This window comes from Flindersiella endophytica, assembly GCF_054779015.1.
Map to the genome: position 1 here is coordinate 615305 of NZ_BAAGYY010000023.1, position 55450 is coordinate 670754.

A 55450-nucleotide genomic window follows, 5' to 3' on the forward strand; every position below is an offset into this window, starting at 1 on the left:
ATCGTCGAACCCGGACGCGACCTGCTGGCCGACCAGCGTCAGCAGGCCGCCGATCACGATCAGGACGCCGACCAGTGTGATCGCGGCCGCGAGCCCGCGCGGCAGACCGGCGCGCGCCAGCAGGTTGACCACCGGCACGATCAGCGCGGTCAGCAGCAGCGCGACGGCGACGGGCACCACGATCACCCGAAGCTGGACGATCAGAAAGCAGATCACGGCGATGGCGGCCGCGATGATCAGGAACCGCCACGACCACTCGGTCGCGATCCGCACGCCACGCGGTATCTCCACGCCCTCGGACGATCTGGCGTCCGACAGCTTCGAATCGACGACGGCGGCAGCGGCAGCAGTGGCGGCGGCCTGTGCCGCCTGCGCGACTTCGGCGTGCCGGCGTTCTCGGAGCCGGCGAAGCCTCGACTTGAGCATCTTCAGGTCCTACCCCCGTCGCTCGTACGTCAGTCGGCCGACCAGTACCGGTGGCCGGCCAGGATGAACGCTGCGGCGCCGACGATACCGGCGTTCTGGTCCAGGCTGGCCGGACCGACCGTCGCGCCCTTGGTGAAGTCCATCCGGGCGTACTCGCGGAAAGCGTGCTCCAGCGGATCGAACAGCAGCGGCCCGACCTGCGAGATCCCGCCGCCGACGACGATCCGCGTGACGTCGCAGGCCGCGACGGCCGACGCGATGCCCATGCCGACCGCGCGTCCGGCCCGTTCGAACGCGGCGATCGCCAGCTTGTCACCGGCGCGCGCGTCGTCGGCCAGCTCACGTGCGGTCGCGGCCGGGTCGTTCGTACGCCAGCCCTGCGCGTGCGCCCACTCCGCCAGCGCCGGCCCGCGCGCGATCGCCTCGACGCAGCCGTGACCACCACAGCCACACGGCGGCCCGTCCGGGTCGACGACGATGTGCCCGACATGTCCGGCGTTGCCGGTCGCGCCGTCGATCAGCCGCCCGCCGAGCACGAGCCCGCCGCCCACGCCGGTCGACACGACCATGCCCAGCATGTTGGGTACGCCCCGGCCGGCGCCCTTCCAGTGTTCGGCCACGACGACCGCGATCGCGTCGTTGTGTACGCGGACGGGGAGACCGGGGTAGGCCGCGCGCAGGCGCGAACGCAGCGGGAAGCCGCGCCAGGCAGGCATGTTCAGCGGTGAGACGGCTCCATGGGGCCAGGTCATCGGCCCACCACATCCGACGCCGACGCCCTGCAGCCGGGGCCTGCCGGCTCGTTCCAGTACGCGCTCGCACAGCTCGTGCAGTCGGTTCCAGATGGCCTCGGCGTCGTCCTCCGGGCCTGCCATCGTCGGGCCGCGGTCGGAGGTGATAACGATGCCGTCGGAGTCGATCACGCCTACAGCGATCTTGGTCCCGCCGATGTCGATCGCGAGCACCGGATCGGTGGATCCCAAAGATGTTGCAGTGCTGTGCTCTGTCATGGCAGCAAATCTTGCCCTCCACCCACCACACTTGGAGCCATGGGGTGGGGAGCACCAGAATCCGAGCCGGACATCGCCGAGGTCACCGAACCCCGACGGATGCCAACCTGGGCCAAGCGCGCACTGTGGATCGGACTCCCCGTGCTCGCGATCGCACTCTTCGTCATATCTCGCCAGATCGGCGAGGATTTCAAGGTGGCCGTCGACCCGGTGCGGTTCGACCAGCGATACGAAGCCGACATCGACCTGCGCGTCACCAACCTGACGGGCGAGCTACAAGGTGTGATCATCCGCCCACCGGCGCATGCGGGCATCCAACTGCACGACGTCACCGGTGTAGTACGCCGCGACTTCCCGAACGAGGCGCCGATCTACATCGTCGAGGTGAGGCAAGAGACCACGCTGACGATCCGGCTCCGCCCAACCGACTGCGCCGCCGCCCGCGCCGGCGGGAACGGGACTGCCCAGCTCAAGTTCGAGATCGGCCCGGTCGTCGGCCGCAAGGAGAACGTCCAGCTACCCATCGGCACCTGGCGCGACCTCATCCCTCCCGCCTGCGACGACGCACCGAACCGCGGCCAGCCCAAGCTCGCCGACCAGAGGGTCGTCTCGGCCGGCGCATTGCTGGTGATCCAACTCGAGATCGACAACGAAGGTGGGCTACCCCTCACCTTCACCCGTGCCACGCTCGACCAGGGCGTGCCGGCCGGCGTTCTCCGCTCCGCCAACGCTCCGGAAGGGCGTCGCCTGGACATCGGGCAGAGCTCCCGCATCACGCTCACGTTCCGCAAGGGTGACTGCGATGTGCCGGAGGACGGTCCGGCCCGGGTGGCGTTGCACTACGCCACGCCGTCGACTGGGAAGGAGGAGACGCTCACCGTTCCGCTGGCCGACACTTGGACCAATCTGCTGGGGGCTTGTTCCACTCGCAGGTGAGGCTTTTACTTTGCCCGCGCTCTCTTTGCTTCTCTCGAACCGCCGCCTGTGGGGTCTAGGGGGTGTCCTGTAAGTGTCGGCGGATAGCGAGGACGGTCATGGCGCCGGGCTGGCAAGGCGGGCGGAGTCGATCGCAAAAGGTCATACGGGCGATCTTCGTCCAACGCAGCCAGCGTGGGGCCAGGGCCGCCGCAGCCCGGCGACACTTGCAGGACACCCCCTAGGAAAGGCGGCCCAACCCAGCCAGCGGATCGTGCTCTGGCTGGAGGCGTGGCGGCACCGTCACGTGGTTTCCGTTGCGGCCGTTCGCCGGGCCGTGCCGTTCTTCCTCTGGTTGTAGCGGGGGGAGGTCGGCGATCTCGACCGAGGTGGGCCCGTTTCCGCCCGTACGCCGTCGGGCGGATTCGACGGCGAGGTCGGCGAGGTAGGTCGCCAGCCGGGCGTTTCGCAACTGTCCTTCCCCTGGCGTCGAGGTCAGGAGGTCGCCGGCCGCGCGGGCTGCTTCGTCGGTCACGGACATTCCGCGGCGCTCGACCACTCGGCTGAACAACATCGAGAAGTCTGCGCCGTCGAAGTCGCGCGTTCGCACCACGCGCCACCACGCGGCCAGCGCCGCGTCGGCGTCGACCAGGCGGCGGTAGCCGTCGATCGCTGCGAAGCCGACGACCTGCAGGCCTCCACCGAAGCCGCTGATCAGACGGTTCAGTTCCTCGGCGAGCGCCTTGCCGTTGAGCCCGTGGTTGACCAGCCGGTCCAGTCCATCGATCACCACCAGCTGCGCCCCACGGCAAGCAGCCAACCGATCCCGGAGTTCGGCGACGGCAGTAGCGGTGCCGAGCCGTGCGAAGTCCTCGTAGCCGACCCACATCGGCGCGCCGTGGAAACCTCTGATCGTCAGCAGCCGCGACAGAATGTCGACGGTGAGTCCTCGTCCGGTGCCAGGTGGGCCGGCCACGAGCAGCCGCACCGGCTGGTCGGGGCTGCTCGCGATCTCCCGCAACGCGGCGGCGAGTGCCGGCTGTCCGATGATCCGATCGATCATGCGGTACGACTGAGCGAGTACCCCACCAGGTTCGTTCCCCTCGACCGGCTCGGCCGGCGGAGCGGCGGCCCGTTGAACGGCGCGCTGGGCCGGCCGCGGCAGGTCGCTCACGCTGAGCCGCGTGGGCTCGCCGGACGAGGTGCCGTTGCTCGCGGGTTCGTGCACGCCGTTACGCACGCTGAACGCCGACTCCGGCATCGCCACCAGCTCCGGCGCCGCCATCGGCTCGGGCTCGGGGTCGCCCAACGGCTCGGGGGTCGGCCCGCCCGGTGCCTCGCCGACGACCGGCAACGTGGGAGCTTCCTCCGGCTCCGGCTCCGGCTCGACCTCGGCAGCCGGCTCGGGCCGGCGCTCTGGTTGCGCCGGCTGCTCCTCGCCCAGGTTGAGCTCGGCAAGCCCAGGCCCCGAAAGCTCCGGCTCGGCCGGCGTCTCGGGTACGGTCGCCTCGGCCTGGGCGGCGCTCGGCTCGGGAAGCTCCGGTTGTACGAGTTCCGCCTCTGCCGCCTCAGGTTCCGCGAGCCCAGGCTCCGGAACGGACGACTCCGTGGCCACGGGTTCCGTAGCCTCCGGCTCCGCAACCTCGGGCTCAGCAACCTCCGGACCCGAAACCTCGGACCCGGCAGCCACCGACTCGGCGCTCACCGGCTCGCCCGACGCGGGCTGGACAGGTCCCGGCTCGTTCGCCACGTACTCGTTCGGCCGAGCTTCGTTCTTCGCGGGCTCAGCGAACTCCGGCGCGTTCCCGGCGCGCTCGGTCAGCCGGGCATCGTTCATCGCGGGCCGTAGGAACTCTGGTGCGTTCGCGGCGCGCTCGTTCGACCAGGCCTCGTCCATCGCAGGTCCGGCGAAACCCGGCGCGTTGCCCGCGCGCTCGCTCGACCACGCTTCGTTCGTCGCAGACTCAGCGAACTCCGGCGCGTCCGCCGCGCGGTCATCCAGCCCAGCCTCGTCCATCGCAGGGCGGGCGAAACCCGGCGCGTTGCCCGCGCGCTCGCTCGACCAGGCCTCGTCCATCGCAGACTCAGCGAAACCGGGCGCGTTGCCCGCACGCTCAGCCAGCCCAGCCTCGTTCACCGCAGGCCCAGCGAACTCCGGCGCGTTCCCCGCGCGCTCGCTCGACCACGCCTCGTCCATCGCAGACTCAGCCAACTCCGGCGCGTCCGCCGCACGCTCATCCAGCCCAGCCTCGTCCATCAAAGGGCCGGCGAAACCCGGCGCGTTCGCCACGCGCTCGGCAAGCCCCGGATCGCCAGACTCGGGCTCGAGGCGCATCTGCTCCGCGTACGCCCGCGGCGCGCCCGCGTCCGCCGGACCAGCCGCCGACCCAATCACCGGGGCGGCCATCGATCCGGCCATTCGTCCGGACGCCAGCCCGGTCACCGGCATCGGCGACGGCTCGACGTCGACCTGTGCGCGTACGGTCGCGCGGTTCGTGCGTCCCACCGGCGCGGCCGCGGCACCGCTCAACGGATGCCGCACCTGCCGTACGCGGAACAGCCGCCGCAGGTCGGCCTGGAACTCCGTCACCGGCACCAGGCACGGGTCCGGCGTCACCGGCTTCCCCGGCGCGCCCTGCACCGCAGCCGTGAACCGTACCGAGAGGTCCAGGAACGCCCGGCCCAGCTCGACCTGCCCGAGCACCAGCGCCCGCGACAGGTACGCACGGATCCGCTGCCGCCACTCCGCCACGTGGAACGTCGAGGCCAACGCCGGCAGGCGTTCCTCGATCTCGCTGTAGAGCTCGCCGCGCGCACCCACGGCCAGCTCCGCCGGCACCTCGGTAGTGCCTGCCTGTAACAACAACTCGGCCAGCAACGTCTTCGGGTCGCCCGCACCCACGACGGCGTCGGCCAGCTTCTCCTGCGCGCCCAGCCAGCCGTCGATGATCCAGCCGAGGTAGCCGACGGGCCCGGTGAGCTCCGGCAGCACCTGCACGATCTCGTCGCTGGCGGCGTCGGTCCACAACTCCTCGACCCGCAGCCACTCCGGCGCACCACGCGGCGTGGTCAGCACGGTCTCCATCATCGAGCCGTCCTCGCCGACCAGCTCGAACAAGCCCAGCAAACCCTCGCGCCGCTCGTCGACCGGGACGATGCCCTCCAGCGCCCGCAGGATCTCCTCGGTCAGCTCCCACGCCAGCTCACGCAGCGCCCGGTCTTCACCGGCGCAGCGGAACAGCTCACCGTCGGCCGGCCGCCACGGCGACGCCGGGGCTGCCCAGGTCGGCCGCCGGAAGTGTACGGACGCAGGGGTACGGAACCGCTCGACCAGGTCGAGGTCGAGCCGGCAGCGCCGGCCCGCGCGGATCGCACCGTCGCCGAGCAGGAACGCCGTGATGCCGAGCACGTCGGCCACCACGGCCGGCGTCGGGGTGCGGAGCACCGAATGTCGCTCGACCGTGAGCCGCGCGGAACGCGGATCGGCGATCAGCCCGTCGATACGAGCGGCGAGCTCGTCGATCAGACCGTCGGGTACGCGCCAAGGAGTCTGGGAGTACAGGTCGAGCACGGGCTCGTCTGTGAACAGCAGCTCGAGGGAACCGGGGAGTCGGGCGGTGCGCATGACCACAAGTTGATCCTTCAGGCGGGCAGTTGTCGCGCGAGCCTACTAGAGAGCTGTACGCCTCATCACGATTTGGGTCCGAGTGTCCGGCAGCTGGAACTCTCTTTGCAGGTATCGCTGTTCTTATGCAGCCCCCGCGGCCTCCGGCCGCACGGGCCACCCCGCTCCTTCTGGAGCGGGTCAGGAGTCGAACGATTCCAACAGCAGCGCGGCGACGAGGGCGATGCGATCAACAAGTGAAGCCACGATGATCGACTCGTCGGCGGCATGGGCGCCCCGGCCGAGTGGGCCGAAGCCGTCGAGGGTCGGAACGCCGAGCGATCCGGTCAGGTTGGTGTCGCCGGCACCCGGCGCGGGCCGGCCGGCGATGTGCTGTCCGAGCCGCTCACCGGTCGCGATCACACGTTCCAGCAACGGATTGGGATCAGGCGCTGCCCAGGCGGGACGGTTGGACAGCAGTGTGACCTCGACCTTCGCGCCCTCGCGGTTGGGTTGCAACGCGAGCAGCTTGTCGAGTACGGCCCGCTCGACCACGGGATCGGTGAACCGCAGGCCAACCTCGGCGTGCGCTTCACCGGCGACGACGTTACTGCGAGTGCCGCCGTGCAGCTTGCCGATGTTCGAAAGCGTCGTCCCGTCGTTCGGGATCACCGCGCGCATCTCGACCAGCTGGTCGAGCAACTCGTCGATCGCGGAAATCCCTTTGCCTGGGTCGATCGCGGCATGTGCCTCACGCCCTGTGACCTGGATACGGATCCGGCTGGAGCCACGGCGACCGGTCTTGAGTACGCCACGCGGGTGCGGCGACTCGAACCCGAATGCGGCGACGGCACCCCGCGCGTGCTGCTCGATCAGGTGCCGGCTGTCAGGGCTGCCGACCTCCTCATCGGCGACGACTACGAGGCGTACTTGCCGCGCGGGCGAAAGACCCAACTGGGCAAGGGTTCGCAGCGCCGCCTCGATGACGACCAGGCCGCCCTTCATGTCGAAGACGCCCGGGCCGGCGATGCGCTCGCCGTCGTCGACGTACGGCATCGTCGCGAGCCGACCGACCGGCCAGACCGTGTCGTAGTGGCCGATCAGCAGGACGTGCGGCCCTTCGGACGGGCCCCAGGTCGTGACCAGATGATCACCGGCGGGGCCGGGCACGCGCTCGACCCGGCCGCCGATCTCTTCGTGCCCGGCAGCGATCAAGCCGGCGCACGCCGCCAGCGCTTCGGCGTCGCCACTGGGCGATTCCTTGGCGGCGTATGCGCGCAGCCGCGTGCGGGCGAACTCCAGGAACTCCGCGGCGGTGCGAGTGAGGTCGGCCGGCGGCACGCTCGAGTGTGACGTCGGATGTGAAGCAGTCATCGATTCGGATCGTACCGGCCGGATCCGGTAGCGCTTCCTGGCGATCGGTGCATTCCCTCGTGTGTTCAGAGAGTGAGGACCTCGTGCGCGAGACTGCGTACTCGATCTTCGTCGACGTTGTGACCGAGGCCAGGCCGGTCCAGCGGAACGGGCACTTCACCGTCGTACGCGCGGATCGGCGGTTCGACGATGTCTTCGGAGTAGTACTTGTCGGAGCCGGAAACGTCACCAGGCAAGGTGAATCCGGCCAGGCTCGACAGGGCGACGTTCGCCGCCCGGCCGACGCCGAACTCGTGCATGCCACCGCACCACACCTGCCAGCCGGCGCTGGTCGCGAGATCGTGCGCCTGGCGCGCGACGGTGAGGCCACCCATCCGCGAGACCTTGATGTTGAGGATGCGGCCGGCGTCCCAGGTGATCGCGCTCTGCAACTGGTCGAGGTCGTCGATCGACTCGTCCAGGCAGACCGAAGTGTCAAGTTTTGCTTGCAAACGGGCGTGCGCGGCGAGCGCCCCCGGCGCGAACGGCTGCTCGATGAGCAGCAGGCCGAACGTGTCGAGCGTCTCCAGCGACTGCAGGTGCGCAGGCTCCTCGGCGTACGCGCCGTTCGCGTCGACCTGCAGGGCGAGATCGGGGTAGGCCTGACGGACCGCGCGTACGGGCTCGACGTCCCAGGCCGGGCTGATCTTCAGCTTCACCCTGGGATAGCCCTCGCGGACGTACTTGTCGACCTGCGCCAGCAGATCGTCCACCGTTGGTTCGATTCCCAGACTGACACCGCCCAGGATCGTCGTGCGCTCACCGCCCAGCGCCCGGGCGACCGAGATGTCCTCCTTGCGGCAGGCGAGGTCCCAGGCCGCCATGTCCAGGCCGGCCTTGGCGAAGTGGTGCCCGCGGATCCGTGCCCAGGCCAGCCGGGCCTCCGACGGGTCGGTCCACTGGTGTGCCAGCAGGGCCGGGCCGAGATGCTTGCCGAGCACCCACCAGCAGGTGTCGACGGTCTCCGAGCAGTAGAACGGCTCGCTCGGCGATGCGATCTCGCCCCACCCGGCCCAGCCGTCCTCCGACTCCAGCCGGACCAGGATGTGCTCGAGGTAGGACTTTCGGTGTGAGCTGGTCTCGAACTCACGCACCAGGGGCAACCTCACTCGGAACGCTTCCAGCTTCGCCAACCTGGTGCTCATTCAGTCTCCTCGTCCTTGCGCAGCACGTACACCGCTGTCTGGCTATCGGCTACCCGGCACGAACACGCGACGAACCGCCCGTCGATGGCCGATTCCAGCACATCGCTCACCCGGCGTCGTACGTCGGCCGCTTTGTCATGATCGGCGGCGACTGTCGTCCAGTTCCGGGGTACACCGATCAACCGTACGTTGCCGATGTCTGTCGCCTCGCCCCAACGCGGCGGCGCGGTCACTTGGATCGCGCCGGCTGCGTCCGGCGCCGGTCTCGGGCCGCCGGAGAGATCCCACTCGACGACGAGGCGGTCGCTGGTGTGGCCGCGGTCACGTCCCATCTCGTCGATGCCGTAGAAGTTGCGGACGAACCATCGTCCTCGCGCGCCGAGCACGTCGAGGTTGAAGTGGGCGTTGGCGCTTCGCACCGGGTCGTACGTCCAGCGCATCCGCTCCACGCCGGTGGCGAGGACGTGCTCGCGCTGGCCGAGCTTCAGCGCCCGGCCGATGCCCTTCCCCTGCCACTCGTCGGCGACGACGGCGGTCTGGGAATAGTGGTAGACCTCGCCGGTGGCCGCGTCCCTGCCAAGGAACCCGTACGCGAAGCCGATCAGCTCACCGGGACCGGTCCGCGCCGCATCGGGGAAGGCGCCCATCACCGAGCCACCGTTGTGCCGTAGCGCGGCGAGCAGGCGCGGGCTGACAGCGGGATCGGTCTGGTCGAGCCGCAGCACGGCCCGGTAGAGGTCGATGGCGGCGCGATACTCCTCCGGCGACTCCAACGGCCGGACGACAGCGCTGTTGTTGCTCGTCACGTGGTTGTTTGTAACACGCCGTGGCCGGCCGCTCGTCGGCCCGTCGGCGCGCCGGCCGCGTCAGTCGAACGGGGCCGCCTGCTGTCGCCACTCGGTGACGGCTCCGTCCCGGGTCCGGCTCGTGGCCCACAGCAGCCCCGCCAGCGCGTCGTCGCCGGCCGGCTCCACGTCCGGGAACGTTCGCGCCATGACGCGCTCGCACACCGCGCGGGGTGGCTCGAAGGCCACACCCAGGCCGCTCGCGATGTCGTGGCAGTGTACGAGCGCCTCCATGCACGCCAACGCGGCGAACCCCTCAGCATCGGCACGGCCGCGTGGGTGGTAGGCCCGCACGTCGGGGCCGGTGCTCTCGACGGTGTAGGCCAGCAGCCGGTACGCGGCCTCGATGCTCTCGCACACCTCAGCAGGCGCGGGCTCGGGAAACAGCCGTGGATACAGGCGGGCATAGCGCTCCTCCTGCTTACGGATCGCCAGCTGGGCGGCATAAACCAGCCCCACGCTCGCGATGTGCTCCGCGGTGTCCCAGCAACTCCACTCGAGCGTCCCGGCCGGCACCATCCAGTCGCGATCCGTGTTGGGCTGCAGCGCACCGACCACCAAGTCGGCGACAGTGTGGACGTCGGAATGAGTGACAGGCTCCCGTGAGTTCATGGTGGCAAATGTGACGCGCGAGTCGCCGATATTCAAGTCCTTCCGCCTGCTCAGCTCGTCGCACCGGTGTAGCGGCGCAGGCCGAACGACCACGCCCCGACCGCCAGCGCCACCGTCAGCGCACCCGCCGCCAACGCCAGCCCCAGTGTTGTCGCCGTCGGGCCGTGGATCAGCGCGCGGGTCGGCAAGGTGGTGATCACCGCCATCGGGAAGACGTACGTCAGCGCGAAACGCAGCGGCCGACGGTAGATGTCAACGGGATAACGGGCCAGCTCCCACGCCGCGCCGTACATGATGTCGAGCTGCAGGTTCGGCGCCCAGAACGCCAGGCACGCGATCAGCACCCCAAGCGCCCAGATCACCGCCGCGCCCACGCACATCAGCAGCGCCCACGCCACGACCCCCACCAACGAAGGCACCGCACCGAACGACAGCAGCCCGAGCGCGACGACGCCGACGCCGAGCACCACCTGGGTCAGCGCGAGCGGAGCGTACGTGCCGAGGCTCGCCAAGAACAGGCTCGGCGCCGGCTGCAGGAGGTACAGGTCCAGCTTGCCGTCCCGGATCCGCTCCACGAACCAGCTCAGGTTGGGCTCGACGAACGCCGCCCGTACGCCGCCCATCAGCTGGAAAGTCCCCACCAGGATGAGCGTTTCGGCCTTCGTCCACCCCGCCAGCGCATCGGTCTGGGTGAAGACCAGCTGCACCGCACCCACCGCGCCCGCGAGCGACAGCACCGCGAGCAGCACGTCGAAGAACAGGTTCGTCCGGTACGCGAACGTCGCCCGCAGCGACATCGAGAACGACAACCCGAACAGCCGGAGGATTCTCATCTACGACCCCACCGCCGTATAACGCCGTACGCCCGCCCGCCACACGACCACCGCGAGTACGCCGAGCACCGCAATCCACCCGAGCTGAAAACCGAAGCCCAGCAGCACATCCACGCCGGAGACGTTCCGCGTCGCCAGCTCGGCGGGAAAGCCGAGCATCGCCCGGAACGGCAGCGCCGCCGCCACCGAACGAAGCGGCTCCGGCAGGAACATCACCGGCGCCGCCGACCCGCCGAGCAGGAAGATGAGCACGCCGCCGAACCCCGTCACCGCGTGCACGCGCTCGGTCCAGAACGCCGTCAGCGCGAGCACCCACGTGAACAGGAAGCGCAGCAGCATCGCCAGCACCACCGCCGGAAAGGCCAGCAGCACAGCACCGAACGAGTACGACACGTGCAGCAGCAAGCCCGCCACGAGCACGATCGGCGCCCCGAGCAGGCAGAGCGACAGCCGCACCGCGAGGTTGGCTCCCAGCGGTCCCACCACGACCGGCTTCGGCTGCAGCAGCTCGTGACTGACGCCGCCGTCGTAGATGGCGCCGGAGAACGTGTGGTTCTCATACGACGCCGACATCAGCTGGACGACCATCAGCGCCACGTAGTAGGACGTCACGCGATCGTTGTCGTTCGGGAACACCGACGACCAGACGAACAGCCCGATCAGTGGCGCCACCACCTGCCCCGACACCAACGTCAGCGCGAACCACGACGTTCCCGCCCAGTCGAGATAGGTCCGCTTGGCCGACCACAACGTCAACCGCGCAAGGCGTCTCGGCTCCTCCATGCTGTCAGCGAAGCTCATGCCACGCCCTCGCGGTAGACCTGGTCGATCACGTTCTCCAGCGGCGGTTCCTCGACGGCCAGGTCGACGACGGTCAGGTCGTTCAGCAGACGGGCCGTGGTCTTCGCCACCTCGCTGCGATGTACGCGCAGCACCCACGTGCCGTTCGACGACTCGACGACCTCGCCGGCACCGGCGAAGTGTTCGTAGCTCGCATCCGGAACGCTCAACCGCAGCAGCTTGTACGGCGAGAGCCGAGCCGACAGCTGATCCAGCGCCCCGTCGTACTGCACCGATCCCTTGTCGATCAGGATCAGCCGCGGACACAGTGTCTGGACGTCGGCCATGTAGTGGCTGGTCAGCAACACCGTCGCGCCGGTCTGCCGGGCGTACTCCGCGACGAACCGCCGCATGATGCTGGTCGCCGTCACGTCGAGTCCGAGCGTCGGCTCGTCCAGGAACAGCACCTCCGGCCGGTAGAGCAACGCCAGCGCGAGCCCGGCACGCATCCGTTCGCCGAGGCTCAGCGCGCGTACTTGCCTTTCCAGCAAGGCTTTCAGCTCCAGCAGCTCGATGAGCTCGTCGAGGTTGGCGTTGTAGTCGGCCTCGGGCACCTCGTACAACAGCTGCTGGTAACGAAAAGCGTCCAGCACGGTGAGCTCGACCGGACCGCCGATCGGCTGGCTGCCGCGGATCAGTGCGATCCGCCGGAGGTATTCGGCCCGCCGCAGCCACGGAGTCGCGCCGAGCACGTGCACGTCGCCGCCGGTGGGATGCAGGATGCCGGCGAGGATCTTCATCGTCGTGGTCTTGCCGGCGCCGTTGGGCCCGATGAATCCGACGACCTCGCCCCTCCCGATTTCGAACGAAACCTCTTTGACCGCGTGCACCTCGCGATACTTGCGATGGAGCACGCTTTTCAGCGCCGCCTTCAGACCGGTGTCGCGAACGGGAACGCGATAGGTCATGGTGAGGCGCTCGACAACGATCGAGGACATGTCTAAACCATATCGTTGAAGCTACGCTTGACTGTTTTCGCGAATGTTAGGCTGGCGGGATGCCGAGGAAGGCGGAGAAACCCTCAACCGGCCGTGCATACGTCCGGATCACCGCGCTGGCCCGCGAGGCCGGCTTGTCGGTTCAGCAGGTACGCAACTACGTCGAGCTCGGCATCCTGCCTCCGGCGGAACGAGCCCTCAACGGCTACCGCCTCTTCACCACCCGCCACGCCGACGCGCTCACTGTCGCGCGGCGGCTGATCGAGGGGCACGGCTGGCAGCGCGCCCACGACATCATGCGAGCCGTCCACGAAGGCGACACAGCGGCGGCGATCGCGGCCATCGACGAGAGCCATGCCGACCTGCACCGGCAGCGCACGCAGGTACGCAACATGCTGCGCGCGTTCGGCGGCGAGGTGCCCGAACGCCTGGCGGTCCGCAGCCCGATCCGGATCACCGACGCCGCGGCCGCGGTGGGGGTTCGCCCGTCGGCGCTGCGGTTCTGGGAACGGCTCGGCCTGCTCACCGCCGCGCGCGAACGCGGCACCGGATACCGCGTGTACGACACCGCCCAGCTCACCCGGGCGCGCGTGATCGTGATGCTGCGCGAGGCGGGCTACTCCGTACCGGATGTCCACGAGGTCGTCGACGGCCTCAACGGCACCGACCCCACGCAAGCAAGAGCCGCGCTGGCCCGGCGTGAGCAGGAGCTCGACCGGATCAGCGCGGCCAGGTTGGGCGCCACCGCCGCGTTCGACCGCTACATCGAACGCTGGGTCCGCGAATGACCACGTTAACCACGGCGTTGGCTGATTAACGTGGTCATTAGCCCCACGCGACGGAGCCGCGCGCCGGCACTACGCCACGCCAGTAGGTGCTTCGCCACGTCCCGGGGCGTGGTTAACCAGCCAAATGCGTGGTTAACGTGGTCATTCGCGGCGGGAGCGGAGTTGGCGGCGGGTCAGGCGGTGGCGAGTTCGCGCAGACGCGGCAGCTGGTTGGCCAGCAGCTCAGCCCGCCGCACCGCGTGCTCCCCGGTCACGACGTAGATCGCGTCGGTCGCGCCGGCCTCGACGTACGACTGCGTCTCTGCGAACGCCGCGTCCATGTCGTCGCCGGGTCGCAGCTGGATCGTGCGCCGGATCGCACCAGGGTCGCGGCCGACGTCGGCGCAGTGCGCGTCGAGCACGCCGCACAGCTCGGCGAACTCCTCCGGCGACACCCCGGTCGCGTTCCAGGCGTCGGCGTACTTCGCCGTGATCCGCAAGCTGCGCTTGCGTCCCTTGCCACCGACCCAGATCGGCGGGTAGGGCTGCTGCACCGGCTTGGGGTTCGCGATCGCGTCGGTCAGCTGGTAGTGCTTGCCGTCGAAGCTGTAGGAGTCTTCGGTCCACAGTCCGCGAATCACCTGGCAGGCTTCCTCGAACCGGTCCATCCGCTCACGCAACGTGCCGAACTCCAGCCCCAGCATCGTGTGCTCACGATCGGCCCACGCCGCACCGAGCCCGAACTCCAGCCGTCCGCCCGACAAGTGGTCGACGGTGGCCGCCATCTTCGCGAGCACAGCCGGATGCCGGTAGGTGTTGCCGGTGACCATGCACCCGATCCGCACCTGCTTGGTCGCCTGCGCCATCGCGGCGAGCAGCATCCAGCCTTCCCAGACCACGCCGTAGAAGTCCTCACCGATCGCGGCGAAGTGGTCGAACGTCCAGCAGTGGTCGAAGCCCCCTTCGTCGGCGATCTGCCAGACCATGCGCATGTCGTCGATCGAGATGTACTGCGGTGTGGGCTTCACGCCGAAACGCAGGGCAGTCATTTGTATTCTCCTTGTTTTCCACGGGATCCAAGGGCGAGCACGACGTCGCGCAGCACGTCCGCGGCCTGCCGGACGGTCTTGTCAGGCACCTTGGCCAGCGTGTCGGCCTGGGCCCGGCCGGCCCGGCGGACGGCCAGGTCGGACATCTTCAGGCCTTCGGGAGTGAGCCGCACCCAGCGGCTGCGCGCGTCGGCCGGATCGACCTCGCGTACGACCAGGCCGGCGAGCTCCAGGCGCTGCACCACGTTGCTGATGCCGCCGGTGGTGAGCGACAACGACTTGGCCAGCTCGTTCGGCTTGTCGCGGTAGGGCTTGCCGCCGCGACCGAGCGACGCGAGCACGTCGAACTCGGCGTAGGTCAGCCCGAGGTCGTCGATCTCGGCCTGGGTGGCGCGCCGCAGCAGGATGGAGAGCAAACCGATCCGCTTCGACAACTCGACCGCGTCGGCGATCTCCGGCGCCTCCGCGCGCAAGGACGCGAGCTTCACGTCCACTTCGTCTTGCTGCACGTCGGCAGTCTACGTCTCTCATCAGATAGCTTTTCCAAAAGCTTTCAGTTAAGCTTTTGGCATGACTGAATCTCACGTACTGATCAGGCGAGGACTCGTCGTCGACACCTCGCCCTCGGTCTCCGTGTCGCCGGACACCGACGTGCTGGTCTCAGACGGCGTGATCGCCGCGGTTGGCCCTTCCCTGGACGCACCGGAGGGCGCGACCGTCGTCGACGCGGCCGATCGCATAGTGCTGCCGGGCTTTGTCGACACCCACCGGCACACCTGGCAGACGCCGATCCGGATGGTCGCGCCCGACACGACGCTGGCCGAATACATGCGCGGCGTCGTGGGCAGCCTCGGGCGGAAGTATCGGCCGGACGACACCCGGCTCGCCAACTTCGCCGGCGGTCTGGAGTGCCTGAACAGCGGCATCACGACGCTGGTCGACTGGGCACCGTTCGGCCAGGAGCATCTGGCCGCGGCCGTCGAAGGGCTTGTACGCGCAGGGATCCGCGGCTTCGTCGGCTGTGAGGGTAAGTATGTCGGCGAGTTCCCCACGTCCGCGTCTGATCTGCTGCAGCCGGCGGTCGGCGGGCTCGGCCCCGAGTATGCCGAGCGTGCCGACGTACGCGCCGACTGGGAAGCCGCCCGAGCTGCCGACGCCTTGTTGATGATGCACGTCGGCGGACGGGACGCGGAGTCGGCCCAGCGCGGGCTCGACCTGCTGCGGGAGCTCGACCTGTTCGGGCCGAAGGCGTTGTACGTCCACGCGAACGCCTACGACGACAAGGCGTTCCGGCAGATCGCCGAGAGCGGCGGCTCGGTCTCGGTGACTCCGATGATCGAGGCCGCGATGGGCCACGGCTACCCCGTGACGGGCCGCGCCCTGGCCGCCGGCGCGCCGGTGGGTCTCGGCATCGACGTGGTGACGAGCGGGCCGGGCGACATGTTCAGCCAGCTGCGAGCGGCGTACGCGCTCGAACGCGTGCGGGGCAACGCGTTCACCACGGCCGACGCCCTCCAGGTGGCGACGATCGGCGGAGCCCGTGCGGTCGGACTGGAGGATCGGATCGGATCGCTGAGCGTGGGCAAGCAAGCCGACATCGTGCTGCTGCGTACGAACAGCTTGCTGACGTCCGCCACCCATGACCCGGTCAGCACCATCGTCCTGTCAGCCGACACCAGCACGGTCGACACCGTCCTGGTGGCGGGCCGCATCGTCAAGCAGGACGGGGCGTTCCCGTCGCACGACGTGCCCGCGCTGGCCGCCGACCTGGCCGATCTCGGCCGCCGGTTGACGTAATCGCACCCGTGCAGGATTTCGTTGCCCGGGCATAGCATTCGTGGATGGCTGATCAAGCAGGCAGGGCTGCCCGGTTGATGCTCGTGACCGTCGACGGCGTGCATCTGGTGACGACGACCTTCATCGGGATGGATCTGGTGCAGGAGGTCGCCCGCCTACTCGATTCGGAGAACATCCGATCCACCAGGCTCGGTGGCGACCTGACCCTGTGGCACGCGGAAGACGGCCCTGGCCGGCCCCGAGCCGGCCATCCCAATCCCGTGGCGAGCCGGCTCGCCGCCGAGTACGGCTCGCCACCGGTCAGCGGTCCCGCGGTCATCTCCGGCCCGATCATGGACAACACCGTCCATCCCCTGCACGCCGACCACGCCGATCGGCTCGCAGCCCACCTGCGCGGAAACAATGCTCCGCCGGCGCCAACCGACGACTGCACGAGCCACAGCCCGTGCCGCGAACTGCTGGGCGTACCCGCGGGGCAGCGGGAGTCCCTGTTCCGCCTGATTCCCGCGAAGACCTCGGACCTCGGCCCGGACGCGATCTACATCTACCTCAACGACGACTTGGTAGCCCTCCTGGTCGGGATGGGGCCGGGCGAGTCCGGCAGCTTCCAGCAGGCCTATCCCGTCCTCGGCCATCTCGCGTCCCGCTGGAACACCACGCCTCGCGACCTGATCATGCGGGCGATCGAGAACATGCGGGCCGACAACGTGTCGGTCGAGACCCATGACCAGGGCGAGTACTCCCCGCTGTACGTCGTTGTCGATCAGGGAGTGTCGGGTGTCGCGCAGCTGGTCCGGCTCGAAGAACTGCTGGGCACCAGCCTTCCGTACGGCGCGATCGTCGGAGTCCCGCGCGAGCACCAGATCATCGCGGTCCCGATCCGCAACGCCCGCGATCTCGCCACCATCGAGCCCATGCTGGGACTGGTGCAGAACGTCGGCTCGAACGCCCTCGACCAGGTCAGCCTCGACGTGTTCTGGCTCCACCAGGGCCGCCTGCACCCTCTGCACGCCGAGGCGAGAAACGGGCAGCTGGAGCAGATCTTTCCGCCTGACGAATTCCAGCAGCTCATCGAACAGCTACCCCGCGACTAGACGATCTATTCCAAGGGGTCGCCTGACGCGCGACGCCTGGCATCCACGCCGGCTGCGTTGTCGTCGATCGCCGGAGGCCCCTCCTGGCTCCTCCTCCGGCTGTGCCCACCCCCACGAACGGCGCCATGCGCCGCGCGCTTGACCGGCAACCCCTTGGAACAGATCGTCTAGAGAACCCGCCACATACCTGACAGAAGATGGCAGGTATGGGCGGCAGCATGGCCGTCATGACAGGAATCGCATCGCTTGCCATGGTCAACCTCGACACCGCCAACCCGGCCGGGCTCGCCGAGTTCTACCACCAGCTGCTGGGCTGGGAGATCACGCACAGCCAGGACGAATACGCGATGATCACGGGCGAGAACGGCACCAGCCTCGGCTGGGGCCAGATCGAGAACTACACGCCGCCGGCCTGGCCGGACAGCGAGGGCCGCAAGCAGTACCACCTCGACCTCTACGTCGACGACGTAGCCAAGGCCGAGGCCCGCTGCCTCGAGCTGGGCGCGTCCAAGCCGGACTTCCAGCCCGGCGCCGAACGCTGGACCGTCATCCTCGACCCGGACGGCCACCCGTTCTGCCTCTGCCCCAGGCAGCAGTGAGACCGCCGGCACGCGGGGGATCAGCCGAACGCCCGGCCGATCCCCCGCGTGCGGGTCACGCCGCAGGCGTGTTGGTCCACAGGCTGAGCTTCAGCCCGGACGGGTCGGCGAAGGTCGCGAACCAGCCGCCGTCGCCCGGCACCGCGGTCCGCGACGCCACGACCTCCCCGCCCGCCTTGTCGACCCGGGCCAGCGTGTCCTCCAGGTCGTCGACATCGAGGTAGACCCGTACGTGCCGGCCCGCAGGGCTCGCGTCGCTCTCCGCTAGGTCGAGGCCGCAGACCATCTGGTCGCCGGCCTTGGCCACCACGAAGCTCTCGCCCCACGACTCGAACGTCCAGCCGAACACCTCGCCGTAGAACGTCTTCGCCGCGTCCAGGTCCGTGACCTGGATCTCGTACCAAGTGACCGCGTGGCTCATCGCCATCTCCTTCTTCTCGTTCGTCAACCGTCGAGCGGTTTCGCGGTGATGACGAACGAGCCGAAGCCGAATCGACGGCCCTGGCGAGATGAGTTTCCGAGCGAAGCGAGTCTCCCGCGCGAGCAAGGTCCCCGGCGCGCGAACGAGGTTCCTAGACGCGGCCGAGCGCCGCCTGCAGGTCCGCCAGCAGGTCGTCCACCTGCTCGATACCCACCGACAGCCGCACCAGGTCGGCCGGCACCTCCAGCGGCGATCCCGCCGCCGACGCGTGCGTCATCCGTCCCGGATGCTCGATCAGCGACTCGATCCCACCGAGTGACTCGGCCAGCGCGAACAGCTTCGTCCCCTCGCAGACCCGCACCGCCGCGGCCTCGCCGGCCGCGACCCGGAACGACACGATGCCGCCGAAGCGCCGCATCTGCTTGGCCGCGACCTCGTGTCCCACGTGCTCCGGCAGCCCCGGATACAGCACCTGCGACACCGCCGGCTGGCTCTGCAGGAACGCGGCGATCCGCTCCGCGTTGTCGCAGTGCCGCTCCATCCGTACGGCCAGCGTCTTCAGCCCACGCTGCACCAGCCACGAGTCGAACGGCCCGCTCACCGCGCCCATGGCGTTCTGGTGGTAGGCCAGTAGCTCGCCGAGCTCGCGGTCGTTCACCACCAGCGCGCCACCGACGACGTCGGAGTGCCCGCCGCAGTACTTCGTCGTGGAGTGCACGACGACATCGGCGCCCAGCGAGAGCGGCTGCTGGAGGTACGGCGACGCGAACGTGTTGTCGACGACCAGCAGCGCACCCGCTTCGTGCGCGATCGAGGCCAGCGCGGTGATGTCGGCGATGTTCAGCAGGGGGTTCGTCGGCGTCTCGACCCAGACCACCTTGGTCGGACGGGAGGCGACGGCGGCGCGGACGGCTTCGAGGTCGGAGACCGGCGCGGCGGTGTGAGCGAGCCCCCAGTTCTCGAAGACCTTGGCGAACAGCCGGTACGTGCCGCCGTACGCGTCGTTCGGGATCACCACGTGATCACCGGGCCGGCAGATCGCACGCAGCAACGCGTCCTCGGCCGCCATCCCGCTCGCGAACGCGATCCCGCGTACACCGTGCTCCAGCGCGGCCAGGCACTCCTCGAGCGCGAGGCGGGTGGGGTTGCTGGTGCGGGAGTACTCGTAGCCCTGCCGCGGCGCGCCCACCCCGTCCTGCAAGTAGGTGCTGGTCTGGTAGATCGGCGTGATGACCGCGCCGTTGTTCGGATCCGCGTCCTGGCCGGCGTGGATCGCGAGGGTTTCGAAGCCGTACGTCATACCGCCGAGGCTATCCACGTACGTGTCCCCGATCGGACGCCCGGGCTCGCTTCACAGGGAGTTAGGATAGCCTTCCCTGCATGGATCCCATGTTCTCCCGGCGCCGGCTCCTGGGCGCCGCGGCGGCGCTCGGCCTGGCCGGCGTCGCGGCCGCGTGCGGCGACGACTCCGAGCCAACGTCGGCCACGACGGACGCTCCCGCGCCAGGTGACACCGCGAAGGCCGACGCCGGCGCGTTCCCCGTCACCGTCGAGCACGCGTTCGGCTCGACGACGATCGAGCAGGCGCCGAAGCGGGTCTTCACACTCGGCTACACCGACCACGACTACGTGCTCGCACTCGGCGTGGTGCCGGTGGGCCTGCAGCAGTGGATCTCGAGCTACCGCCTGGGCGTCGGGCCGTTCGCGGAGCCGCACCTGAACGACCACAAGCCGTTCGTGATCCCTGGCGCGACCGCGGAGATCCCGTTCGAGCAGGTCGCCAGCCAGCGGCCGGATCTGATCATCGCGATCTACCGCGACCTGAAGGACACCGACTACAAGAAGCTGTCGGCGATCGCGCCGACCGTGGCCGCGCCGAAGGGTGTCGACCCGTACAGCGTGCCGCTGCGCGACACCGCGTTGCTCGTCGGCCAGGCGCTCGGACAGGAGGCCGCGGCCGAGAAGCTGGTCTCCACCGTCGATCAGGCGTACGCGAAGCAGGCCGCCGCGCATCCGGAGTTCAAGGGCAAGACCGCGCAGGTCGTGATGGACTTCGACAAGCAGATCGCCGCGTACACCGCCGGCGACCCGCGTTCGCAGGCGATGACGTCGCTCGGCTTCACCTTCAACCCCAGGGTTGATGCTCTCGGCGTCAAGGAGTTCTACTCTTTGATCAGCCAGGAACGCCTCGACCTGATCGAGAGCGATCTGCTGGTCGTGATCGAGCAGACGGGCAACTACGCGCGGGTGAAGGGCGACCCGTTGTTCCAGCAGTTGTCGGTCGTCAAGGACGGGCACGTGGTCTACCTCGACCTGGAGTTGGTCAACGCCTTCTCGCACAACGACGTGCTGAGCGTGCCGTGGACCCTCGACAAGATCACGCCTCTGCTGTCGAAGGCTCTGCGGGCTTGACGGTGAGCTGATCCGGCGTACGCGGCGGCACCGTCAGGCGCGGCAGCAGGACATGGATCAGCGGGCCGATGCCGACCGCGTACAGCACGGTGCCGACGCCGACCGTGCCGCCGAGCAGCCAGCCGATCGCGAGCACGGTGACCTCGATCGTCGTGCGCACCAGGCGCACCGACCTGCCCGTACGCCGGACCAGGCCGGTCATCAGCCCGTCCCGCGGGCCGGGGCCGAGGCGCGCGCCGATGTAGGCCGCGCTGGCCACGCCGTTCAGCACGATGCCGCCGACCAGGAAGACGATCTGCAGGGCCAGCGCCTTCGGCTGGTCCAGCAGAGCCAGGCCGGCGTCGGTGACCAGGCCGATCACGATCGCGTTCGAGATCGTGCCGATGCCCGGCCACTGCCTGAGCGGAATCCAGGCCAGCAGCACCACGAAGCTCGCGAGGATCACCACCGTCCCGAACGAGAACGGCGTGTGCTCGGTGACACCCTGGTGGAAGACGTCCCACGGGTCGAGGCCGAGGCCGGATCGGACCATCAGCGCCATCGAGGCGCCGTACAGCACGAGACCGACGTACAGCTGGATGAACCGCCTGGTCAGGCGGCCTTCTCGGAGGGTGGCCAGCGGCGAGGAAGCGAACGAGACGTTCGGCGGGTTGGCGGACACAATTATCGATAGTGCTCGAAACTGGCCTGGTATTCCATAGCCAGTTTTGAGAAGCTGGACCGCATGATGGAACGTACCGTCACTGCTGACCAGCTGGCCCGGCTGCTCGGGTCCTGGCAGCACAGCCGTCCGGGCTACGTGGCGCTGGCCAACACCGTACGCACGCTCGTGCTGGACGGGCGGCTGCCTCCGGGCACTCGCCTCCCCAGCGAGCGCGAACTGGCCCGGGCATTGCAGGCCAGTCGCACCACGGTTGCGGCGGCGTACGGGCGGCTGCGCGAGCTCGGCTTCCTGATCAGCCGGCGCGGCTCGGCCAGCCGGGTCGCGGTGCCGCAGGACGTCAACCCGAACCGGCCGCGCGGCTTGTCTCCGACCGAGCCGGAGGACGGGCGCTTCGACCTCGGGTGCGCGTCGCTGGCGGCGCCGCCGGGAATCGGGGCGGCGGTGTCGGCGGCCACGGCCCAACTGCCTGCCTACCTCGGCGGGCACGGCTACACGCAACTGGGGCTGCCTGCGCTGCGGGAGCTGCTGGCGTCGCGCTACACCGAGCGCGGGCTGCCGACGACTGCCGACCAGATCCTGGTGGTGGGCGGGGCGCTGCAGGCGTTCGCCCTTGTTCTGCAGGCTTTCGTGGGGCCCGGGGATCGGGTGCTGGTCGAACATCCGACGTACGCGAACGCACTGGAGACGATCGGGCTGGTGTCGGGGCGGCCGGTGCCGACCGCGCTGGGGCCGGCGGGCTGGGACCTCGACATGCTGGAGGCGACCCTGCGACAGGTCGCGCCGCGGGTGGCCTACCTGATCGCGGACTTCCAGAACCCCACCGGCCAGCTGATGTCCGCCGCCGACCGGATCCGGGTGGCGGACCTGATGGCGCGCACGCGGACCCTGGCCGTGGTCGACGAGACACTGGTCGACCTCGGGCTCGACGTTCCCGACTCCGAGATGCCCGCGCCGTTGCCGGCGTACGGGCGGGCGGAGAGCGATCTGGTGCTGATCGGGTCGGCCAGCAAGGCGTACTGGGGCGGGCTCGGGATCGGGTGGATCCGGGCGCCGATCTCGCTGATGCCGACGCTGCTCGCGGCCCGGGTGGCGGGCGACTTGGGGACCGCGGTGCTGTCGCAGCTCACCGTTGCCGAGCTGCTGGCGTCGCACTCCTCGGTGATCGCGGCTCAGCGTTCGGTCTTGCGCGAGCGGCGTTCGGTGCTGATGACGGCGTTGCGAACACACTTGCCGGACTGGCGGTTCGACGTACCCGCGGGTGGAATGGCCTTGTGGTGCGAGCTTCCCAGGCCGGTGGCGAGTGCGCTGGCCGCTTCCTGCGACCTGCACGGGGTACGGATCGGGCCGGGGCCGAAGTTCGGCGTGGGCGGGGCGTTCGAGCGCTTCGTGCGAATGCCTTACACACTGCCCGAAGCCGAGCTCGTGGAGGCCGTCCGCCGGGTGGCGTCGGCGTACTCCGAGCTCGGCTCGGTGCGCACGCCTGCGGCGCGGGCCGAGCGATTCGCAGTGGTGTAAGGGCTTTGGCCTGCTATCGGCCTTCGGCGATCGCGTGGAGGGCGGCGAGGTGTTTCTCGTACGCCTTCTGGCCGTTCTTGCTCAGTGTGATCCAGGTGCGCGGGCGCTTGCCGACGAAACCCTTGGTGACCTTGACGTAGCCGGCGTTCTCGAGCGCCGAGATCTGCTTGGACAGCGCGGAGTCGGTGATCTCGACGGCGTCTCGTACGAACGAGAACTCCGCCTTCTCCGCCTGCGCGAGCAGAGCGACGATCGACAGGCGTACGGGCGAATGGATCAGGTCGTCGAGCTGGTGCCGGGGATGCGTCACTTCTGCCTGCCCTCGACGTAGGCGCCCACGAACAGCGGGACCGCGACAACCCACCCGGCGGGGATCACTGCCGCCGGGTTGTGCACCCCCAGCCCGAACACGACGTACATGTAGGCGATGTGGAGCATGCTGGTCGCGGTGACGACCGCGGTGTAGCGTCCCCCGAACCCGCGAGCGGTGACCTTCTGACGGTTGGCATAGATCGCCAACCAGGCAACGAAGACCGCCAGCACGCCGATCGGCACGAACAACCAGGGGAACGGCGCCAGCGCCATCGCCGGCTCGGTGACGAGCGTGAGCAGCCCCCACGCGAGCAGGATCCTGAACCCCCACCGACTGCTGGCGCGAACGGCATCGCGGCTGCGCTGATCCTGCTGGAGTGCTTGGACGGCTTCTTCGGGTTCCATGGCGTACTCCCCTGGGCTGGTGTGGCAACTTGTGTAGAAGTTAGCAACTACTTTCCATCTTGGCAAGTAGTTGTCAGCCGGAGAGTTGTTGCTGCGTCAGCGCAGGGATCGGGCCAACAGTGGATGGTCCAGCCGCTCCTGTACGTCCCGCCAAGCTGCTGCGACCTCGGGCTTGGCCTCCAGCTCGGCCGGGTCGGGATAGAAGCCGAAGTCGAGGTAGACCTTGAGCGCCCACGTGCGTCCGGCGGAGGTGCCCAGCATGGCGCTGGAGTGGCTCCGGGCGAGCCGCTGCATCGCCCGGGTCATCATCGGCTTGGTGAGGCCGCGCCGCTGGTGGTCCGGATGCACCACGACCCAGTGGATGCGCCCGCGTTCGGTCGGGCTGTGCCGATCGCGTTCCCACCACGCCGTGATGCTCGCCGCCGGCTCTCCGTCCACCGTCTCGACAAAGAACATCCGATCCGTAAGTGCGTCGCGGTCCGCACCGAACTCCCGCACGAACAGCGCAGGCGTCACCTCGACGTACGGCTCGGCGGCCAGCTGCAACTCCGTCCAGGTGACGTCATCGCCCTCCCGATACAAGCGGAAGCGATAACCGGCCGGCAACTCATGCAGCGGAAACCCGGCAACATCGTCCCGAACCATCAGCACACTCGCGTTCGTCGACATCCCGCCACTCTTCCACAGCGCCCGCCCGATCCGCGGCCCCGGAAACCTGGCCACCCTCCAACGACGGCGCCCCGATCCGGCGCCGCGCCATGATCAGCTCGGCTGCACTCCCAGCCCGATGGGGCAGCTCACGCCAGTGCCGCCGAGGCCGCAGTAGCCGTTCGGGACTTTGTAGAGGTATTGCTGACAGTAGCACAGTCGACGCGTAGTAGGCTAGCGGGCATGGCCAGCAAAGATGCAACCCGCAGGGTGGCGCTGTACGCACGCCTGAGCGTCACGACAGAGGAGTCTGTCTCGATTGAGCGTCAGCTCGACGCCTGCCGCAAGTATGCGGACGCGCGCGGCTGGACGGTAGCTGTCGAGGCCGTAGACGACGGCGTGAGCGCCACCAAGAACAAGCCGGAGGACCGGGCAGGCTGGCGTGCCCTGCTCGACTCCGGCGAGCGGTTCGAGGCCGTGATCGTGTGGAAGGTCGATCGGCTCGCACGGCGCGTCCTGGACTTCCTCCATGCCGACGAGGCTCTCCGCGACCGCGGCGCGGGCCTGGTGGCGGTCGAGGACCCCATCGACATGACGACGGCGCAGGGTCGGGCGTTCGCGACCATGCTCGCGGTGTTCGCCGAGCTGGAGGCCGCCGCGATCTCTGCTCGAGTGAAGGCCGCTCGGCGCGCGATCCTGGCGGCCGGTCGCCGAGCTGGAGGCCGTCCGCCGTTTGGCTTCATCAACGTTCCGAACCCTGACGGGCCGGGCATGGTGCTCGCGCACGACCCGGAGCGGATCGACGACACACGCGAGCTGGTCCGGCGTGCGTTCACTCGTGAGAGCGTGTACGGGCTTGCGCGATGGTTCGAAGAGTCCGGCGTGCAGCCTCGCGAGCGAAGCGGCCGGAAGTCCGACACGCACTGGCATGAGGCATCCATAGAGGCGATTCTGCGGGCTCCGGCGCTGGCGGGCATGACGACGTACACGCCGAGTCGTAAGCCCGGTGAGAAGGTCCTCACGGACGTCCTGCGAGGCGCTGACGGGTTACCAGTCATTGACGAGTCGATCGCGATCATCACACCCGCCGAGCGTCGCGACCTGTTGGCGATTCTCGACGAAGCGAAGCGGCCGGGTACGCGGCAGAAGGCCGGCGCCGAGCCGGCGTTGCTGTATGGGCTCGCGCGGTGTGCGACGTGTGGACGGTTGCTGTACCGCCACACGTCCGGCGGGTACCTCCAGTACAGGTGCCCCGGTGTCCAGAAGCGCAACGAGTGCGCATCTCCGGCGGGCATCAACCGCGGAGCGCTGGAGAAGCATGTTGTCGCCGAGTTCCTCCGGGCGGTCGGCGGCTTCGAGGTCGTCGAGCTAGAGCCCGTCGAGGGTGACGACCCGGCGCCCGGGCTGACCGAGATCGAGCATGCGATCTCCGAGACGACCGCCCGTATGGCCGACGATGACGCAGACGTGCCGGCGCTGGCTGAGAGGCTGGCGGCACTGAAGGACGCCAGGTCTAAGGCTCGAGCGGTCGAGACGTCGGCACCCGCCGTACGGGCTCACAGGACCGGCGAGACGTTCGCGGCGGCGTGGGAGAGGACCGAGGACGTCGAGGAGCACCGCGGGCTGCTCATGACGGGCCTGGAAGCCGTCGAGGTGGCGCCGAGCCGCACCCGGAACGGCCGCGAGCCGATCGAGGAGCGCGTCAACGTAGTCTGGCGAGAGGGCGGCGTCGAGGACTACGACACGCCCTGACCATCCAAGCCCCGCACAGCAGAAGCGCCCGGCTCCACGGTGGGGGTCGGGCGCTGTTCGCGTCTGGCGGGCTGTCATGCGCGTTCGGCTGCCTCCTCGCGGATCAGCTCGACGACGCGTACACCGCTGGCGACGGGCGACACGGGCGCGTTGTGCCCTTCGATAGCCCACGTGACCTCACCGCGTCGGTTCCCTCGAGCCCAGATCACCCAGGCCCCGCCGACTCGGAAGTACACGCCGACATGAGTCGTGTGGTCGCCTACACCCGCCACGCCGGGGATCTCGGCGGCTGTGATGGCCTGCCGTAGCTCGTCGAGCTGAACCTCGCCCATTCCCTCTGTCCTCTCCTCGCTGGTTGGCGCGGGGCCGGACGAACGATCGACAGGGGCAAGCGCCTTCGTCCGCCCGGTCCCGCTGAGCGCAGTCTAGTTGGCCTTGTCTGCCTTGTCTAAGACAAGGCTCTAGAGACGGACAAGCGTCCTGTTTGGGACATCCGGCTAGGTTGCCTTGCATGGCTCGTGAGATCCCGGATATGGCTGCATCTGCGCAGGTAGATCACACTGCGGTGTTGTCTGTCTACCTCCAGTTGACAGGGATCCTGCGTGCCCGCATCCGCCGTGGCGACTGGCCTGTCGGCGAGCTGATGGCGTCCGAACTGGCGCTCAGCCAGGAGTACGGCGTCGCGCGCGAGACGGCCCGGAGAGCTGTCCGGCTGCTCGCCGAGCACGGATACACGCGGACCGCGCCGCAGCGTGGCACGTATGTGTTGCGGGACGACTGACGCCGGACGCACGCCGGCTGGAGCGCCGAGCGGAGCGGCCTTGCCCGAGGTGATGTTTTTCTGTGAAAGGGACCGTGTAACTGCCCTCTCCTACTAGACGTAACTCATCATCATCTATACAAAGAACAGGAGAGGGACGCTAAACGCGCCCTCTCACAGAAAAACATCACCTGCCCAGGTCAGCGCCCCGCACGGCGCCGCTCGGCGGCAGTGCCTAGGGGGCACGCCGGCCCGACTCTCGCGGCCACGTGACAGGCTTTGCCAGGTCTTTACCGTAGCGACTCGTCACGCTCCGCCATACTCCCTGGTCGCGCTGAGCGCACTGACCCTCTTTTAAGGAAAGGGCAAAAGACGCTGTTCGCGTGAGCAGCCTCGCCGTGGCTGGCCCTCTATCTGAGCGACGATGAACGCTGCGGCGTCGCTCCGTTAGCGATGGTCGAAGGGAGACCCCATGCTGACAATCAGATCTCGAGCTTGTGACGCATGCGGCGCCCCGCTCGCCACAGACGCCGACCCGCGCAGGCTCACGTGCTCCGGCCGATGCCGGCACGCGCGATATCGGCGGCGTGTCCAAGCGATGCGCACCGAGCTTTACGAGCTGCGGCGCCAGTTGCGCCAAGCCGCGTAAGCGGCCCACGAGTCCCGTGCGAGGGAACCGCCGGGTCTCCTCACGTCGCACCATGATGCCGAGCTGGTCCCTCGGCTAGAGCGGCATGGGGAGGCCCGGCTACTTAAAACCCTTCGTGCGTTAGCACCTGACCATGCGCCAGACACCACTTGAGGACGTGTGCACGACCATGCACACGCCAACCTTCGCACGGAACGAGACGACGACGATGACCCCCGAGGACCACTTCGCCCGGCTAAGCGACGCAGGACCCTGGCAGCCCGCCAAGCCTGACCGGCCCGTCATGTACCGGCTCGACGACGACGGCGCCGGCTTGACCGTAGAACTTCCCGGACCACGCGTGCTTGCTCGCCTCGCCGTGAACGCCTTGTCCTATGAGGTTCTGCGGCGCAACGGCAGTGCCTACACGCGGCCACGCGGCACCGACACCGCGCCCGCGCAGATCGGCCTTGACGCACTCGCGCGGGACCTTCGCGCCTGGCTCTCAGCCCTGCCAGACAGACCGGATGCCAAGCGACCGTACAAAGACACTCGCGCGCTCCTCGCGGCAGCCCACCCAGACACCGTGCGGGCGTACCTGTCCGACGTGGCCCGGTACGTACGCGGCTCCGCGCCGACGTGGCGGAAGCCGCCCGTCGTGCGCGAGGTGATGACCGCGGAGCAGAAGCGCGCCAGGCACCGCGACTACATGCGCAAGGCGCGTGCGGCGGAGCGTGCGGCGTGCGACTCTACGCTCGAGGTCCACGCCGCGGCGTGGGTGCTGGCGGCGAGGGAGCTACACCCTGGAGCGGCTGTCAAGTCCACGCTGCTTCACCAGTGGTACGTCAAGGCGTTCACCGACGAGGAAAACGGAAGCCCTCTCCTGCTTGGCAGATCGGCGTTCCACCGTATCGCCAGGGCCTGTGCGCTGTGCCGGCGGCGGAGCGGTGGGGCGACCTACCTGTTCCCGGCTACCGTTTCCGCGCGCTCCAAGCTCGAGCGTCGTGCGGAGGCCGGGCGGATCGTAGAAGACTTGCTACAAAGAGAAAACCGATCCGATCAGAAGGAAGCAACCGTGTTCAGCGAAACCGAGTTGATGGAACGCACAGCCGACAAGCTCGCCGAGAAGCTGCTCGCCCGCATGGACGCTAGGCAGCGGCCCGTCCCACTCCAGGCAACAGGGACGCACGACGCGAGCGTAGTCTCGCTGCCCGACCGGCGCGCACGCCGGTAAACAGGCTCCCGACCGCGACCTGAGAGCCCGCGGTCGGGTTAGACCGCGCCACGCCCCTCCTTGCGTGGCGCGCATCAGGGGATGGTGAGCCCGGATCGTCTCGTTGCGGCGGCGATCCGGGTGCCACCCTGCCCGACATCCCTTGTTTTCAACGCCGTTAGCATGCCCGGCGTACTTTGGCGTGCCACGATCCCGAGGGATCTCATGGACAACAACTCAACCCTGCCGAGCCCGCCGTCCGAGTCAAAGCTGTGTACGCACTGCGAGACGACGAAGCCGCGGAGCGCCTTCCGGATGAAGATGCGTTGGGACCGGCGTGAAGAGAAGCTTCGCCCTGCGTGGGCGTCGCGGTGCGGGGACTGCGAGTCGCCGCGGCCCGGCACGAACGCGCCCCAGTCTGTCGGTCTCGGCGAGCGCATCGCGAAGCAGCTAGGCGGCAAGCCGCTACCTATGCTGCTGGTCGCAGAGCCGATCGAGGAGGCAGGCCGCCGGATGCGGGCGAACGGCACTTGGCCGGCGCACCTACCGGTGCCTATCGATATCCGCGTCGCCCATGCGATCGAGCCCGGCGGCGTCCGCCGCGGCACGGCCGAGACTCGCGATCAGGCGGCGAAGTTCCAGCGCGCGGAGGCGCGCCGGCAGGAGCCCGCCGGTCGAAGCTCGAAGAACCGGAGACGCTGATGGCTGACGACGACTGCGGCACCGATCCGCACGGCCCGCACCGCTTCACCCGCGAGGACGGCTCGACGGCTTACTGTCCGGGCTTCGGCGCACTCAGCGCTGACGCCTCCGAGCTGACGCGGTTTGTCGAGCAGCGCGGAGAAGAGCCGAACATCACCTACATCATTCCCCGTACCCGATAGGAGCCCGCACATGTACCCCGAGAACGGCAACGAGCAACGCTTCGAAGATGCTAACGCTGAGCTGGCACCGGTCTTCGAACGCGCTGCTGAGTTCGCCCGCACCGTCAACTCTGGAACGCCGATCGACGGCATCCCGCCGCTGGACATCGCCTCGCCTATCCGCGTGGCCCAGCAGGCACGGAACGCGGCGGAGGACCTGCTGGCGGATGACCGGCTGTACCCCGAGGGCCGCAAGCGCCTCGCCGAGGAGGCTGTTGCGAAGGGCGCGGAGACCGTCGAGTCTCTGCTCGCGCAGACTGAGGCACAGCTACAGGTCCGCGACGCGGCCCTGTACGCGCGGGCACTGCCTCAGCTTGACCCTGCGCAGGAAGCGTCGGCCCGCGACGATCTACGGCTCGCGCTTGAGCTGGCGGGCGACGACAAACAGAGCGTACTGCGGGGACTGGCGCGCAGGGACGACGCTCTTGGTGCCTTGGTGGTTGGACGGACCGGCGAACTGGTCAGCAAGAGCCTCAGTCTTGAGGCCGACTTCCACGCATCTCTCCGGAGCGAAGCGATAAACGCCGGACTTGACAGTCCGACAAGGCGCGAGGCTGTGCAGCGGTACAAAGCCAGCAAGCAAGCCGGCGAGCAGGCTCTCATTACGGCAAGGTTCCTCGTCGGCCGGATGCTCGATCGAGAGAGCCTCATCAATGGGTAGCCCGTCAGGCCCATCCGAGTACCTCGCCGTGGCACTGTGGCGCGATCTGGACGACCGTATCGCTCTGCTCCCGCTCGCCGTCCGAGAGAAGGTCTTCGAGGTGGTTGAGAGCCTCCTGGTGGCCGACGATGAGCAGCGGGATTACCTTCACGGACTGCTATGCGCGATCGCGCTGGAGCCGCCCGTCGTTCACCAGGTCAGTACAAGGACTTGCCTGATGGCACTGTCCGATCTGGCAGTGGAAGTGCAGCGCTGGTACGCCGAGCACCCGGCAGGGCAATAGCCCGCACCCTGCCAGGCCAGTACACCGGGATGTGCTGGTCTGGCAGGGGCGCACTCCACCCCCACCCCACTACCCCTCGCCCCTGCTGCCCTGTCAGCGTGGCGCACAGCCACGCACAGAGGCATCGCAGCCTTGGGCGCATAGGGGCATCTACACGCACGCCGGGTCCAGTCCTCTGCCGCAATGGCATGGGCACTACACACCTACTCGCCTGTACACATCGCGCTGTGCAACACAGCATGCGAGTGTGCACGCATATGAGCACGCAAGGTGCTCGGGTGTCATGGACCACCACCAACTACAGCACGGCAGGGCAAGACAGCCACACGGTGTGGTGCTCGTGGTCGGCGTGCTTGGGCTGTGTGCTCGAGCACAGCGCACACGGAGCGCGTACGCACGCGGCGACTTGTACGTGTGTGCGCTCACGCTCGCCTCAGCATGCAAGCCATCTTTGAGGTCGGCGCGCCTACCGGGTGGGGGAGTACCCCCATACCCGCAGGTCAGAACACCGCCGGTGAGGGGTCAGAGGGGTCTGTCAAGTTCAAAGACTCTCGGCCAGGTTCATAGATCGGAAGACTCCAGACATATGGACGAGCTGTTTCGGCTCATCGGCCTAGCGCGGGGCGCAGGCATGAGCGTTGGTGCCAGCGACCGCGGGGACATCGTGCTACGTGACCGTCGCGATGAGACTGATCTGCTGCGCATCGCGGCGGACGCGGGCTGGTCGGTTACCGGATCATCGCTCCATCACCCACGTGTCGCCATGCACGTGGACGTTGTGTGGCGCGGCGACGACCTCGAACGCACGCGCACGTACTACACCCATATTTAGGCGGTGTGGGGCTTACACCTTGAGAATCGTCAGCACGCTCTCGAGGTCCTCTGACCGTGCGGGGCAGGCGTAGCGGAAGTCGACGCGGATCTGAAGCGGCCGAGCGACTGCAGCGCGCTGGCATCAACGTCCCATTGGCGCGTGACATCTACCGCGCCAGCTAGCGGCAGACTTGCGCCGCACGTAGCCGCAAGCCCTCGAGCCGAAGCCGCAAGCTAGCAAGTACTTCCACGGCAGATCTGCCGACCATACCCCGCCCCGCACTCCTGCGGCGCGGGGATCTTTGCGTTCGCCACAAGGCGAAACCGTGCCCGTTCCCGCGCTCTGCGACGCCGGGCCAAGGAGAGAACATGACCACAATCCCCCCGGCGGTGCCCCGTGGCTAACCGGACCGTTGCTGTAAACCTGTTGGCGAAGGTCGCCGGCTTCGTCGCGGGCATGCGGACGGCTTCGAAGTCGGCCGCGGATTTCAGCAACAAGCTGCTCGACGGGGCGAACAAGCATTCAGACAAGCTGAACACACTGTCCAACACGGCGGGCGTGTTCGGCCTGGCGCTGGTCGGTGCGGCGGCGGCGGCTGTGAAGTCGTTTGCCGACTTCGACGCGGGCATGTCGAAGGTTCAGGCGGCGACGCACGCTAGTGCGGCGGACATGGATCTGTTGCGCGGCGCGGCGCTGAAGGCCGGCAAGGAAACTGCCTTCTCGGCGACGGAAGCCGCCGCGGCGATCGAGGAGCTGGCCAAGGCGGGCGTCTCGACGGCGGACATTCTCGGTGGCGGGCTTGACGGCGCGCTGTCTCTGGCCGCGGCCGGCGAGATGGAGGTCGCGGAAGCTGCGGAGACTGCGGCAACCGCGCTGGTCCAGTTCAAGCTGAAAGGCGCGGACATCCCGCACGTGGCGGACCTACTCGCCGCAGGCGCCGGCAAGGCGCAGGGCTCGGTGCAGGACCTCGCGATGGCTTTGAAGCAGGGCGGCTTGGTGGCTGCCCAGGCGGGCTTGTCGATTGACGAGACCGTGGGCACAATGTCGGCGTTCGCGTCGGCCGGCCTGCTCGGCTCGGATGCCGGCACGTCGTTCAAGACAATGCTGCTGGCGCTGATGAATCCCAGCAAGGAAGCCGCGGACCTGATGGCCGATCTGGGCATCACGGCTTACGACGCCAACGGTTCGTTCGTCGGTATGTCCGACCTCGCTCAACAGCTCAAGGTGCGTCTCGGTGGGCTTGGTGAGGAGCAGCGTAACGCGGCGCTGGCGACCATCTTCGGTTCGGACGCTATCCGCGCGGCAAGTGTGCTGTACCAGCAGGGCGGCAAGGGTATCCAGGACTGGACTGGCAAGGTTAACGACGCCGGCTACGCCGCGGAGACCGCCGCGCTGAAGACCGACAACCTCAAGGGTGACCTGGAGAGGCTCGGCGGGTCGATCGAGACTGCGTTGATCGAGGGCGGCGAGGGCGCGAACACCGCGGCGAGGGACATCGTGCAATCGCTGACGGCGATCGTCGACGCGTTCATTGAGTTGCCGAACGCTGCGCAGCAGACAGTGCTGATGGGCACGATCTTCCTGGGCTCTGCTGGCCTGGTCGCTGCCGGTGCTATCAAGGGCGTTACTGCCCTCGCTGAGTTCCGGGCGGCCCTTACCGGGTTGGGCATCGCCGGCCGCACGGCTGTGCTGGGCATGGGTGCGCTGGGCGTGGTGCTCGGCGCAGGCGCGTACATCGTGTCGAAGTACGCCCAGGAGAACGCCGACGCGGCGAGCCGGGTCGAGGAACTGACCGCGACGTTGGACCAACAGACCGGCGCTGTCACCGAGAACACGCGCGCGTTGGCGTTGAAGCGTCTTCGTGACGCCGGCCTGATCGACGACGCGGAGCGGCTCGGCATCAGCCTGAATGATCTGGTCGATGCACAGCTCGGCAACGCCGACGCATGGGAGCGTGTCAACACGGCTCTGACGGCGGCGGAGACGGGCACAGACCGCGTGACCGGCGCACTGCTGTCTCAGGGCAGCCCGTTGGATCAGGCGACGGGCGGTGTCAAGGGTCTGGACGACGCGTGGGCCGCCGCGGGCGAGACCGGTACGGCGACCGCTGACACGGTGGGCCGGTTCCGGGACGTGTGGAGCAGCACGAAGGGCGAGCTTGCCACGGCCCGTAAGGAGATCGAGCAGAACTCGGCCGCCGGGGTCGAGAACGCTGGCGCAACGGGCGGCATGACGGACGCGGTGCAGATGTCCGAGAAGGCGTTCAAGGATCAGGCGGACGCGGTGTCTCCGGCGGCGGAGATGCTCGGCACCATGGACAACCGTGCCAAGGCGCTTCGTGAAAGCCTGGACATCCTGAACGGCACGCTGTCTTCCCAAGCGGCCCAGTCCAACTACGAACAGTCGATCGACGCCGTTACCGAGCGCCTGGCCGCGTACCGCGAGGAGGTCAAGAACGGAGACGCCGCTACCAAGGGGATGAAGGGCGCTTTCGACCTTGGGTCGCAGGCTGGCCGTGACAATGCCGCGGTGCTTCGCGACGTGTGGGAGCGTGCCGGCGAGGTCGCTGAGCAGACGATGCGTCTGACCGGCAATCAGGAGGACGCAAACAAGGTCATGACGGCCGGCCGCGCGCAACTGGTCGACATGGCCACGAAGTTCTTGGGGTCGAAGGAAGCGGCGGAGACGTACGTTACCGAGATCCTCGGCATCCCGAAGGGCGTGTCGACGACGGTTACGGCGCCGGGCCTGCAAAGCGCGCTGGACAAGGCTCGTTTGCTGTACGGCAAGGTCACTGAGCTTGACGGCAAGATTGTGCGCTCGTACGTCAACATCTACCACACGGACTTCTACTCCTCCATCCGGGACACGAATCCCAAGCGGGGTGGGCAGAAGTCGCCGGGCAAGGCGCAAGCAGCCGGCGGGCCGACGTCTACTGACCGCGTGACTCTGGTCGGCGAGGAAGGCCCAGAGCTGGTGCGGTTCGGCCAGCGGGGTTGGGTTTCTACGGCGGCGCAAACGGCGTCGATCATGTCGGGCCTCGCCGCAGGCGACAACCCGTGGACGGGGCACGGCGGCAAGCCGTTCCAGCGGATGCCAATGACGGCGCACGCGGGCGGCTCGAGCACTGAGCCTGGAGTCGTCAACAACCACCACACGTTCAACATGAAGCGGATCGACCTGAACGAGCGGACGTTCCAACGTGCGCAGCGCGTCGCGCAGGTCCGTGAACGCGTAGGTAGGCAACGCTAGACGGATCGTCAAGCAGTCAACAAGAAACCCCCTCGGCCCATGCTCGGGTCGAGGGGGTTTTCTGCGTTCGGCGGTCGGCCGTGCTCACGCCGGACGAAGTCCTACGCGGCGACGGGCAGGACCTCCGACAGCATGCGGACAGGGATCTCGAACTCGTCCGCGATGATGGCCTCCGGTACGAGCGCCTGCGGGTTGTCGTCGATCAACACCACTAGGTCACTGGCGAGTACGGCGTCAATGTCGTCCGACAGCGCACGCATCATCCGCTTGCCAAGCGTCGCCATGCCGCGCGTGGGCGTCGCCGTCACGGCGTGTGCTCCAAGGTCGCGAAGCCAGGCGGCAGCCTCACGGGCCTGCTCGGCGTAGGCGTGCGTCGACGCGACGTACACGCGCCTTCCGTTGACGTCGATCATCGGTCGCCCGCTTCCCGAGGCTCGTTGCCGCTGATCATCGGGTTGGGTGTGGCGACGCCGGCCAGCTCGACGTACCAGCGGCCGTCGCGGTAGTCGATCGTGCGGTTCGGGTCGCACGCACGGAGCGTGCTGTCCTCTGTCTGCGAGCAGATGCCCGTGTCGCCGCGATCGGCGAGCGTCCAGCCGGCGACGCCGAGCCCGACCGCGGCGAGCAGGCAGGCGAGAGCGGTTGCGATGACGAGCTGTGCTTGCCGGCGTTCGTGCGCCGCGCGGGTGTGTTGGTGCTGCACGGTGGTGCCTCTCGGAGCTAGGCGGAACGCTCCGAGCGACTACCGCCGGAACGACCTAGCCCGGATAGGGCACCCCTGTGGAGGTTTCGCACGAGTACCCATGTACGCGTCGAGCTAGGTACTGCTGGTGATAATCCTCTGCGTAGTAGAACTCGCCCAGCGGTGCGATCTCCGTCGAGATCTCGCCGTAGCCGGCTTCCTTCAGCGTCGCGCCGTAGGTTGCCTTCGACTGGGTGGCGGCCTCGGCCTGTGTGGCGCTCGTGGTGTAGATCGCGGAGCGGTACTGGGTGCCGATGTCGTTGCCCTGGCGGTAGCCCTGTGTCGGGTCGTGGGATTCCCAGAAGACCTTCAGCAGTTGTTCGTACGTCACCTTCGACGGGTCGAAGACGACGCGGACGGCCTCGGTGTGTCCGGTTTGACCGGTGCAGACCTCTTCGTACGTCGGGTTCGGCGTGTGCCCGCCCGCGTAGCCCACCGCGGTGGACCAGACGCCGGACGTCTGCCAGAACGCGCGCTCGGCGCCCCAGAAGCAGCCCAGCCCGAACACCGCGACCTCGAGCCCTTCCGGCACCGGCCCCTCGAGCGGCGTGCCCAGCGTCGCATGCACCGTCCCGATCGAGAACGGTCGCGACGCGCGGCCCGCCAGTGCCTGCTCGGCCGACGGCATGCTCAGCTTCGAACGGAACATCTTGATCTTCTCCCGGATCGTTCGCACGTCTTCAAACGCTAGGTGAGGGTTGGGGATCCGACCGGCTCGGCTGCCTTACCGTTCGGTGACGGCTCCGCGTTCGCGGCGCGCAGGGCACGCATCGACTCGCCCAAGGCCTCAGCGGTCTCAACACCGAGCGGGGCCAGAACGTTCCGCCGCAGGTAGTCCGCGGTGATCCGGCGCGCCAGTTCGGCCGACTCGACGCCTTGGCTGGTCAGCTGGATGTTCGTCACCCTCCGGTCCAGTTCGGACGGTACGCGCCGGATCAGGCCGATGTCCTCCATCCGGTCGGCCACCTTGGTGAACCCACCGCTGGTCAGCGCCGCTTCGTGAGCCAGCCGGCGCATGGGCAACGCCCCTTCGGGCGAACGGAGGAGCCGGAGTACGACGTCGAAGTGCGCCGGGAGCAGGCCGCACCGCTCTTCGATCTCCTTGAGCAGGCCGTTCTGCGTCGCGACGAAGCCTTCGATCACGAGGCCCCAGAGCGTCACCACATCGTCATCCCTCACAGGGACGACCTTAGCGCGCCTGACTCTTACGAGGAAGACTCTTGCTGGAATATATCTTGCGCGGAAGATATTTCCTCGCTTAGAGTTTCCACAGACGGCCTGAGGAGGCACCCGATGACCATCGCGACCAGTGGGCTGCACCACGTCACCGCGATCGGCGGCAACCCGCAGCAGAACGTCGACTTCTACCTCCGCACGCTGGGGCTGCGCCTGGTCAAGACGACCGTCAACTTCGACGACCCCGGCACCTATCACCTCTATTACGGCGACGACTCCGGCCGCCCCGGTACGTTGCTGACGTTCTTCCCCTGGCGCGACGTCCCGCCGGGCCGGCGCGGCAACGGCCAGGCGACGCAGACCTCGTTCTCCGTTCCGGAGAAGTCGCTCGGCTGGTGGAAGGACCACCTCGGCAAGCTCGGCATCCAGGCCAGCCGCGTGCAGACGCGCGACCAGGAAGAGGCGCTGAGCTTCCGCGACCCCGACGGTCTGGCGATCGCGCTGATCGCCCACCCGCAAGGCGACCCGCGCGACCCGTGGGACAACGGCTCCGTCCCCGCCGAGCACGCGATCCGCGGCCTGCACTCCGTCACGCTGTCGGTCGACCAGGAGGGCGCGACCGCCGGGCTGCTGACCGACGACCTCGGCCTGCACTTCGACTCCCAGGAGGAGAACCGGATCCGCTTCGCCGCCGGCGAGGGCGGCCCGGGCTCGCTGGTCGACGTACTCGTGACGCCGAAGGCCCCGCGCGGGCTCGTCGCCGGCGGCACGGTCCACCACGTCGCCTGGCGCGTGCCCGACGAAGCTACGCAGGTCGCCTGGCGCGAGGAGCTGGTGAGCCGCGGCGTCCGGGTCACCGACATCCTCGACCGGCAGTACTTCCGTTCGATCTACTTCCGCGAGCCCGGCGGCACGCTGCTGGAGATCGCGACCGACAACCCCGGCTTCAACATCGACGAGCCGCTGCTCGAACTCGGCTGCCACCTGAAGCTGCCGCCCTGGCTGGAGCCGAGCCGCGAGCAGATCGAGGCGACGCTGCCGAAGCTGCGGCTGCCGGACGAGAACAACCCAGGCGTCGGCGGGCCGGCCGTATGACCGGCACGTTGGGGCTCGAGCATCGGTTCACTCCCGGCGACCCGGACCTGCCGGTGCTGTTACTGCTGCACGGCACCGGCGGCACACCGGATGATCTGGTGCCGCTGGTGCAGTACCTCAGCCCGGGAAGCGCCGTCCTCGCGCCGGCCGGGCCGGTGTCGGAGAACGGCATGGCGCGCTGGTTTCGCCGTTTGGCGGAAGGCGTTTTCGACTTCGACGACGTGATCGCGCGGACGCACCAGTTGGCCGACTTCGTACTGGAGGCCGGCGAGGAATACGGCCTGAGCGAACGGCGGATGGTCGCGGTCGGCTTCTCCAACGGCGCGAACATCGCGGCCGCGACCTTGCTGCTGAGGCCGGACGCGCTGCGCGAGGGCGCGCTGTTCGCGTCGATGCTGCCGCTGCCGGAGATCCCGCCGGTCGACCTGAGCCGGGACCGGATCTTCCTGTCGAACGGCACACGCGATCCGATGGCGCCGATCTCGTCGACGGACAAGCTGATCGCGGCGCTGCGTGAGCGCGACGCCGACGTCGAAACCCACCGCCACGACGGCGGCCACCAGGTCACGATCGACGGCGTGCAGGCCGCGGCGGCCTGGCTTTCGAAGGGCGGCGAGTGAGCTCGTCGCCGCGGATGATCTTCGGCTCCGGCACCCTTTCGTCACTGCGGGCGGAGGTGGAACGCGTGGGCCGCGCGCGCGTACTCGTCCTGTCCGGGCCGGCGCTGCTGGGCGCGGCGGAGCGGGTCCGCGAGCTCCTCGGCCCATACGCGGTGGCCTCGTTCGGGGACGCGGCGATGCACACGCCGGTGGAGGTGACCGCGCGGGCGCTGGACCTGCTGCACGCCAACGCCGCCGACTGCCTGCTCGCGGTCGGCGGCGGCTCCACGATCGGGCTGAGCAAGGCACTGGCGCTGCGCACGGAGCTGCCTCAGATCGTCGTACCGACAACGTACGCCGGCTCCGAGCTGACGCCGATCCTCGGCCAGACCTCGAACGGCGTCAAGTCCACGTTGCGTTCCGACGTTGTACTGCCTCGAACCGTTGTGTACGACGTGGATCTGACGCTCGGGCTTCCGGTGGCCTTGTCCGTCGTGAGCGCCGGCAATGCTTTGGCCCACGCGGTCGAGGCCTTGTACGCACCCGATACGACCGATCGGACGAGCCGGCCGGCCCGTACCGCCATTGCGGCGATCGCCCGGGCGCTGCCCGTGGTGGCCTCCAACCCCCGCGATGTGGCCGCGCGCACCGCTCTCCTCTCCGCCGCCCGGGACGCAGGCGCCTGCCTGGGCGCGGTGCGGATGGGCCTGCACCACAAGCTCTGCCACGTCCTGGGCGGCTCGTTCGGCCTGCCTCATGCGGAAACCCACACTGTCGTCCTGCCACACGTGATCGCCTACAACGCTCCGGCCGTCCCGGAGCCGATGCGCGAGATCGCGCTTGCGCTCGGCGCATCGTCGGCCGCTGCAGGCGTCTACGACCTGACCAGCTCGCTGGGCGCGCCAACGTCACTGCGCGATCTCGGCCTCTCCGAAGCCGACGTTCCAGCAGCCGCCCAGCTGGCCACGGAAGGCGAATACCCCAACCCTCGCCACCCGACGGCCGCCGACCTCGAGCAACTGCTCCACCACGCCTGGCTCGGCACCCGCCCAGCCTGATGTCGCTCTCCTCCTTGGCGTCCGGTTCGTGGCCCGTCATCCCAAGGTGGCTCCTCGCGTTGACGCGGATCGGCCCATAGCCGCGCCCGAGAAAAACGGCAGCTTGACCTTCAAGTGGGCTGAAGGTTGATACTCGCTCGCGTGACGAGTGAGCCGTTGTTGACGATCAGCGCGTTCGCGCGGGCGGTTGAGCTGGCGCCGAGCACGCTGCGCTATTACGACGAGGCCGGGCTGCTGGCGCCCGCCGAGGTGGACGCGCGGACGGGCTATCGCTACTACACGCCCGAGCTCGTACGCCGTGCCGGGATGATCCGGCGGATGCGGGACATCGGCGTGCCGGTGGAGGCGATGCGGGAGGTGCTGGCCGGCACCCCGGAACGGGCCGCGCATATCCTCGGCGAGTTCGCCGAACGCGCCGCGCGCAACGCCCGGCAGGCGTACGCCACCGTCGACGAGATCCTGGCGGTGCTCCAGGCCCCCACGACGGCGCCCGATGTCGCCGTCACGACGAACGGGCCGGAGCTCGCCGCCGCCCTCAGGAAGGTCTCGCGCGCTGCCTCAGAAAACGAAACGCCCCTGAACGGTGTCCTGCTCGAGGTCGCCAAGGGCGCGATCACCGCCGTCGCCACCGACAGGTACTGGCTGGCGTACTGGAGCATCCCCGTCGCCGAAAGCCAAGCCACCGAACGAAGGATCTTCGTCTCGCGGTCCGCCCTGGACGCGCTCACCGACCGCCTGGACCACGGCGACGAGGTCACCCTCGGCCTCGGCGCGAAGGGAGCCACGATCTCCGACGACAGCGAGACCGCGCCGGTCGAGACCGCCGACGACAGGTTCCCCGCCTATCGCCTGATCGTCCCCAGGCAGGAGGAACGCACGGGCAGGCTTACGTTCGACCGCGGAGCACTCGCCGCCTTGCTCCCCGGCGACGACGACCGGCCGGTTCGCCTCGCGGTCGGGAAGGAACGCGCCGGGGTCGCCAGGCTCGGCGAGAGCGAGAGTACGGGCCTCCAGGCCATCACTTCCGGTACGCCCACCACGCTCTGGTTTCCCGCCAACGTGCTCCGCCAAGCCCTCGACACGATGGTCGGCGACACGGTGTCGCTCGTCTACGCGGCGCAGGACCGTCCCGTCCAGCTCGTCCCCGTCGAGCAGAGCCGCCTGCGCGTCCTGCTCATGCCCAGCCGGCCGCAGGCATGACCGACACCAAGCCCGCCAGAGCCGCCACCAGCCGCCCGCTGCTGCAAGCCGGCTACCTCGCCTGGCTCGCCGCCGCAACGGTCTCGTCGGTCGGCGACGGAATCCTGTTCTTCGCGCTCACCTGGACCGCCACAGGTCTCGGCGCCGAGACCGCGACGCTCGTCCTGACCGCGGGCCTGCTCCCCAGGCTCCTGCTCACCCTCGCCGGCGGTACGGCCGCCGATCGCTGGGGCCTGCGCCGGACGATCATCGGCTGCGACCTCGCGACGTGCGCGCTGCTCGCGGCCTACCTGGTCGTCACCCAGTTCGTCGCGGTGACCGGCCTACTGCTCGCCGCGCTGGCGTTCCTCGAAGGCGTCGTCAACTCCTTCCACCGTCCGGCGAACAACGCGTTCCCGAGGCTGTTCTTCCCCGCGGAGACGGTGCCGCGCGCGATGTCGCTCACCGGCTCGGCCATGGAGGTCGCGCGGATCGCGGGCCCGCCGCTCGGTGCCTTGCTGGTGGTCGCGATCTCGATGAACGGCGCGATCGTGGTCGACCTGGTGAGTTTCGTGGCAGTTCTCGGGGTCCTGCTCGCCATCCGCCCGCCGTACGAACCCGCGCGCCCGCCGAACGAACGGACCGGCTCTGCCGCCGGCGAGCTCCGCGCGGGCCTCCGAGCTGTCCGAGGCGTACCCGGCATCCTCCCCATGCTCACCGCCGTCGGCATCGTCGCCGGCAGCATCATTCCGATGCTCAGCCTCTGCGTACCCCTGCTGGCCCGCCACCGCGGCTGGGCCGCCTCCGACGCGGGCCTGATGGAGGCGTTCTGGATCGTCGGCGCGCTGTGCGTCTCGCTGACGGTGGCGAGGATCGGTGTACGCGAGCGGGCCGTCGGCGCGCTCCTGGCCGGCCCGCTGCTCGCCGGTGCGGGCATCGTGGTCGGTGCCGTGGCGCCGGTTCCGGCGGTGGCGTTCGCGGGCGCCGTGCTGATGGGCGTGGGCGCGGTGCTGTTCACCAGCCACCTGTTCCCGCTGTTCCTGCTGCGGACGCCGGACGGCATGCTGGCGCGCTTCCAGTCCGTGCTGATCGTGGCCCAGATGCTCGCGATGTTCGCCGGCAACGCCTGGCTGGGCGCGGTCGCCTCCCGGATCGGGCCCGCGCAGGCCATGCTGGCAGCGGCCGTGGTCTGCGCCTGCGCGACGCTGCCGACAGTACTCAGCCCGGCACTGCGCGGCGCCCGGACGCGCGAAGTCCAGCCCACGGCCGGCTAGGAACAGCGACCAGGAAGTTCGGCGACGCACCGCCGGCGAGGACAGGCGTGCGAGCATGGTGAACGAGGTGCTCATGACCACGATCCGCGGCCGGCTGGCCGGCGCCCTGCCCGCGCTGGTCATCGCGCTGTCCGGGTGTACGGCAGCCTCGCCCGAGCCGGCGCCGACCACCGCCCGTGCTCCGTCCACATCCCCGTCGACAGCTGCCGCCGCCCCCGAACCGGCGCCGGAGCTCGTGGGCTGGCCGGGCCAGCGCCGGCGCCAGGGGACGTACCAGCGTCCGGCCGTCCGGCGAGCGCCGGTGAAGCGGTTCACCCTCACCGTCCCCGCGATCGGCATCCGCTCCCTCGAAGTCGTCGCGTACGCCGGCCGACCCGACGACGGACCGGGGACCCACATCCAGGACGGCGGTGTCGCCGCCAGCCCGTTCGGACCGCGCGGCGGCGAGCGGCTCGGTGAGATCGGGAACCTGATCGTCACGGCGCACCGCACGTCGTCGACGAAGGCGTTCCGCTCGCTGCCGGCCCTTCGTACCGGCGAACGGATCGAGGTCGGCGCGCACGGACTGGTCTACGTCTACGAGGCGACCGCGACCCGCCAGACCTCGTTCCGCTCGGCGCGCTCGCTGGCCGAACAAGCCGCGGCCGTGCCCGGTCACCCCGGCCGCCGCCCCACGCAGTCGGTGATCACCCTTTCCACCTGCGCGACGCCAGAGGACCGGGCGGCCGGGAACTACTGGAGCGACCAGTACGACAACCCGGAGCACCGGATCGACAAGATCGGCGTCCTGGTGGAGATCCGATCGGCCACCTGATGCCGGCGGAGCTCACGGCTCCAGGTCGGTACGCGCCTGACCGGTCGACGGGTCCCTCGGGTAGGAGAGGTGCTGGTGCACCATCACCCACTCTCCGGCCCGCCGCTGGAACACCCGGGTTCCGCGCGACCACACCACACCAGCCAAGACCCCTGCCTGGATCCGGTCCAGGCCCCACTCGACCGCCAGGTCCTCCCGGACGAGGATCCGCGGCTCCGGAACGGTGAAGTCGACCTCCTCCTCGGTCGCCTTCAGGCCGCGCGAGCACACCTCACGCACGGAGTCGATGCCGGCATACTGCAGCGGCGTCTCCATCTCGTACGACACCACGTCCTCCGCGATACCGGTCATCATGCCGTCCAGGTCCTTCGTCCGCGTCTGCTCCGACCACCGCGACAGCAGCGCACGCACCCCGCCGTCGTCGGCGTCGGAAGCGCTCACGGACGGGAACGAGTGGTGCTCGTGCACCACGACCCACCGGCCGGCCGAGGACCTGCGCAGCCCCAGCGTCAACCGCAGCCGGTTCGCGGGATCGGCCGCGAAGTCCTCGGCCGTGCCGCACCGCAGCAGCGCGTACGCGAAGGCCACCTCCTCGCCGGTCACGACGTCGAGCGACTCCAGCTCGAACGACGCGCCGGACGCCTGCCACTCGAAGAACCCCGGCCAGGTCTCGCGGTACGCCGCCAGCCCACGCACGCCTTCGTACGGCGGCGGCACGTCGTACATCACGATGTCGCCGGCATGGTCGGCCAGCACGCCGTCCAGGTCGCCGTTGTGCACGGCGACCACCCAACGCGAGATCAGCTCGCGGATCTCGGCCTCGTTCGCGTTCACGTTGTTCGTCATACCCCTACAACCCGGCGCACGGCCGAAACTCATCGCGGCAGGGCGGCGGGCAGCCCGAACAGCCTGAAGTCGGCCTCCAGGAACGACACGACCTCGGCGATGAGCGGACCGCGCAACGCGATCAGGTCGAGCCCGGCGGGCAGGTACGCACCCAACTCGCCGTCCCACATGTAGGTGCCGAACGCGAGCTGCCCGTTCGCCGGCACCGGCAGGAACCGCCATTGCTCGCGGGCCGGCCCTTCGAGCAGGAACGCGCGAACGTCGTCGCGCCCGGCGTACCACTCGAACAGCGGCGGCATGGAGTACTTCGCGTCGTCGGTGAGCATCGCCACGATCGCCTCGACGTCGCCGGCCTCCCACGCGGCGACGTAGCGCCGGACCACATCACGTTGGGACGCGTCGTCGAGCGCGGCGAGCGTCGCCTGCTGGGTGGTGTCGGGCAGCAGCGCGCCGAGCTCCTTCCGCGCCCGTTGCAACGCACTGTTGACAGCGGCGACGCTGGTCTCCAGCAGGTCGGCGACCTCGCGCGCGGCGTACCCGAGTACGTCGCGCAGCAGCAGCACCGCCCGCTGCGACGCCGACAGATGCTGCAACGAGGCGACGAAGGCCAGCTCCACACTCTCCAGCGCGACCAACCGGTCCGCCGGATCGAGCGCGGCGGTCCAGCCGAGCCGCGAGTCCGGATACGGCTCGACCCACGCGGTCTCCGCCACCGACGGCGTGCCAGGACGGAAGTCGGTCGGAAGCTCCCGGCGGCCCCGCTGACCACGGCGTTCGATCAACGTCAGCGAACGATTCGTCGCGATCTTGTACAGCCACGGGCGCAACGACCCGCGATCGTCGAACCGCGAGAGTGCCTGCCAGGCGCGTACGAGGGTCTCCTGCACGGCGTCGTCGGCGTCGTGAACCGAGCCGAGCATGCGATAACAGTGCGCGTGCAGCTCGTCCCGCAACGGCGCGACAAGCCGCTCGAACGCCGACTCGTCGCCGGCGCGGGCCGCGTTCAGCAGGCCGGCGTGGTCGGCGTGGTCGGCGTGGTCGGCCGGTTCGTTCCGCACACGGCCAAACGTTAGCCCAGCAGGTCGTGGTCGGCGATGACCTCGTTGATCACGTGCCGGTTGAGCGCGACCTGCCGCTGGTCGCCGTCGAGGTTGCCGGACATCACCAGCATGGCCTTCCAGATCGCCCAGCCGCGGGCGCGCGCCCAGGTGCCGTCGTCCCGGGCGACGGTCTTGCGGAACGCCTCGCGGCTGTCGCCGGAGAACATCGTCCACGCGATCACCAGGTCGCAGGACGGATCGCCGACGCCGGACGTACCGAAGTCGATGACCGCGACCAGCCGGCCGTTTTCGACCAGCAGGTTGCCGTGGGCGATGTCGCCGTGGAACCACACCGGCGGGCCGTCGAAGCGCGCGGCGAGTGCGGCCTCCCAGACCGCGCCGGCCTTGGCGGTGTCGATGTGGCCCTCGAGCTTGGCCAGGCACGCGCGCGTCTCGGCGTCGTAATGCGTCAGCGAGTCGCCGCGGAAGAAGCTGTGCGCGCCCGCCGCCGGCCCGCCGGTGGCGTCGATCGCCTGCAGGGCAAGCAGAAAGTTCGCGACGTCGATCGCGAACGTGGGCAGGTCGTCGATCCCCTGCGGGTCCGCGGTCTCACCGTGCAGCCAGCGCCGGATCGACCATGGGTACGGATATCCCTCGGCGGGCTTGCCGATTCCGAGCGGCACAGGGATCGGAACCGGCAGGTGCGGCGCGAGCACCGGCAGCCAGCGATTCTCCTTCTCGACCGCGGGCGTGTAGCCCTCCGCAGTGGGGAGGCGCACGGTCATGTCGTCGCCGAGGCGGTACGTCCGGTTGTCCCAGCCGTCAACCTCGACCGGCGTCACCGGAAGCTCGCTCCACTGCGGGAACTGCGCCGCAAGGAGTCGTTGCACCAGCGCCGCGTCGATTCCGGCACGCCCGTCCACATGAGTGTTCTCGGCCACCCGGCGAGTATGCCCCGGACCGGACGCGGTGGGCAAAGCCTTAAAACGTGAACCTGAGCTCCCGCACGTAGCTCCGCACGCCCGGAACGTGCCTGAGGATGCGGAAGAACCGGCGGTAACGCGGGTCCGGGATGCGATCGTAGCCGTCGACGACCGAGATGTTCGCCTGCAGACGCAGCCGTGGGTTCCACCGCTCGATCTCGTGCACGTCACCCACACCCCAGTCCTGCATCTTCGACAGGCGAGCGCCCCACACCGGCCCGACGTCGAAGAGCAGCTCGCCCGAGGGGAACTTGTCGGTCAGCCGCTGGAGCAACTGGCGTACCGGCTCGGGCTTCAGATACATCAGCAGCCCTTCCGCGACCATGAGTAAAGGCCGGCCGGCCGGTATCTTCGCAAGCCACTCTGCTTCCGTCACCGAAGAACCGATCATGCGGTACTGATCGGTCTCCTCGTAGATCCTCCGGCGCAGCTCGATCACCTGCGGCACGTCGACGTCGTACCACGTGACACCGGCCCGGAGGTCGAGCCGGAACGCGCGGCTGTCCAGGCCACAACCGAGGTGCAGGACGACTGCGTCCGGGTGGCGCTGGAGGAAGTCGACCGTCCACTCGTCGAACTGCTTGGCCCGCAGCGCGACGGTGTACTGCGTGCTGGCCGGGCGGGCCGCCCGCTTCATCCGGTCGAAGTCGTACTCGATCCGGTCGACTGCCTCGGCAGCGGCGCGGTCGCCGATGATGCTGGGCTGGTTGCGGCTTTCGTACGCCCGCAGGTACAGCGTGACCAGCATCGTCCACTGCACCGAGCCCCACTTGATGTCGGTGAAGTCGACCTTGTCGGTTTTCATGCTCGGCTCCTCTTGCCGGGTTTGTGCTGGCGGAAGGCCGCCCAGCGCTCCAGGAACCCCTCGGTCTCGGCCTCCATGAATCGGAAGAACTCGCGGACGTCCCGCAGGCGCTCGCTCCGTTTCGGATCGTCGCCCACCACCGCAAGCCCGAAGTCGATGGTCTCGGTGCTGGCCTGCACGTAGGCGAGCTGCGTGCGCATGATGTGGGCGAAACCTCCGGGCGACAGGCGGTAGTGATGCTGCCGGTTGGCGACGGGGACGCGCTCCACCATGCCGGACTCCTGGAGCGGCCGGATCACCGTGGAGACCGAGGCCTTTGAGACGCCCAGCGTGGTCGCGATCTCGGTGAGGGACTGCTGGGGCGGGTCGCAGATCAGCAGCCAGCCGTAGATCAGGCCGCTCATCCGCGGACCGCCGAACTTCTCCATCCACAAGCCCATCCGGTCGACGAACTCACGTTCGTCGGGCTTCAGCTCTGCCACCGGTGCCGGCGCCTCCATCGATCACTTCGTTCAGTCCGTACTGAACGAACTATACATCGTGAACGATGGCGCGATGCTGTGACTCCGGCCACTCGGGTTCGCCGTATCTGGCGTTAACGATTGTTTGATGGTTGCGGTAGGTGCCCCTTGAGCAGGCCTACCGCGCCACGTTCTTTGGCTGCGGATTCGCTGTAGTTAACCTTCTGTGATTGAGGTTCAAGAATTTCGACTCTGCTCCCCCACCCCATTTGCCGAATTTGCGGGTATTATCGAACATATGAGCGGAACCCTCATTCAAGACAGTCTCACGCGGGCGCGTGAGGCACTGGCCGACGCGGCCGAGGGTTCCCTGTTCACCCTGCCCGACGACCAGCTGCGTGCGCTACAAGAAGACGCCATGGCTGTCGTGCGGATGAGCGAAGCCGTTCTGGTCGCACTGGTTGGTGAAGGTGCCTCTCGCGGGGTCGGGCGGAAAGAGACTGGTGCCCGGTCGGCGAAAGAGGTGCTGGTGCAGCGGTTGCGGCTGTCGCCCCGGCATGCCAAAGACCTTCTCGAGACCGCCGAAGCATTGCGGGACCCCGCATTCGAACCTGTTGCTCAGGCGCTGGCTGATGGGGTGATCGGTGCCGAGCATGCCCGGCGGATTACCCACGCGGTCAACAAGCTTCCCGACGACGCCACCGTCGAGACTCGTGGGCTGGCGCAGGCGGCGCTGCTAGAGGATGCGGGCGGGTATGACCCGGACAAGGTCGCCCGGTTCGGGCAACGCATCCTCGGCCGTGTCGACCCCGACGCAGCCGACCGCGAGCTGGCCAAACAGTTGGAGCGGGAGGAGCGGGAAGCCGCCCGGGAGCGGGTGCTGTGGTTCAAGGACAGCCATGACGGCATCGTCCACTTCGGCGGCCGCCTGGACGCCGCCTCCGCCCGCGTCGTGCGCACCGCACTGGAACCGCTGGCCAAACCCACCGCAGGTGAGGCCGATGGTTCCGAGACCGGCCAGAACGGCGCGCGCCGTTCCTATGGTCAGCGAATGGCCGACGCGCTGGTCGAGCTGGCCCGTCGGTCACTGCAGTCAGGCACCATCCCCAAGCATGGTGGCGAACCCACCCAACTCATGCTCACCATGCGCCTGGACGACCTCATGAAGGGTCTGGGTGCGGCGTTCCTGCCCACCGGCGAAACCATCACCGCTGCCCGCGCCCGCCTCCTGGCCTGCGACGCCGGCATCATCCCCGCGATCCTCAACACCCACAGCATCCCGCTGGACGTCGGCCGGGCCAAACGCTGCTTCGAAGGCAAACTCCGCAAAGCCCTCGACCTCCGCGACGCCGGCTGCGCCTTCCCCGCCTGCGACATCCCCGCCGCCTGGTGCGACGCCCACCACATCAAACCCTGGTGGACCGGCGGCATCACCAGCCTCGACAACGGGGTACTGCTATGCCGCCACCACCACACCACCATCCACAACAGCCAATGGGTGGTCCGGCCAGGTGTCCACGGCCGACCAGAGTTCCTCCCACCCCCATACCTCGACCCAACCCAAACACCGCAACGCAACCACCTCCACGAAATACCGCACGCTGCCTAAAAGCAAAAAAGAGTCAGAACAGTGGCAGAGGAAAAATTCTTGAACCTCAATCACAGAAGGTTAACTACAGCGAAACCCGCAGCCAAAGAACATGGCCCGGTAGGCCTGCTCAAGGGGCACCTACCGCAACCATCAAATTTCGTTAACCCCAAGCCACAGCGAACCCGCAGCCAAGAACCAACGCCAACCACTCAGCAACCACAGGACACACCGCAACCTACAAAGACCGCAACCAAAGGGCAGACCTACACGCCAGTCATCCCATCAATAGCCTCCCGCAGGAAGTCAGCATGCCCAGCATGCCGCGCGTACTCGTGGATGAGATGAAGCATCACCAGCCGCAGCGACACATCCTCACCCCACCGTGCGTTGTGCCTCACGACGTCCAACGACTCAGCCGCGAGCTCGATCCGCCGCGAATGCGCGACCTCCGCCTCCCACGCCGCGAAAGCCTCGGCCCGCGTCGACGACGAGGCGTCGTACGCCGTCTGGTAGTCGTTGGCGTCCGACCACACGTTCGGCAGGTCCTCGCCGTTGATCACCTTGCGGAACCAGGTGCGTTCCACCTCGGCCAGGTGCCGGACCAAGCCGAGCAGCGACAGCGTTGACGGTGGGCTCGACTGCATCCGCAGCTGGTCGTCGGTCAGGCCGTCGCATTTCATGGCGAGGGTGCCGCGGTGGAAGTCGAGGAAGGCGCGCAGCATCTCACGCTCGCCGGCGATCAACGGGGGGTCAGGGCGTTCAGTGCTCACAGCGGCCAAGTCTTGCAAAGCCCTCGCCCGGCCACATACGTTGCCCCATCCCACCAGCACCGGCAAGACTCAGCACCGTGCGCATCCTCGGCATCGACGCGCCAGCAGACCTCGTCCACCAGTGGTCCACGTGGCTCGCCCCTGACCGCCAGCCGTTCTTCCTCGCCGACGGCGAGCTACCGGAGCTCAAAAGGTCCGAGCGGCTCGCCGACGTCCAGCTCGAGATGAGCGTTCGCGACACGTACGCGATCTGGAACATCGACCGCGACCTGCGCATCGCCTGGCTCACCGAGCCGGCCTTCGATGCCCTGCCACGCGAGACCCGGGCGAAACTGGTCCGCGCCCAGCACGATCACAAGCGCGGCGAGGTGCCGTCGGTACGTTCCTGGAAGTACCGCATCCCCGAGGCCGCACAACAGGCCGACGGCCACCGGTTCGTCTGGTGGCCGTCCCTGTTGGCCGGCCGCGAACGGAACGTGCTCATCCCGTGGATCGCCGAGGGCATGCCGGACAGGTCATGGCCGCGTCCGGTGTGTCCGGCGCGGAGTACGAATGGGTCGTGTGCGAGCCGTTCGAGGAGTTCCTCGCCACCCGCACCGAACCCGGCGGCAACGACGACCAGCCCGGCACCGTCCTCGTCTGGCGCGACCATGACGGCCGGGTCACCCACGCCGCCGTCACGCTGGGCAGCGGCTACGCACTCCAGAAACCGTCCCAGTGCTGGTACTCACCCCGCCAGGTCCTGACTGTGCGGGAGACCATCAGGACCTCCCGCACAGCCGGCGAACGCCTGACCCGGCGCCGCCGCCTCATCCCGTAGCAGGGAAGGCGAAAGCTAGGCGGCCGGCCCTCGCACCGGCAGGATCGCCGCGAGCAGCTGCCGGGTGTACTCCTCGCGAGGCGACGCGAACAGCTCCTCGGTCGGCGCCTCCTCGACCAGTACGCCCATCCGCATCACCGCCACCCGGTCCGCCAGCCGTTCGACCACAGCCAGGTTGTGCGAGATGAACACGCACGCCAACCCCAGCTGCCGCCGCAGATCCTCCAGCAGAGCAAGGATCTGCGCCTGAATCGACACGTCCAGCGACGACGTCGGCTCGTCGCACACCAGCAGGTCAGGCGACAACGCGAGCGCCCGCGCGATCGCGATCCGCTGCTGCTGCCCACCGGAGAACTGCCGCGGATGCAGCTCGGCGAACCGCGGGTTGACCCCGACGAGCGACAACAGCTCCAACGCCCGCGAGCGCCGGGACGCCTTGTCACCAACGCGATGCAGGCGCAACGGCTCCATCACGTTGGCCACCGCGGTGTAGTGCGGCAGCAGCGAGCCGTAGGGGTTCTGGAAGACCATCTGCATCTTCCCCCGCAAGGCCCGCAACTCCCTTGCCGGCAAGTCGGCCAGGTCCTGCTCACCGAAGAGAATCCGCCCGGACGTGCACGGCTGCAGTCCCATCAGAAGCCGCGCCAACGTCGACTTGCCGCTGCCACTTTCGCCAACGACACCGACGGTCTCGCCGCGGTGCACCGACAACGACACGTCGTCGACCGCGACGACATCGCCCGCCCGGCTGGAGAACACCTTCGTCACGTTCTCCGCGCGAATCAACACTGTGCTTGCCCGGTCCTCGGCCGCATGGGCAGACCCCACTCGTTCAGACACCGGCCACCGCCTTCCAGCACGCCGCCACGTGCTCCCCGTCCACGAGCTCCAGCTCCTGCGGGGCACTGCACCGCGTCTCCTCGGCATGCGCGCACCGCGGCTGGAACGGACAGCCCGCCGGCCGCCGCGCCAGGTCGGGCGGGCTTCCTGGGATGGGTACGAGCGGCCGCTCCCGGCCGCCCACCTCGATGCTCGAGCCCAGCAGCCCAACCGAATAAGGGTGCCGCGGCTTGTCGAGCAGCTCGAGCGTCGAAGCGCGTTCCATCACCTGCCCGGCGTACATCACCAGAACGTCGTCGCAGAAGTACCGGGCGACACCGAGGTCGTGCGTGATCATGATGATGCCGGTGCCCTGTTCCTTCAAGCCCGCCAGCAGATCCAGCAGCTGCCGCTGGATCGTCACGTCGACCGCGGTCGTCGGCTCGTCCGCGATCAGTAGCGCCGGACGCGTGATCATCGCCATCGCAATCATCGCGCGCTGCCGCATACCGCCGGACAGCTGGAACGGGTACATCCGAAGGCGGCGTTCCGGCTCCGGAATCCCCACATCGCCCAGCGCCTGCGCCGCCCGTGAGCGCGCCTCCGCCTTGCCGCAGATCCCGTGCCACAGCAGGTGTTCGGTCAGCTGCCGCTCGACGGTCATCGTCGGGTTCATCGCCTCCATGGCGTTCTGGAACACCATGCCGATGTCCTTGCCGCGCACGCGACGCAGCTCACGCTGGCTGAGCTTCAGCAGATCCCTGCCGCCGAACGACGTGGTGCCATCGACGATCCGTGCCGTCCGTGGCAGCAGGCGGAGCAACGATCGCACCGTCACGCTCTTGCCGCTGCCGCTCTCGCCGACGATCGCGAGTGCCTGCCCCTTCGCCACGTCGAAGCTGACGCCATCGACGGCCGTCAAGATCTCGCCGTCGCGCCGGAACTGCGTGCGCAGCCCTTCGACAGTGAGCAACGAGTCGTTCATCGCTGCTCCCCACTCGCGTCGAACGCGTCCCGCAGACCGTCGCCGACCCAGGTGAACGCCAGCAGAGCAAGTGCGAACAGCAACGCCGGGAAGATCAGCAGGTGCGGGAACGTCTGCAGCGTCCGCGTGCCCTCGCTGATCATCGCGCCCCAGGAGGGCGTGGGCGGCTCGACGCCGAGACCCAGCAACGCCAGGCCCGCTTCGGCGCCGATCGCCGCCGGGATCGCGAAGCTCGTCGTCACCAGGATCGGGCCGATCGCGTTCGGCAGGATGTACTTCACGGCGATCGTGATGCCCCCCGCACCCATCGAACGCCCTGCCTCGACGTACTCCCTCTCCTTGATGGACATCACCTGCGCACGCACCAACCGCGCCTGGGTCACCCACGACGCGATGCCGATCGCGATGATCAGCGCGAAGACCGACCGGCCCAGCACCGTCACCATCACCACGGCGAAGAGGTAACTGGGGAAGGCGTACATCACGTCGGTGAACGACATCAGCAACTGCTCGACCCGCCCGCCGAGATAGCCGGCGGCCAGACCGATCGCCAACGCGAGTACGAGAGCGGTCAGCTCCGCACCGAACGCCACGGTCAGTGCCGTCCGCAGGCCGTAGATCGTCCGGCTGAAGACGTCGCGGCCGAGGCCGTCACTGCCGAACAGGTGCCCGCCCGTGCCCGGGCTCGCCCACGTGTTCGCCAGATCGGTCTCGGAGTAGTGGTACGGCGCGATCAGCGGCGCCGCCAGCGCGACCACGATCAGCAGGCCACAGAAGATCAGGCTGCCGAACGCGAGCCGGTTACGCCGGAATCGAGCCCAGGCGTGCGCCCACGGGCCACGTGCCTCGACGGTGGTGGAAGTTACGCCGGCCTCGGCAAGGCCTTCGGCTGTCGCCATCGCCTGCGCCCTCCTCCCTTGCCACGCGCGGAGTCGTTGCGAATCCGCGGATCGAGTACGCCGTAGATGAGGTCGACGATCAGGTTGACCACCATCAGGATCAGCGCGAAGAACAACGTCGTGCCCATCAGCAGCGGCATGTCACGGCTCGCCGCCGCCGTGGTGAAGTAGAGCCCGAGCCCCGGGATCCGGAACAGCGACTCGACGAACACCGTGCCGGTCATCAACGCCGCCAGCAACGGGCCCACGACAGTCACCAACGGGATAAGGGAGTTCCGCAGCGCGTGCCGCACCACAACCGTGCGGTACGGCCCACCCTTGGCCAGCGCGGCCGTCACGAACTCCTCACGCAACGTCTCCAGCATGCTGGAACGGACGTACCTCGCCAGCACGGCCGTCGGACCGAGCGCCAGCGCGAGCACCGGCATCAGGAGGTTCGCCGGCCCGTCCCAGCCGCTGGACGGCAACACGTGCAGTGTCGCCGTGAACAACAGGATCAGGAAGGTCGCGGTCAGGTAGCTCGGCAGTGCGTGTCCCAACGTCACAAGGAACATCGCGCCGCTGTCGGCAGCGGAGCCCTGCCGCAGCGACGCGAACACCCCGATCGGAACCGCGATCAGCAACGCGAGGATCACCGCCAGCACGGCCAGCGTCGCCGACACCGGGAACGCCTGCGCGATGATGTCCTGCACGTCGAGCGTGGCGTACTTGTAGGACGGTCCGAAGTCCCACGTGACCGCGCCCTTCATGAACTTCAGGTACTGCATCCAGACCGGGACGTCCTCGCCGTACCGCGACTGAAACTCCGCGACCGTCTGCTCCGTGCCCGTGCCACCGATGTTCGTCGCGCCGCTGGCAACTCGCTGGATGTCGGCGAAGTTGCCGGGTGCCAGCTGCAGCATGGTGAACGCGATGATCGACACCGCGATCAACGACAGCACGAGCCGTACGACTCGCTTGCCCAGGTAGAGGGCGTAATCCACGGTCTGCCTCCCCTCCTACTTGCCGCCGAGCTGCAGCGGCTTGAAGTAGAAGTAGTCGGGGTACGGACGCAGTTGCAGGTTCTTGATGGTCGGGCGCGCGGCGAGGAAGACGCTCAGCCACAGAACCGGGATGAACAGGAACTCGTCCTCCCGGATCTTCGCAGCCTGCTTGAACAGGTCCAGCCGCTTCTGGTCGTCGGGCTCCGAGAACGCCTTGGTGACCAGCTCACCGAGCTGCTTCGCACCGGGCGACTGGTTCTTCTCGAGCAGGTCGACCAACTGCTTGGGGTCGGCCTTCTTGTCGGCCTCGAGCTTGGAGTACTCGCCCCACTTCTTGCCCGGCAGGCTGAACTTCTGGATGTCGAGCGGCGACCAGAGCGACCCGACCATCGTCGGCCAGGTGGGCAGGCCGGCGAACGTGCCGAAGTAGAAGCCGATGTAGTTGCCCTTCTGCAGCTGCCAGCGCCGCTCGACGTAGACGCCTGCCTCGACGATGTCGGGGCGCACCTTGATGCCGAGGTTCTTCTGCCAGGTGTCGGCGATCGCGTCGATCAGCGTGCTCGTCACGCCGGCGAGGATGCGGATCTCCGGCAGGCCCTTGCCGCCGGGATAGCCCGCGTCGGCCAGCAACTGCTTGGCCTCCTCGACGTTCTCCTTGATCGCGATGCTCTCGTCCCAGCCCTTGGTGCGCTTGGTGACCAGCGAGACGCCGGGCTCGGCGCCGGGAACGACGCTGGCCAGGGTGTCGCGGCCGAGGGCGAGCGAGAGCGCCTTGCGTACCCGGACGTCTTCCAGTGCGGGGTGCTCGCTGCGAAGCCTCGCGAGGTAGGCGATGCTGTAGGTCGACACCGACTTGAGGTGCGTCTTCAGCTCCGGGTCCTTCTGGAACCGCAGCACGTCGGCGTCGGCGATCTGCACCAGGTCGGTCTCGTTGTTCTCGTACGGAACCGTCGCCGTGCCGGTGGTCGTCGGCTCGACCAGGAAGACCCTGATGGCGTCGAGCGAGACGTTCTTGCGGTCCCAGTACTTCTCGTTCGGCACCAGGTCGATGCTGGAGTTCTTGACCCACTTCTTGACGGCGTACGAGCCGTTGGAGATGAAGTTGGGCGGCTCCTGCCAGCTGTCCGGCTTGCCCTCCACGGAGTCCATGTGCAGCGGCAGCAACGCCGGATGCGTCAACGCCAGCAGGAGATCCGGGTTGGGGTTGGCGAGCGTGATCGTGAGCTCGGTGTCGCTGCCGGCCTTCACACCGACCTGCGACCAGTCCTTCAGCGCTCCGGCCAGGTGCTCGGTCGCGCCCTTGATGCCGGTCGCGGCCTGGTAGGAGTTGGCGCCGAGCGTGGTGCCGCCGGCGCCGGTCGTGTCGCCCGGGGTCAGCAGGCGCTTGTACGTGCGCTCGAAGTCGCTCGCCTTCACCGGATCGCCGTTGGACCACTTGGCGTTCGAGCGCAGCGTGAAGGTGTAGGTGAGCCGGTCGTCGGAGACCTTCCAGCTCTCGGCGACGGCCGGGATGACGCCGTCACCCTTCTCGTTCTGGGCGACCAGGCCCTCCAGGATCCCGCGGGTCAGGATCCACATGCCGTTGGTGATGACCTGCGGGTCGAGCACCTCGACGGGGACGTAGCTGATCCGCAGCGTCTTGCTGCCGCCCTTGCTGCTGCCGGTCTGCGCCTCCGGATCCTCCGCGCCGAAGATGCCACAGCCCGAAAGCGACCAGCCACCGCCCGCAGCCAGCCCGATCAGGCCGCTGATGCGGAGGAAGTCGCGCCGGCTGGCTCCGTAGGGCAGGGATCGTCCCTGGGCGGTGGATTTCGCAGTCTCGTTCATTGACTGCCCATACCTCTCTGCTCCAAGCGACCGAACAAACCCCCGGATGCCGGCGCCAGTTTGATCAACACATATTAGTGACTTGGGGATGGCCGTAAATGTGCTCGTCCGAAATCTCGTGGTCAGATCTTGGG

The 55450-nt window shown here is 68.5% G+C and carries 60 protein-coding genes (2 of these 60 cut by a window edge); 24 read left to right on the forward strand and 36 right to left on the reverse strand.

Annotated features, from left to right (window positions below; all coding sequences use genetic code 11):
- Both ACYVF6_RS27180 and ACYVF6_RS27185 read right to left on the reverse strand, forming a co-directional pair.
- On the reverse strand, positions 1 to 426 hold the beginning of the coding sequence (locus tag ACYVF6_RS27180) for an AI-2E family transporter (protein ID WP_460525391.1). The gene continues 795 nt to the left of window position 1, outside the view; the window shows 426 of its 1221 coding nt (coding positions 1–426); its start codon is at positions 424 to 426; the stop codon falls past the left edge of the window.
- A gap of 29 nt (positions 427 to 455) precedes the next feature.
- A complete protein-coding gene (locus ACYVF6_RS27185; protein ID WP_460525392.1) occupies positions 456 to 1436 on the reverse strand; it encodes an ROK family protein in 981 nt (326 codons plus the stop codon).
- Positions 1437 to 1475: 39 nt separating this feature from the next.
- On the opposite strand from ACYVF6_RS27185, the gene ACYVF6_RS27190 reads away from it, so the two are divergent.
- Positions 1476 to 2372, forward strand: coding sequence for a hypothetical protein (locus ACYVF6_RS27190; RefSeq protein ID WP_460525393.1), 897 nt, complete (start codon positions 1476 to 1478; stop codon positions 2370 to 2372).
- Positions 2373 to 2592: 220 nt separating this feature from the next.
- Here the strand turns inward: ACYVF6_RS27190 and ACYVF6_RS27195 are convergent, their stop codons facing one another.
- The 8 genes from ACYVF6_RS27195 to ACYVF6_RS27230 form a co-directional block, all read right to left on the reverse strand.
- Positions 2593 to 5976, reverse strand: coding sequence for a DNA polymerase III subunit gamma/tau domain-containing protein (locus ACYVF6_RS27195; RefSeq protein WP_460525394.1), 3384 nt, complete (start codon positions 5974 to 5976; stop codon positions 2593 to 2595).
- Positions 5977 to 6156: 180 nt separating this feature from the next.
- Positions 6157 to 7329, reverse strand: a complete 1173-nt coding sequence (locus ACYVF6_RS27200) for a M20 family metallopeptidase (RefSeq protein ID WP_460525395.1) — start codon at positions 7327 to 7329, stop codon at positions 6157 to 6159.
- A gap of 65 nt (positions 7330 to 7394) precedes the next feature.
- Positions 7395 to 8513, reverse strand: coding sequence for an enolase-like domain-containing protein (gene menC / locus ACYVF6_RS27205; protein WP_460525396.1), 1119 nt, complete (start codon positions 8511 to 8513; stop codon positions 7395 to 7397).
- Entirely contained in the window at positions 8510 to 9319 is an 810-nt protein-coding gene (locus ACYVF6_RS27210; RefSeq protein WP_460525397.1) for a hypothetical protein, read from the reverse strand. Before ACYVF6_RS27210 ends, menC begins: the two co-directional genes overlap by 4 nt.
- Positions 9320 to 9379: 60 nt before the next feature.
- Positions 9380 to 9970 carry a DinB family protein gene (locus tag ACYVF6_RS27215; protein WP_460525398.1) on the reverse strand — a complete coding sequence of 197 codons (591 nt, stop codon included), beginning with the start codon at positions 9968 to 9970 and terminating at the stop codon, positions 9380 to 9382.
- A 50-nt stretch (positions 9971 to 10020) separates the two neighbouring features.
- Complete coding sequence (locus ACYVF6_RS27220; RefSeq protein WP_460525399.1) at positions 10021 to 10803, reverse strand: ABC transporter permease; 783 nt, start codon at positions 10801 to 10803, stop codon at positions 10021 to 10023.
- Positions 10804 to 11604, reverse strand: coding sequence for an ABC transporter permease (locus tag ACYVF6_RS27225; protein ID WP_460525400.1), 801 nt, complete (start codon positions 11602 to 11604; stop codon positions 10804 to 10806).
- Positions 11601 to 12581, reverse strand: a complete 981-nt coding sequence (locus tag ACYVF6_RS27230) for an ABC transporter ATP-binding protein (RefSeq protein WP_460525401.1) — start codon at positions 12579 to 12581, stop codon at positions 11601 to 11603. The genes ACYVF6_RS27225 and ACYVF6_RS27230 overlap by 4 nt, the downstream gene beginning before the upstream one ends.
- Before the next feature lie 59 nt (positions 12582 to 12640).
- On the opposite strand from ACYVF6_RS27230, the gene ACYVF6_RS27235 reads away from it, so the two are divergent.
- Positions 12641 to 13369, forward strand: a complete 729-nt coding sequence (locus tag ACYVF6_RS27235; protein WP_460525402.1) for a MerR family transcriptional regulator — start codon at positions 12641 to 12643, stop codon at positions 13367 to 13369.
- 173 nt (positions 13370 to 13542) lie between these two features.
- Here the strand turns inward: ACYVF6_RS27235 and ACYVF6_RS27240 are convergent, their stop codons facing one another.
- Both ACYVF6_RS27240 and ACYVF6_RS27245 read right to left on the reverse strand, forming a co-directional pair.
- Positions 13543 to 14397, reverse strand: coding sequence for an LLM class F420-dependent oxidoreductase (locus ACYVF6_RS27240; RefSeq protein WP_460525403.1), 855 nt, complete (start codon positions 14395 to 14397; stop codon positions 13543 to 13545).
- Positions 14394 to 14906, reverse strand: a complete 513-nt coding sequence (locus tag ACYVF6_RS27245; RefSeq protein ID WP_460525404.1) for a MarR family winged helix-turn-helix transcriptional regulator — start codon at positions 14904 to 14906, stop codon at positions 14394 to 14396. The genes ACYVF6_RS27240 and ACYVF6_RS27245 overlap by 4 nt, the downstream gene beginning before the upstream one ends.
- 61 nt (positions 14907 to 14967) lie before the next feature.
- Between ACYVF6_RS27245 and ACYVF6_RS27250 the strand changes: the two genes are divergently transcribed.
- The 3 genes from ACYVF6_RS27250 (at position 14968) to ACYVF6_RS27260 (ending at position 17887) form a co-directional block, all read left to right on the forward strand.
- Positions 14968 to 16194 carry an amidohydrolase family protein gene (locus tag ACYVF6_RS27250; protein ID WP_460525405.1) on the forward strand — a complete coding sequence of 409 codons (1227 nt, stop codon included), beginning with the start codon at positions 14968 to 14970 and terminating at the stop codon, positions 16192 to 16194.
- A gap of 44 nt (positions 16195 to 16238) precedes the next feature.
- Complete coding sequence (locus ACYVF6_RS27255; protein WP_460525406.1) at positions 16239 to 17288, forward strand: hypothetical protein; 1050 nt, start codon at positions 16239 to 16241, stop codon at positions 17286 to 17288.
- 227 nt (positions 17289 to 17515) lie between these two features.
- Entirely contained in the window at positions 17516 to 17887 is a 372-nt protein-coding gene (locus ACYVF6_RS27260) for a VOC family protein (protein ID WP_460525407.1), read from the forward strand.
- A 55-nt stretch (positions 17888 to 17942) separates the two neighbouring features.
- Here the strand turns inward: ACYVF6_RS27260 and ACYVF6_RS27265 are convergent, their stop codons facing one another.
- Complete coding sequence (locus ACYVF6_RS27265) at positions 17943 to 18308, reverse strand: VOC family protein (RefSeq protein WP_460525408.1); 366 nt, start codon at positions 18306 to 18308, stop codon at positions 17943 to 17945.
- Positions 18309 to 18459: 151 nt separating this feature from the next.
- Positions 18460 to 19608: a cystathionine gamma-synthase gene (locus tag ACYVF6_RS27270; RefSeq protein WP_460525409.1), complete on the reverse strand. Its 1149-nt coding sequence runs from the start codon at positions 19606 to 19608 to the stop codon at positions 18460 to 18462.
- An 80-nt stretch (positions 19609 to 19688) separates the two neighbouring features.
- Here ACYVF6_RS27270 and ACYVF6_RS27275 point away from each other — a divergent pair, with 80 nt between their 5' ends.
- The gene (locus ACYVF6_RS27275) at positions 19689 to 20720 is read left to right on the forward strand and encodes an ABC transporter substrate-binding protein (protein ID WP_460525410.1); all 1032 of its coding nucleotides are present in this window, start codon (positions 19689 to 19691) and stop codon (positions 20718 to 20720) included.
- On the opposite strand, the gene yczE is transcribed toward ACYVF6_RS27275, so the two are convergent.
- On the reverse strand, positions 20686 to 21381 hold the full coding sequence (gene yczE, locus ACYVF6_RS27280) for a YczE/YyaS/YitT family protein (RefSeq protein ID WP_460525411.1): 696 nt from the start codon (positions 21379 to 21381) through the stop codon (positions 20686 to 20688). The genes ACYVF6_RS27275 and yczE overlap by 35 nt on opposite strands.
- 63 nt (positions 21382 to 21444) lie before the next feature.
- On the opposite strand from yczE, the gene yczR reads away from it, so the two are divergent.
- Positions 21445 to 22899 carry an aminotransferase-like domain-containing protein gene (gene yczR, locus ACYVF6_RS27285; protein ID WP_460525412.1) on the forward strand — a complete coding sequence of 485 codons (1455 nt, stop codon included), beginning with the start codon at positions 21445 to 21447 and terminating at the stop codon, positions 22897 to 22899.
- 13 nt (positions 22900 to 22912) lie between these two features.
- On the opposite strand, the gene ACYVF6_RS27290 is transcribed toward yczR, so the two are convergent.
- From ACYVF6_RS27290 to ACYVF6_RS27300, 3 genes are all read right to left on the reverse strand, one after another.
- Positions 22913 to 23209 (reverse strand): winged helix-turn-helix domain-containing protein, encoded by a 297-nt coding sequence (locus ACYVF6_RS27290; RefSeq protein WP_460525413.1) that lies wholly within the window; start codon positions 23207 to 23209, stop codon positions 22913 to 22915.
- Complete coding sequence (locus ACYVF6_RS27295) at positions 23206 to 23616, reverse strand: hypothetical protein (protein ID WP_460525414.1); 411 nt, start codon at positions 23614 to 23616, stop codon at positions 23206 to 23208. Before ACYVF6_RS27295 ends, ACYVF6_RS27290 begins: the two co-directional genes overlap by 4 nt.
- Positions 23617 to 23712: 96 nt before the next feature.
- Positions 23713 to 24285, reverse strand: a complete 573-nt coding sequence (locus tag ACYVF6_RS27300) for a GNAT family N-acetyltransferase (RefSeq protein WP_460525415.1) — start codon at positions 24283 to 24285, stop codon at positions 23713 to 23715.
- Between the two features lie 180 nt (positions 24286 to 24465).
- On the opposite strand from ACYVF6_RS27300, the gene ACYVF6_RS27305 reads away from it, so the two are divergent.
- On the forward strand, positions 24466 to 26016 hold the full coding sequence (locus tag ACYVF6_RS27305) for a recombinase family protein (RefSeq protein WP_460525416.1): 1551 nt from the start codon (positions 24466 to 24468) through the stop codon (positions 26014 to 26016).
- A gap of 74 nt (positions 26017 to 26090) precedes the next feature.
- On the opposite strand, the gene ACYVF6_RS27310 is transcribed toward ACYVF6_RS27305, so the two are convergent.
- Positions 26091 to 26348, reverse strand: a complete 258-nt coding sequence (locus ACYVF6_RS27310; RefSeq protein WP_460525417.1) for a hypothetical protein — start codon at positions 26346 to 26348, stop codon at positions 26091 to 26093.
- Between the two features lie 236 nt (positions 26349 to 26584).
- On the opposite strand from ACYVF6_RS27310, the gene ACYVF6_RS27315 reads away from it, so the two are divergent.
- The 8 genes from ACYVF6_RS27315 (at position 26585) to ACYVF6_RS27350 (ending at position 34550) form a co-directional block, all read left to right on the forward strand.
- Entirely contained in the window at positions 26585 to 26797 is a 213-nt protein-coding gene (locus ACYVF6_RS27315) for a GntR family transcriptional regulator (protein WP_460525418.1), read from the forward strand.
- A gap of 797 nt (positions 26798 to 27594) precedes the next feature.
- On the forward strand, positions 27595 to 28638 hold the full coding sequence (locus ACYVF6_RS27320; protein ID WP_460525419.1) for a hypothetical protein: 1044 nt from the start codon (positions 27595 to 27597) through the stop codon (positions 28636 to 28638).
- Between the two features lie 204 nt (positions 28639 to 28842).
- On the forward strand, positions 28843 to 29319 hold the full coding sequence (locus ACYVF6_RS27325; protein WP_460525420.1) for a hypothetical protein: 477 nt from the start codon (positions 28843 to 28845) through the stop codon (positions 29317 to 29319).
- Positions 29319 to 29501 (forward strand): hypothetical protein, encoded by a 183-nt coding sequence (locus ACYVF6_RS27330; RefSeq protein WP_460525421.1) that lies wholly within the window; start codon positions 29319 to 29321, stop codon positions 29499 to 29501. The genes ACYVF6_RS27325 and ACYVF6_RS27330 overlap by 1 nt, the downstream gene beginning before the upstream one ends.
- Before the next feature lie 10 nt (positions 29502 to 29511).
- Complete coding sequence (locus ACYVF6_RS27335; RefSeq protein WP_460525422.1) at positions 29512 to 30201, forward strand: hypothetical protein; 690 nt, start codon at positions 29512 to 29514, stop codon at positions 30199 to 30201.
- A 28-nt stretch (positions 30202 to 30229) separates the two neighbouring features.
- A complete protein-coding gene (locus ACYVF6_RS27340; protein ID WP_460525423.1) occupies positions 30230 to 30484 on the forward strand; it encodes a hypothetical protein in 255 nt (84 codons plus the stop codon).
- A 586-nt stretch (positions 30485 to 31070) separates the two neighbouring features.
- Positions 31071 to 31316 carry a hypothetical protein gene (locus tag ACYVF6_RS27345; protein ID WP_460525424.1) on the forward strand — a complete coding sequence of 82 codons (246 nt, stop codon included), beginning with the start codon at positions 31071 to 31073 and terminating at the stop codon, positions 31314 to 31316.
- A gap of 408 nt (positions 31317 to 31724) precedes the next feature.
- Complete coding sequence (locus ACYVF6_RS27350; protein WP_460525425.1) at positions 31725 to 34550, forward strand: phage tail tape measure protein; 2826 nt, start codon at positions 31725 to 31727, stop codon at positions 34548 to 34550.
- A 101-nt stretch (positions 34551 to 34651) separates the two neighbouring features.
- Here the strand turns inward: ACYVF6_RS27350 and ACYVF6_RS27355 are convergent, their stop codons facing one another.
- Genes ACYVF6_RS27355 through ACYVF6_RS27370 form a run of 4 tightly spaced genes read right to left on the reverse strand, consistent with a single transcriptional unit; the run spans position 34652 to position 36471 of the window.
- The gene (locus tag ACYVF6_RS27355; protein WP_460525426.1) at positions 34652 to 34963 is read right to left on the reverse strand and encodes a hypothetical protein; all 312 of its coding nucleotides are present in this window, start codon (positions 34961 to 34963) and stop codon (positions 34652 to 34654) included.
- Positions 34960 to 35253, reverse strand: a complete 294-nt coding sequence (locus tag ACYVF6_RS27360) for a hypothetical protein (protein WP_460525427.1) — start codon at positions 35251 to 35253, stop codon at positions 34960 to 34962. The genes ACYVF6_RS27355 and ACYVF6_RS27360 overlap by 4 nt, the downstream gene beginning before the upstream one ends.
- 55 nt (positions 35254 to 35308) lie before the next feature.
- Complete coding sequence (gene msrA, locus ACYVF6_RS27365) at positions 35309 to 35968, reverse strand: peptide-methionine (S)-S-oxide reductase (RefSeq protein WP_460525428.1); 660 nt, start codon at positions 35966 to 35968, stop codon at positions 35309 to 35311.
- An 11-nt stretch (positions 35969 to 35979) separates the two neighbouring features.
- Positions 35980 to 36471, reverse strand: a complete 492-nt coding sequence (locus ACYVF6_RS27370; protein WP_460525429.1) for a MarR family winged helix-turn-helix transcriptional regulator — start codon at positions 36469 to 36471, stop codon at positions 35980 to 35982.
- A 114-nt stretch (positions 36472 to 36585) separates the two neighbouring features.
- Between ACYVF6_RS27370 and ACYVF6_RS27375 the strand changes: the two genes are divergently transcribed.
- From ACYVF6_RS27375 to ACYVF6_RS27400, 6 genes are all read left to right on the forward strand, one after another.
- Entirely contained in the window at positions 36586 to 37563 is a 978-nt protein-coding gene (locus ACYVF6_RS27375) for a ring-cleaving dioxygenase (RefSeq protein WP_460525430.1), read from the forward strand.
- Complete coding sequence (locus tag ACYVF6_RS27380; RefSeq protein ID WP_460525432.1) at positions 37560 to 38183, forward strand: alpha/beta hydrolase; 624 nt, start codon at positions 37560 to 37562, stop codon at positions 38181 to 38183. The genes ACYVF6_RS27375 and ACYVF6_RS27380 overlap by 4 nt, the downstream gene beginning before the upstream one ends.
- Positions 38180 to 39220, forward strand: coding sequence for a maleylacetate reductase (locus ACYVF6_RS27385; protein ID WP_460525433.1), 1041 nt, complete (start codon positions 38180 to 38182; stop codon positions 39218 to 39220). The genes ACYVF6_RS27380 and ACYVF6_RS27385 overlap by 4 nt, the downstream gene beginning before the upstream one ends.
- A 141-nt stretch (positions 39221 to 39361) precedes the next feature.
- Positions 39362 to 40420: a DNA polymerase III subunit beta family protein gene (locus tag ACYVF6_RS27390; RefSeq protein ID WP_460525434.1), complete on the forward strand. Its 1059-nt coding sequence runs from the start codon at positions 39362 to 39364 to the stop codon at positions 40418 to 40420.
- Positions 40417 to 41673 (forward strand): MFS transporter, encoded by a 1257-nt coding sequence (locus tag ACYVF6_RS27395; RefSeq protein WP_460525435.1) that lies wholly within the window; start codon positions 40417 to 40419, stop codon positions 41671 to 41673. The genes ACYVF6_RS27390 and ACYVF6_RS27395 overlap by 4 nt, the downstream gene beginning before the upstream one ends.
- A gap of 73 nt (positions 41674 to 41746) precedes the next feature.
- A complete protein-coding gene (locus ACYVF6_RS27400; RefSeq protein WP_460525436.1) occupies positions 41747 to 42487 on the forward strand; it encodes a sortase domain-containing protein in 741 nt (246 codons plus the stop codon).
- Between the two features lie 12 nt (positions 42488 to 42499).
- Here the strand turns inward: ACYVF6_RS27400 and ACYVF6_RS27405 are convergent, their stop codons facing one another.
- The 5 genes from ACYVF6_RS27405 to ACYVF6_RS27425 are packed head-to-tail and all read right to left on the reverse strand — an operon-like array spanning position 42500 to position 46643.
- Positions 42500 to 43333 carry a YybH family protein gene (locus ACYVF6_RS27405; RefSeq protein WP_460525437.1) on the reverse strand — a complete coding sequence of 278 codons (834 nt, stop codon included), beginning with the start codon at positions 43331 to 43333 and terminating at the stop codon, positions 42500 to 42502.
- A 29-nt stretch (positions 43334 to 43362) separates the two neighbouring features.
- Positions 43363 to 44391 (reverse strand): sigma-70 family RNA polymerase sigma factor, encoded by a 1029-nt coding sequence (locus tag ACYVF6_RS27410; RefSeq protein ID WP_460525438.1) that lies wholly within the window; start codon positions 44389 to 44391, stop codon positions 43363 to 43365.
- An 11-nt stretch (positions 44392 to 44402) separates the two neighbouring features.
- A complete protein-coding gene (locus ACYVF6_RS27415) occupies positions 44403 to 45314 on the reverse strand; it encodes an aminoglycoside phosphotransferase family protein (protein WP_460525439.1) in 912 nt (303 codons plus the stop codon).
- A gap of 40 nt (positions 45315 to 45354) precedes the next feature.
- The gene (locus ACYVF6_RS27420) at positions 45355 to 46161 is read right to left on the reverse strand and encodes a class I SAM-dependent methyltransferase (protein WP_460525440.1); all 807 of its coding nucleotides are present in this window, start codon (positions 46159 to 46161) and stop codon (positions 45355 to 45357) included.
- Positions 46158 to 46643, reverse strand: a complete 486-nt coding sequence (locus tag ACYVF6_RS27425; protein WP_460525441.1) for a GbsR/MarR family transcriptional regulator — start codon at positions 46641 to 46643, stop codon at positions 46158 to 46160. Before ACYVF6_RS27425 ends, ACYVF6_RS27420 begins: the two co-directional genes overlap by 4 nt.
- A 277-nt stretch (positions 46644 to 46920) precedes the next feature.
- Between ACYVF6_RS27425 and ACYVF6_RS27430 the strand changes: the two genes are divergently transcribed.
- Positions 46921 to 48231: an HNH endonuclease signature motif containing protein gene (locus tag ACYVF6_RS27430; RefSeq protein WP_460525442.1), complete on the forward strand. Its 1311-nt coding sequence runs from the start codon at positions 46921 to 46923 to the stop codon at positions 48229 to 48231.
- Positions 48232 to 48476: 245 nt separating this feature from the next.
- On the opposite strand, the gene ACYVF6_RS27435 is transcribed toward ACYVF6_RS27430, so the two are convergent.
- Together ACYVF6_RS27435 and ACYVF6_RS27440 are read right to left on the reverse strand one after the other, a co-directional pair.
- Positions 48477 to 48983 carry a DinB family protein gene (locus ACYVF6_RS27435; RefSeq protein ID WP_460525443.1) on the reverse strand — a complete coding sequence of 169 codons (507 nt, stop codon included), beginning with the start codon at positions 48981 to 48983 and terminating at the stop codon, positions 48477 to 48479.
- Positions 48984 to 49159: 176 nt separating this feature from the next.
- Positions 49160 to 49414: a hypothetical protein gene (locus tag ACYVF6_RS27440; RefSeq protein ID WP_460525444.1), complete on the reverse strand. Its 255-nt coding sequence runs from the start codon at positions 49412 to 49414 to the stop codon at positions 49160 to 49162.
- A 56-nt stretch (positions 49415 to 49470) separates the two neighbouring features.
- Here ACYVF6_RS27440 and ACYVF6_RS27445 point away from each other — a divergent pair, with 56 nt between their 5' ends.
- Positions 49471 to 49803 carry a hypothetical protein gene (locus ACYVF6_RS27445; protein WP_460525445.1) on the forward strand — a complete coding sequence of 111 codons (333 nt, stop codon included), beginning with the start codon at positions 49471 to 49473 and terminating at the stop codon, positions 49801 to 49803.
- Between the two features lie 15 nt (positions 49804 to 49818).
- Here ACYVF6_RS27445 and ACYVF6_RS27450 read toward each other — a convergent pair whose 3' ends face one another.
- From ACYVF6_RS27450 to ACYVF6_RS27475, 6 genes are all read right to left on the reverse strand, one after another.
- The gene (locus ACYVF6_RS27450) at positions 49819 to 50643 is read right to left on the reverse strand and encodes an ABC transporter ATP-binding protein (protein ID WP_460525446.1); all 825 of its coding nucleotides are present in this window, start codon (positions 50641 to 50643) and stop codon (positions 49819 to 49821) included.
- Entirely contained in the window at positions 50636 to 51607 is a 972-nt protein-coding gene (locus ACYVF6_RS27455) for an ABC transporter ATP-binding protein (protein WP_460525447.1), read from the reverse strand. The genes ACYVF6_RS27450 and ACYVF6_RS27455 overlap by 8 nt, the downstream gene beginning before the upstream one ends.
- Positions 51604 to 52506, reverse strand: a complete 903-nt coding sequence (locus ACYVF6_RS27460) for an ABC transporter permease (protein ID WP_460525448.1) — start codon at positions 52504 to 52506, stop codon at positions 51604 to 51606. The genes ACYVF6_RS27455 and ACYVF6_RS27460 overlap by 4 nt, the downstream gene beginning before the upstream one ends.
- Entirely contained in the window at positions 52470 to 53489 is a 1020-nt protein-coding gene (locus tag ACYVF6_RS27465) for an ABC transporter permease (protein WP_460525449.1), read from the reverse strand. Before ACYVF6_RS27465 ends, ACYVF6_RS27460 begins: the two co-directional genes overlap by 37 nt.
- Positions 53490 to 53504: 15 nt before the next feature.
- Positions 53505 to 55316, reverse strand: a complete 1812-nt coding sequence (locus ACYVF6_RS27470; protein ID WP_460525450.1) for a peptide ABC transporter substrate-binding protein — start codon at positions 55314 to 55316, stop codon at positions 53505 to 53507.
- 122 nt (positions 55317 to 55438) lie between these two features.
- Positions 55439 to 55450, reverse strand: the 3' end of a protein-coding gene (locus ACYVF6_RS27475; protein WP_460525451.1) for a hypothetical protein. It continues 1620 nt past the right edge of the window; only the last 12 of its 1632 coding nucleotides appear in the window; its start codon lies off the right edge, out of view — the gene reads right to left on this strand; the stop codon is at positions 55439 to 55441.

Excerpts from the sequence above, each read along its gene's own strand:
- ACYVF6_RS27230 (WP_460525401.1), bottom strand. The coding sequence starts at position 12,581 with ATGTCCTCGATCGTTGTCGAGCGCCTCACCATGACCTATCGCGTTCCC.
- ACYVF6_RS27275 (WP_460525410.1), top strand. The coding sequence starts at position 19,689 with ATGGATCCCATGTTCTCCCGGCGCCGGCTCCTGGGCGCCGCGGCGGCG.
- ACYVF6_RS27470 (WP_460525450.1), bottom strand. The coding sequence starts at position 55,316 with ATGAACGAGACTGCGAAATCCACCGCCCAGGGACGATCCCTGCCCTAC.
- ACYVF6_RS27195 (WP_460525394.1), bottom strand. The coding sequence starts at position 5,976 with ATGCGCACCGCCCGACTCCCCGGTTCCCTCGAGCTGCTGTTCACAGAC.
- ACYVF6_RS27345 (WP_460525424.1), top strand. The coding sequence starts at position 31,071 with ATGGACGAGCTGTTTCGGCTCATCGGCCTAGCGCGGGGCGCAGGCATG.
- ACYVF6_RS27335 (WP_460525422.1), top strand. The coding sequence starts at position 29,512 with ATGTACCCCGAGAACGGCAACGAGCAACGCTTCGAAGATGCTAACGCT.
- ACYVF6_RS27395 (WP_460525435.1), top strand. The coding sequence starts at position 40,417 with ATGACCGACACCAAGCCCGCCAGAGCCGCCACCAGCCGCCCGCTGCTG.
- ACYVF6_RS27220 (WP_460525399.1), bottom strand. The coding sequence starts at position 10,803 with ATGAGAATCCTCCGGCTGTTCGGGTTGTCGTTCTCGATGTCGCTGCGG.
- ACYVF6_RS27310 (WP_460525417.1), bottom strand. The coding sequence starts at position 26,348 with ATGGGCGAGGTTCAGCTCGACGAGCTACGGCAGGCCATCACAGCCGCC.
- ACYVF6_RS27430 (WP_460525442.1), top strand. The coding sequence starts at position 46,921 with ATGAGCGGAACCCTCATTCAAGACAGTCTCACGCGGGCGCGTGAGGCA.
- ACYVF6_RS27200 (WP_460525395.1), bottom strand. The coding sequence starts at position 7,329 with ATGACTGCTTCACATCCGACGTCACACTCGAGCGTGCCGCCGGCCGAC.
- ACYVF6_RS27320 (WP_460525419.1), top strand. The coding sequence starts at position 27,595 with ATGCACACGCCAACCTTCGCACGGAACGAGACGACGACGATGACCCCC.
- ACYVF6_RS27235 (WP_460525402.1), top strand. The coding sequence starts at position 12,641 with ATGCCGAGGAAGGCGGAGAAACCCTCAACCGGCCGTGCATACGTCCGG.
- ACYVF6_RS27355 (WP_460525426.1), bottom strand. The coding sequence starts at position 34,963 with ATGATCGACGTCAACGGAAGGCGCGTGTACGTCGCGTCGACGCACGCC.
- ACYVF6_RS27250 (WP_460525405.1), top strand. The coding sequence starts at position 14,968 with ATGACTGAATCTCACGTACTGATCAGGCGAGGACTCGTCGTCGACACC.
- ACYVF6_RS27255 (WP_460525406.1), top strand. The coding sequence starts at position 16,239 with ATGGCTGATCAAGCAGGCAGGGCTGCCCGGTTGATGCTCGTGACCGTC.
- ACYVF6_RS27265 (WP_460525408.1), bottom strand. The coding sequence starts at position 18,308 with ATGAGCCACGCGGTCACTTGGTACGAGATCCAGGTCACGGACCTGGAC.
- ACYVF6_RS27400 (WP_460525436.1), top strand. The coding sequence starts at position 41,747 with ATGACCACGATCCGCGGCCGGCTGGCCGGCGCCCTGCCCGCGCTGGTC.
- ACYVF6_RS27405 (WP_460525437.1), bottom strand. The coding sequence starts at position 43,333 with ATGACGAACAACGTGAACGCGAACGAGGCCGAGATCCGCGAGCTGATC.
- menC (WP_460525396.1), bottom strand. The coding sequence starts at position 8,513 with ATGAGCACCAGGTTGGCGAAGCTGGAAGCGTTCCGAGTGAGGTTGCCC.
- ACYVF6_RS27215 (WP_460525398.1), bottom strand. The coding sequence starts at position 9,970 with ATGAACTCACGGGAGCCTGTCACTCATTCCGACGTCCACACTGTCGCC.
- yczR (WP_460525412.1), top strand. The coding sequence starts at position 21,445 with ATGATGGAACGTACCGTCACTGCTGACCAGCTGGCCCGGCTGCTCGGG.
- ACYVF6_RS27225 (WP_460525400.1), bottom strand. The coding sequence starts at position 11,604 with ATGAGCTTCGCTGACAGCATGGAGGAGCCGAGACGCCTTGCGCGGTTG.
- ACYVF6_RS27295 (WP_460525414.1), bottom strand. The coding sequence starts at position 23,616 with ATGGAACCCGAAGAAGCCGTCCAAGCACTCCAGCAGGATCAGCGCAGC.
- ACYVF6_RS27380 (WP_460525432.1), top strand. The coding sequence starts at position 37,560 with ATGACCGGCACGTTGGGGCTCGAGCATCGGTTCACTCCCGGCGACCCG.
- ACYVF6_RS27240 (WP_460525403.1), bottom strand. The coding sequence starts at position 14,397 with ATGACTGCCCTGCGTTTCGGCGTGAAGCCCACACCGCAGTACATCTCG.
- ACYVF6_RS27325 (WP_460525420.1), top strand. The coding sequence starts at position 28,843 with ATGGACAACAACTCAACCCTGCCGAGCCCGCCGTCCGAGTCAAAGCTG.
- ACYVF6_RS27375 (WP_460525430.1), top strand. The coding sequence starts at position 36,586 with ATGACCATCGCGACCAGTGGGCTGCACCACGTCACCGCGATCGGCGGC.
- ACYVF6_RS27190 (WP_460525393.1), top strand. The coding sequence starts at position 1,476 with ATGGGGTGGGGAGCACCAGAATCCGAGCCGGACATCGCCGAGGTCACC.
- ACYVF6_RS27330 (WP_460525421.1), top strand. The coding sequence starts at position 29,319 with ATGGCTGACGACGACTGCGGCACCGATCCGCACGGCCCGCACCGCTTC.
- ACYVF6_RS27300 (WP_460525415.1), bottom strand. The coding sequence starts at position 24,285 with ATGTCGACGAACGCGAGTGTGCTGATGGTTCGGGACGATGTTGCCGGG.
- ACYVF6_RS27270 (WP_460525409.1), bottom strand. The coding sequence starts at position 19,608 with ATGACGTACGGCTTCGAAACCCTCGCGATCCACGCCGGCCAGGACGCG.
- ACYVF6_RS27260 (WP_460525407.1), top strand. The coding sequence starts at position 17,516 with ATGACAGGAATCGCATCGCTTGCCATGGTCAACCTCGACACCGCCAAC.
- ACYVF6_RS27420 (WP_460525440.1), bottom strand. The coding sequence starts at position 46,161 with ATGAAAACCGACAAGGTCGACTTCACCGACATCAAGTGGGGCTCGGTG.
- ACYVF6_RS27185 (WP_460525392.1), bottom strand. The coding sequence starts at position 1,436 with ATGACAGAGCACAGCACTGCAACATCTTTGGGATCCACCGATCCGGTG.
- ACYVF6_RS27460 (WP_460525448.1), bottom strand. The coding sequence starts at position 52,506 with ATGGCGACAGCCGAAGGCCTTGCCGAGGCCGGCGTAACTTCCACCACC.
- ACYVF6_RS27455 (WP_460525447.1), bottom strand. The coding sequence starts at position 51,607 with ATGAACGACTCGTTGCTCACTGTCGAAGGGCTGCGCACGCAGTTCCGG.